General features: G+C 46.8%; 52 protein-coding genes. 19 read left to right on the top strand and 33 right to left on the bottom strand.

Annotated features, from left to right (window positions below; genetic code table 11):
* Window positions 1-48: 48 nt before the first annotated feature.
* The 4 genes from A3IE_RS0110230 to A3IE_RS0110215 all read right to left on the bottom strand — a co-directional run bounded on the left by A3IE_RS0110230 (window position 49) and on the right by A3IE_RS0110215 (window position 3,441).
* Entirely contained in the window at window positions 49-408 is a 360-nt protein-coding gene (locus A3IE_RS0110230; protein ID WP_020395527.1) for a diacylglycerol kinase, read from the bottom strand.
* A 78-nt stretch (window positions 409-486) separates the two neighbouring features.
* On the bottom strand, window positions 487-1,467 hold the full coding sequence (locus A3IE_RS0110225; RefSeq protein WP_020395526.1) for a hypothetical protein: 981 nt from the start codon (window positions 1,465-1,467) through the stop codon (window positions 487-489).
* A gap of 47 nt (window positions 1,468-1,514) precedes the next feature.
* Window positions 1,515-2,585: a homoserine O-succinyltransferase MetA gene (metA, locus tag A3IE_RS0110220; RefSeq protein WP_020395525.1), complete on the bottom strand. Its 1,071-nt coding sequence runs from the start codon at window positions 2,583-2,585 to the stop codon at window positions 1,515-1,517.
* A 4-nt stretch (window positions 2,586-2,589) separates the two neighbouring features.
* Window positions 2,590-3,441, bottom strand: a complete 852-nt coding sequence (locus A3IE_RS0110215; protein WP_026154878.1) for an ATPase — start codon at window positions 3,439-3,441, stop codon at window positions 2,590-2,592.
* A 221-nt stretch (window positions 3,442-3,662) separates the two neighbouring features.
* On the opposite strand from A3IE_RS0110215, the gene A3IE_RS0110210 reads away from it, so the two are divergent.
* From A3IE_RS0110210 to A3IE_RS0110190, 5 genes are all read left to right on the top strand, one after another.
* On the top strand, window positions 3,663-4,790 hold the full coding sequence (locus tag A3IE_RS0110210; protein WP_020395523.1) for an NAD(P) transhydrogenase subunit alpha: 1,128 nt from the start codon (window positions 3,663-3,665) through the stop codon (window positions 4,788-4,790).
* Between the two features lies 1 nt (window position 4,791).
* Window positions 4,792-5,088 carry an NAD(P) transhydrogenase subunit alpha part 2 gene (locus A3IE_RS0110205; protein ID WP_020395522.1) on the top strand — a complete coding sequence of 99 codons (297 nt, stop codon included), beginning with the start codon at window positions 4,792-4,794 and terminating at the stop codon, window positions 5,086-5,088.
* Window positions 5,085-6,464: an NAD(P)(+) transhydrogenase (Re/Si-specific) subunit beta gene (locus A3IE_RS0110200; protein WP_020395521.1), complete on the top strand. Its 1,380-nt coding sequence runs from the start codon at window positions 5,085-5,087 to the stop codon at window positions 6,462-6,464. The genes A3IE_RS0110205 and A3IE_RS0110200 overlap by 4 nt, the downstream gene beginning before the upstream one ends.
* An 86-nt stretch (window positions 6,465-6,550) precedes the next feature.
* A complete protein-coding gene (locus A3IE_RS0110195) occupies window positions 6,551-6,958 on the top strand; it encodes a PaaI family thioesterase (protein ID WP_020395520.1) in 408 nt (135 codons plus the stop codon).
* A gap of 190 nt (window positions 6,959-7,148) precedes the next feature.
* Window positions 7,149-7,469, top strand: a complete 321-nt coding sequence (locus tag A3IE_RS0110190) for a hypothetical protein (RefSeq protein ID WP_020395519.1) — start codon at window positions 7,149-7,151, stop codon at window positions 7,467-7,469.
* A gap of 57 nt (window positions 7,470-7,526) precedes the next feature.
* Here the strand turns inward: A3IE_RS0110190 and A3IE_RS0110185 are convergent, their stop codons facing one another.
* From A3IE_RS0110185 to A3IE_RS0110150, 8 genes are read right to left on the bottom strand one after another with little or no spacing between them, the layout of a single operon-like run.
* Complete coding sequence (locus A3IE_RS0110185; protein ID WP_020395518.1) at window positions 7,527-8,045, bottom strand: 3'-5' exonuclease; 519 nt, start codon at window positions 8,043-8,045, stop codon at window positions 7,527-7,529.
* 4 nt (window positions 8,046-8,049) lie between these two features.
* Complete coding sequence (locus A3IE_RS0110180) at window positions 8,050-8,280, bottom strand: DUF3565 domain-containing protein (protein WP_020395517.1); 231 nt, start codon at window positions 8,278-8,280, stop codon at window positions 8,050-8,052.
* A 4-nt stretch (window positions 8,281-8,284) separates the two neighbouring features.
* Complete coding sequence (locus A3IE_RS0110175; RefSeq protein ID WP_020395516.1) at window positions 8,285-10,033, bottom strand: BatD family protein; 1,749 nt, start codon at window positions 10,031-10,033, stop codon at window positions 8,285-8,287.
* A complete protein-coding gene (locus tag A3IE_RS0110170) occupies window positions 10,027-11,787 on the bottom strand; it encodes a VWA domain-containing protein (RefSeq protein ID WP_020395515.1) in 1,761 nt (586 codons plus the stop codon). The genes A3IE_RS0110175 and A3IE_RS0110170 overlap by 7 nt, the downstream gene beginning before the upstream one ends.
* Window positions 11,784-12,770: a vWA domain-containing protein gene (locus A3IE_RS0110165; RefSeq protein ID WP_020395514.1), complete on the bottom strand. Its 987-nt coding sequence runs from the start codon at window positions 12,768-12,770 to the stop codon at window positions 11,784-11,786. The genes A3IE_RS0110170 and A3IE_RS0110165 overlap by 4 nt, the downstream gene beginning before the upstream one ends.
* Window positions 12,770-13,279 carry a DUF4381 domain-containing protein gene (locus A3IE_RS20390; RefSeq protein WP_020395513.1) on the bottom strand — a complete coding sequence of 170 codons (510 nt, stop codon included), beginning with the start codon at window positions 13,277-13,279 and terminating at the stop codon, window positions 12,770-12,772. Before A3IE_RS20390 ends, A3IE_RS0110165 begins: the two co-directional genes overlap by 1 nt.
* A complete protein-coding gene (locus tag A3IE_RS0110155; protein ID WP_020395512.1) occupies window positions 13,276-14,196 on the bottom strand; it encodes a DUF58 domain-containing protein in 921 nt (306 codons plus the stop codon). Before A3IE_RS0110155 ends, A3IE_RS20390 begins: the two co-directional genes overlap by 4 nt.
* Window positions 14,197-15,168 (bottom strand): AAA family ATPase, encoded by a 972-nt coding sequence (locus tag A3IE_RS0110150; protein WP_020395511.1) that lies wholly within the window; start codon window positions 15,166-15,168, stop codon window positions 14,197-14,199.
* Window positions 15,169-15,271: 103 nt separating this feature from the next.
* Here A3IE_RS0110150 and A3IE_RS0110145 point away from each other — a divergent pair, with 103 nt between their 5' ends.
* Window positions 15,272-15,583, top strand: coding sequence for a BolA family protein (locus A3IE_RS0110145; RefSeq protein WP_026154877.1), 312 nt, complete (start codon window positions 15,272-15,274; stop codon window positions 15,581-15,583).
* Here the strand turns inward: A3IE_RS0110145 and A3IE_RS0110140 are convergent.
* The 4 genes from A3IE_RS0110140 to A3IE_RS0110125 all read right to left on the bottom strand — a co-directional run bounded on the left by A3IE_RS0110140 (window position 15,580) and on the right by A3IE_RS0110125 (window position 19,783).
* Window positions 15,580-16,881 carry an SEL1-like repeat protein gene (locus A3IE_RS0110140; protein ID WP_083900616.1) on the bottom strand — a complete coding sequence of 434 codons (1,302 nt, stop codon included), beginning with the start codon at window positions 16,879-16,881 and terminating at the stop codon, window positions 15,580-15,582. The two genes, A3IE_RS0110145 and A3IE_RS0110140, sit on opposite strands and share 4 nt — an antisense overlap.
* Before the next feature lie 89 nt (window positions 16,882-16,970).
* Entirely contained in the window at window positions 16,971-17,729 is a 759-nt protein-coding gene (kdsB, locus tag A3IE_RS0110135) for a 3-deoxy-manno-octulosonate cytidylyltransferase (RefSeq protein ID WP_020395508.1), read from the bottom strand.
* A complete protein-coding gene (locus A3IE_RS0110130; RefSeq protein WP_026154876.1) occupies window positions 17,726-17,917 on the bottom strand; it encodes a Trm112 family protein in 192 nt (63 codons plus the stop codon). Before A3IE_RS0110130 ends, kdsB begins: the two co-directional genes overlap by 4 nt.
* Before the next feature lie 114 nt (window positions 17,918-18,031).
* A complete protein-coding gene (locus A3IE_RS0110125; protein WP_026154875.1) occupies window positions 18,032-19,783 on the bottom strand; it encodes a tail fiber domain-containing protein in 1,752 nt (583 codons plus the stop codon).
* A 289-nt stretch (window positions 19,784-20,072) separates the two neighbouring features.
* Here A3IE_RS0110125 and A3IE_RS0110120 point away from each other — a divergent pair, with 289 nt between their 5' ends.
* Both A3IE_RS0110120 and recG read left to right on the top strand, forming a co-directional pair.
* On the top strand, window positions 20,073-21,110 hold the full coding sequence (locus tag A3IE_RS0110120) for an agmatine deiminase family protein (protein ID WP_020395504.1): 1,038 nt from the start codon (window positions 20,073-20,075) through the stop codon (window positions 21,108-21,110).
* Between the two features lie 65 nt (window positions 21,111-21,175).
* Window positions 21,176-23,287 (top strand): ATP-dependent DNA helicase RecG, encoded by a 2,112-nt coding sequence (recG, locus tag A3IE_RS0110115; RefSeq protein ID WP_020395503.1) that lies wholly within the window; start codon window positions 21,176-21,178, stop codon window positions 23,285-23,287.
* 24 nt (window positions 23,288-23,311) lie between these two features.
* Here recG and A3IE_RS0110110 read toward each other — a convergent pair whose 3' ends face one another.
* Window positions 23,312-27,484: a hypothetical protein gene (locus A3IE_RS0110110; RefSeq protein WP_020395502.1), complete on the bottom strand. Its 4,173-nt coding sequence runs from the start codon at window positions 27,482-27,484 to the stop codon at window positions 23,312-23,314.
* A gap of 107 nt (window positions 27,485-27,591) precedes the next feature.
* Window positions 27,592-29,391 (bottom strand): OmpA family protein, encoded by a 1,800-nt coding sequence (locus A3IE_RS0110105; RefSeq protein ID WP_026154874.1) that lies wholly within the window; start codon window positions 29,389-29,391, stop codon window positions 27,592-27,594.
* Window positions 29,392-29,557: 166 nt separating this feature from the next.
* Between A3IE_RS0110105 and A3IE_RS0110100 the strand changes: the two genes are divergently transcribed.
* Window positions 29,558-30,403: a sulfurtransferase gene (locus A3IE_RS0110100; protein ID WP_020395500.1), complete on the top strand. Its 846-nt coding sequence runs from the start codon at window positions 29,558-29,560 to the stop codon at window positions 30,401-30,403.
* Window positions 30,404-30,514: 111 nt separating this feature from the next.
* A complete protein-coding gene (locus tag A3IE_RS0110095) occupies window positions 30,515-31,120 on the top strand; it encodes a PH domain-containing protein (protein WP_020395499.1) in 606 nt (201 codons plus the stop codon).
* 33 nt (window positions 31,121-31,153) lie between these two features.
* Here A3IE_RS0110095 and tilS read toward each other — a convergent pair whose 3' ends face one another.
* The 9 genes from tilS to gyrA form a co-directional block, all read right to left on the bottom strand.
* Window positions 31,154-32,425 carry a tRNA lysidine(34) synthetase TilS gene (tilS, locus tag A3IE_RS20380; protein WP_020395498.1) on the bottom strand — a complete coding sequence of 424 codons (1,272 nt, stop codon included), beginning with the start codon at window positions 32,423-32,425 and terminating at the stop codon, window positions 31,154-31,156.
* Window positions 32,426-32,436: 11 nt separating this feature from the next.
* Window positions 32,437-33,393: an acetyl-CoA carboxylase carboxyltransferase subunit alpha gene (locus A3IE_RS0110085; RefSeq protein WP_020395497.1), complete on the bottom strand. Its 957-nt coding sequence runs from the start codon at window positions 33,391-33,393 to the stop codon at window positions 32,437-32,439.
* Window positions 33,394-33,511: 118 nt separating this feature from the next.
* Window positions 33,512-34,810 carry a histidinol dehydrogenase gene (gene hisD, locus A3IE_RS0110080; RefSeq protein ID WP_020395496.1) on the bottom strand — a complete coding sequence of 433 codons (1,299 nt, stop codon included), beginning with the start codon at window positions 34,808-34,810 and terminating at the stop codon, window positions 33,512-33,514.
* A gap of 3 nt (window positions 34,811-34,813) precedes the next feature.
* Window positions 34,814-35,902, bottom strand: coding sequence for a 3-deoxy-7-phosphoheptulonate synthase (locus A3IE_RS0110075; protein WP_020395495.1), 1,089 nt, complete (start codon window positions 35,900-35,902; stop codon window positions 34,814-34,816).
* A gap of 14 nt (window positions 35,903-35,916) precedes the next feature.
* Window positions 35,917-37,182, bottom strand: a complete 1,266-nt coding sequence (gene murA, locus A3IE_RS0110070) for a UDP-N-acetylglucosamine 1-carboxyvinyltransferase (RefSeq protein ID WP_020395494.1) — start codon at window positions 37,180-37,182, stop codon at window positions 35,917-35,919.
* Window positions 37,183-37,276: 94 nt separating this feature from the next.
* Window positions 37,277-38,119 (bottom strand): 2OG-Fe(II) oxygenase family protein, encoded by an 843-nt coding sequence (locus A3IE_RS0110065; protein ID WP_020395493.1) that lies wholly within the window; start codon window positions 38,117-38,119, stop codon window positions 37,277-37,279.
* Between the two features lie 10 nt (window positions 38,120-38,129).
* Complete coding sequence (locus tag A3IE_RS0110060; RefSeq protein WP_020395492.1) at window positions 38,130-39,089, bottom strand: nucleoside hydrolase; 960 nt, start codon at window positions 39,087-39,089, stop codon at window positions 38,130-38,132.
* Window positions 39,079-39,999: a ribokinase gene (locus A3IE_RS0110055; RefSeq protein ID WP_020395491.1), complete on the bottom strand. Its 921-nt coding sequence runs from the start codon at window positions 39,997-39,999 to the stop codon at window positions 39,079-39,081. Before A3IE_RS0110055 ends, A3IE_RS0110060 begins: the two co-directional genes overlap by 11 nt.
* A 28-nt stretch (window positions 40,000-40,027) precedes the next feature.
* Window positions 40,028-42,607: a DNA gyrase subunit A gene (gene gyrA, locus A3IE_RS0110050; RefSeq protein ID WP_020395490.1), complete on the bottom strand. Its 2,580-nt coding sequence runs from the start codon at window positions 42,605-42,607 to the stop codon at window positions 40,028-40,030.
* A 236-nt stretch (window positions 42,608-42,843) separates the two neighbouring features.
* Here gyrA and A3IE_RS0110045 point away from each other — a divergent pair, with 236 nt between their 5' ends.
* Window positions 42,844-43,590: a tetratricopeptide repeat protein gene (locus A3IE_RS0110045; RefSeq protein WP_110721453.1), complete on the top strand. Its 747-nt coding sequence runs from the start codon at window positions 42,844-42,846 to the stop codon at window positions 43,588-43,590.
* 33 nt (window positions 43,591-43,623) lie between these two features.
* Here the strand turns inward: A3IE_RS0110045 and A3IE_RS0110040 are convergent, their stop codons facing one another.
* Window positions 43,624-44,238, bottom strand: a complete 615-nt coding sequence (locus A3IE_RS0110040) for a YigZ family protein (RefSeq protein WP_020395488.1) — start codon at window positions 44,236-44,238, stop codon at window positions 43,624-43,626.
* A gap of 80 nt (window positions 44,239-44,318) precedes the next feature.
* Between A3IE_RS0110040 and A3IE_RS0110035 the strand changes: the two genes are divergently transcribed.
* Together A3IE_RS0110035 and A3IE_RS0110030 are read left to right on the top strand one after the other, a co-directional pair.
* Window positions 44,319-45,206, top strand: coding sequence for a carbon-nitrogen hydrolase (locus A3IE_RS0110035; protein ID WP_026154871.1), 888 nt, complete (start codon window positions 44,319-44,321; stop codon window positions 45,204-45,206).
* A gap of 140 nt (window positions 45,207-45,346) precedes the next feature.
* A complete protein-coding gene (locus A3IE_RS0110030; protein WP_020395486.1) occupies window positions 45,347-45,721 on the top strand; it encodes a hypothetical protein in 375 nt (124 codons plus the stop codon).
* Window positions 45,722-45,733: 12 nt separating this feature from the next.
* On the opposite strand, the gene A3IE_RS0110025 is transcribed toward A3IE_RS0110030, so the two are convergent.
* The 5 genes from A3IE_RS0110025 to carA form a co-directional block, all read right to left on the bottom strand.
* A complete protein-coding gene (locus A3IE_RS0110025; RefSeq protein ID WP_020395485.1) occupies window positions 45,734-46,150 on the bottom strand; it encodes an antitoxin Xre/MbcA/ParS toxin-binding domain-containing protein in 417 nt (138 codons plus the stop codon).
* Window positions 46,147-46,437 (bottom strand): hypothetical protein, encoded by a 291-nt coding sequence (locus A3IE_RS0110020; protein ID WP_020395484.1) that lies wholly within the window; start codon window positions 46,435-46,437, stop codon window positions 46,147-46,149. Before A3IE_RS0110020 ends, A3IE_RS0110025 begins: the two co-directional genes overlap by 4 nt.
* A 90-nt stretch (window positions 46,438-46,527) precedes the next feature.
* Entirely contained in the window at window positions 46,528-47,010 is a 483-nt protein-coding gene (greA, locus tag A3IE_RS0110015) for a transcription elongation factor GreA (RefSeq protein ID WP_020395483.1), read from the bottom strand.
* A 20-nt stretch (window positions 47,011-47,030) separates the two neighbouring features.
* Window positions 47,031-50,273, bottom strand: coding sequence for a carbamoyl-phosphate synthase large subunit (gene carB, locus A3IE_RS0110010; protein WP_020395482.1), 3,243 nt, complete (start codon window positions 50,271-50,273; stop codon window positions 47,031-47,033).
* 25 nt (window positions 50,274-50,298) lie between these two features.
* The gene (gene carA / locus A3IE_RS0110005; RefSeq protein WP_020395481.1) at window positions 50,299-51,441 is read right to left on the bottom strand and encodes a glutamine-hydrolyzing carbamoyl-phosphate synthase small subunit; all 1,143 of its coding nucleotides are present in this window, start codon (window positions 51,439-51,441) and stop codon (window positions 50,299-50,301) included.
* A 233-nt stretch (window positions 51,442-51,674) separates the two neighbouring features.
* Here carA and A3IE_RS22035 point away from each other — a divergent pair, with 233 nt between their 5' ends.
* The 6 genes from A3IE_RS22035 to A3IE_RS0109975 form a co-directional block, all read left to right on the top strand.
* A complete protein-coding gene (locus A3IE_RS22035; RefSeq protein WP_020395480.1) occupies window positions 51,675-52,676 on the top strand; it encodes a hypothetical protein in 1,002 nt (333 codons plus the stop codon).
* Between the two features lie 115 nt (window positions 52,677-52,791).
* Window positions 52,792-53,250 (top strand): (2Fe-2S)-binding protein, encoded by a 459-nt coding sequence (locus A3IE_RS0109995; protein WP_020395479.1) that lies wholly within the window; start codon window positions 52,792-52,794, stop codon window positions 53,248-53,250.
* A gap of 11 nt (window positions 53,251-53,261) precedes the next feature.
* Window positions 53,262-55,457, top strand: coding sequence for a xanthine dehydrogenase family protein molybdopterin-binding subunit (locus A3IE_RS0109990; RefSeq protein WP_020395478.1), 2,196 nt, complete (start codon window positions 53,262-53,264; stop codon window positions 55,455-55,457).
* Window positions 55,457-56,422, top strand: a complete 966-nt coding sequence (locus tag A3IE_RS0109985; protein ID WP_020395477.1) for an XdhC family protein — start codon at window positions 55,457-55,459, stop codon at window positions 56,420-56,422. Before A3IE_RS0109990 ends, A3IE_RS0109985 begins: the two co-directional genes overlap by 1 nt.
* Window positions 56,415-57,032 carry a nucleotidyltransferase family protein gene (locus A3IE_RS0109980; protein WP_020395476.1) on the top strand — a complete coding sequence of 206 codons (618 nt, stop codon included), beginning with the start codon at window positions 56,415-56,417 and terminating at the stop codon, window positions 57,030-57,032. Before A3IE_RS0109985 ends, A3IE_RS0109980 begins: the two co-directional genes overlap by 8 nt.
* Before the next feature lie 438 nt (window positions 57,033-57,470).
* The coding region (locus A3IE_RS0109975) for an IS1/IS1595 family N-terminal zinc-binding domain-containing protein (protein ID WP_020395475.1) at window positions 57,471-57,671 on the top strand (201 nt) is incomplete at its 3' end.

The raw sequence follows: 57,671 nt of genomic DNA, 5'->3' as shown, positions 1-57,671 counted from the left end.
GACACACAAAATCATGCTCTTTTGCCTAGCAATGCAACATGACTTTAATCAAAAAACGATTAACAGCCAGATAATTAGCGTATTGATAATCGCCACTGTCACTGCCGCCGACCCCATGTCTTTAGCACGTCCTGCCAACTCATGTCGCTCCGAACCAATCCGATCCACTACTGCCTCTACCGCTGAATTTAATAACTCAACGATTAATAACAGAAGGATGCTACCGATTAGTAAAGCTTTCTCTAAACCACTCTCACCTAGCCATATCGCTAAAGGAATAGCGATTATCAAAACCCATACTTCTTGGCGAAAGGCTTCCTCATGCTGGTAAGCTGCCTTGATTCCTTGCCAAGAATACTGCCCCGCTTTAATTAAACGCGTCAAACCAGTATTTCCGCTACCTGCCATACCTTGCTACCTAAGCCCAAAATTGCGGCGTATTGTGCCTGTATTTGGCGAAAAGACAAAAGGCTTATTCACCAAAAACTAGCTTTTTCGTGTGATTAAGGTAGTCAGCGAGAAAACCGTAGCAAAACCTGAGACCAGTGTCGCTGCTAACGCTATCCATAATTCTATAGATCGACGTAATAGTCGTACCGACCCAATAGCGCCCCGTCCCAAGAGACGAAAAATGCCTTTTGTTTGTTTACCGTAGGTGGTGCTTACTTTTTCGATACGGCGCAAATCATCAAAGTTTTCGACATAGCTTAATAGTTCAACTGTGTCATTGAGTGAGGTGGCCTTACGAATATTATTGACTTGACCAGCAGTCCCGCTGAGTGCTTGTAATGCTTGGGGATTATACGCGCGTAATGCGGCTTGGCGCAATTTATCTAAATCCTTCTCTCCCCGAGCAGCCCACAAAAATGCTTTATAATCAAATACACTTTTACCTTGGCTCAATAAAGCTTTTTGGAACTTAGGCGTAATCTTACCAGCGCGGGTTGCCATTTTGAGCGCCGATGAACCGGCTTTTACCGGTGCTACTGAACCAGAACTGGCTACTGTGGCAGCCGTCAAACCCACACCCACTCCTGCTAAGGTCACAATTAGTTCATTGACTTCTTGTCCACCTTCATACAATTTATATTGCTCATACAAATCACGCACATCACCGATTACGGTAAAATCAGAGGTAATTCCTCCCGCCACCCCAGCGGCACTGTCACCACCACCCTCGAAAAATCCACTGGCAAAATCACTAATCGTGCGCGTCGCTTGATGTAAAGGGGTATCGATCGCATTAATACGCGGCAAAAACTGCTGTGCATCAATCGGATAATTAAAACGACGCGCAATATCCAAATACAGGCGCGCCTCATCCGGTTTATCGGCTGCGATCGATTCAGTGATTTTTTGCTCAATCGCGGTGCTTGCCACTTGCTGTTTAAATAGTGTGGGAATATCGACCGGCGTTTCATCATACTGCCAATAATCCAGCGCATTTTTTAAGCTGAACACTAGCATTAGAAATGACACCGCTAGGACGCTAAACCTGAGCATGAGCGTTCAAATCACCAGCGCAATCCAAGTGGATCATTGCGGTCTATCCCCTCCATGTAAGGTAAATGTCTTTCATTATTCGTTAATTGATAAACATTCCCAATCCAATTACTGACGACACTTTTTGCCGTATCGCGCCAAGTATTGGGTAATAGCGGGCGCAGTAATTTTTCAGGAAATTCAGGAATGTCAGTCTGATGGCTACGTGCCTGCTCAAGGCGCAGACGATATTCAGTTAAAATCGCCTTCACCTGAGGACGTAAATAATTCTGGGGAAAAGGCGGGTAATCCGAGCGGCGTCCGTGATACCAACTATCAATTTCACGGCGAAACTCTTTCAATAAACTAATGCCATCGTATTCAGGATGGCCTTGGAAAAAGACAAAGCGAAATAAATCAGGGCTAACCGCTAAGTGCACCCCCGCCTCGGCACTTTCTGCTAGTACACGCAAGCCTTTCGCCTCTAATTGTTCACGGTCGACTTGATTAAAGCGTGAATGGGGAACATCGAAATGCGTATTCAGATTAGAAACGAGGGGATGTGTCGGATCGGTGAGAGCATGTGTATAAACCCCCCAACGCTTAAAGCCTAAGGGACGGCGACGAATACCGTACAAGTGCTGCATAATGGCGTGGCTCGCCAAACAGGAGCATAATACCGAGGTTACATGCTGATCCGCCCATTCTACGACTTCCATTAAGCCCGACCAAAAAGGCTCATCTTCTAAGTTCGGATGGACTGGCGAGGCACCGGTCAAAATCAACGCATCTAAGCCCTGCTCTTTCAGATCCGAAAACTTTTCATAATAAGTATCAATATGCACACGTGCTTCGGTGCCACGCGGTAAACCATCCAAGGTAAACACATGCATATGAAATTGCGCAATGAGGTTGGCATTGCCCACTAAGCGAAAAAATTGACGCTCAGTTGCCGCCAAAGCGCCATCGGGCATCATATTTAATAAGCCAATATGTAACTCACGTATTTCCTGATGCGCAGCGTAATCCGCTGTCAGAATATCCTGACCTTCTCGCTCTAAGGCTTGGAAGGCAGGCAGACCCGAATGGTCAACCAGCGGCATAAATTCAACTCCCTTGTCGACGAATAGCAGCTTCCACCAGTGTATTAAAATCTTGTTCGGTTTTCACCTGCGCCACCTCTTCCGAGGTGACGGTGTATCCATATTGCTTAGCAATCGCTTCGTAACGTGGCACACGTGAATGAAATAAACGTGGAAAAATCCAGCGTGTAAAATCATCAGGCTCCATCTGTGCGGCGTAGTGCAGATTCTTTTCTTTTAAATAAACGGCAAGCTGTTCTTGAAGAAAATCAGGACGATAATACAGTGGTTTAGGGTCGCTTTTGGCACGATCAATTAATTTTTGTTCTTCGGCAGGCGTGGTGACTTTTATATATAAAATCACACTATGTTCAGCTAGTAAATCTATTAGCCCCGGTTGCTCTAGCTCACATAAACTGCCACCCACGTCATTGATAAAATGCGAATAGCCGTAAATAGTGTGCGCTTTGCGAATAAATTCGGGCACATCATACATCGCATTAATTTCAGCCTGACGGTATTCCGCTTGGCGACGCACGAATTCATCTAAAGGCACGCCGCCGAGTTCAGGATTACCTAATTTACCGACGAAAGAAAGCACCGGTCCCAAATCATCTACATGAATATTATTGTGAATATAAATCCAATCCTTGCGCAGTAAATCGCGCAAAAATGGCACTTTCATTGCCTGTTCTTTGATTAAATCTAAGATCGGTTCATCGAGATAGCGTTTACCGATTCTATAATCGCCGGAATAATGAAACCAATCTTGTTGGCGTAAAGTATTTGATAAGTGCGTTTTACCTACGCCAGACATGCCTAGCAGCGTTACACTCTTATTTTCCCATTGATGATATTGCTCAGCCGACAATCGCACGCGTGCTACCCCAATCTTTTGCAAAAGCAGGATTTTATCGGGATATGCTAGGAATACAAGCTACTCAAGCTTACCAGCAGGGCTAAAATAGACACTACCTTCAATCAAACGGGCTAGGAATAAACTGATTAAATTACCCATCTTAGGCTAGAGTGTGTCGCTAGCACACTGAGTAATGAGTAAGATGTATTATTTTCCTTCTCACATTGGAAGTCACGGTTATGCCATTAAAAGTTGCAGCGCCCCGAGAACGTGCCAACGGTGAACGTCGTATGGCGATTGACCCCAGTATTATTCCAAAGCTCAAACAACGTGGCCTAGAAGTCCTCGTCGAGCAAGGGATAGGCAGTGCTGCTCATGTGGAAGATAGTGCTTTCAAAGAAGCGCTAGTGCTTGATTCTGCGCCCACACTTTATCAACAAGCCGATATTGTGCTGAAAGTACAAGCACCGAGCGTAGAAGAAGTCGCTCAGCTCAAATCGGGCAGCGTGTTAATTGGTGCACTGAACCCCTACATCAACCTCGAAACCATTAAGCAATTGCGTGATAAACACATCACCAGTTATGCAATGGAACTCATTCCACGTATTTCGCGTGCCCAATCAATGGATATTCTCTCCTCACAAGCGGCCGTTGCGGGTTATAAAGCGGCGATTATGGGTGCTGATTTATCCACGCGTTTTTTCCCGATGCTCACAACAGCAGCCGGAACCATTCGTCCAGCTAAAGTCATCGTGATTGGCGCAGGGGTAGCGGGCTTACAAGCCATTGCTACTTCGCGGCGTTTAGGTGCGATGGTCGAAGCTTATGATGTGCGCTCCGCCACTAAGGAGCAGGTGCAGTCTTTAGGGGCAAAATTCATTGAGTTAGGCATTAGCGCGGAAGGTGCGGGTGGCTATGCGCGCGAACTCACTGAAGATGAAAAGCGCAAGCAACAGGAAGAACTGGCTAAGCATATCGCAACAGCCGATGTATTGATTACCACAGCGGCAGTTCCCGGTCGCCCTTCCCCGAAAATCATTCCCGATTCCACAGTCGCAGGAATGAAAAAAGGGGCAGTGATTATTGATCTAGCCGCTGAGGGTGGTGGTAACTGTACCTTAAGTAAGCAGGGTGAAACAATTGAACATAATGGCGTAGTGATTCATGCGCCCTTGAATGTTCCGAGCCAAGTGCCCGTCCATGCCAGTGAAATGTATGCCAAAAACCTGCTTAATTTTTTAAGCTTGATGATTAAAAACGGTGAGTATCAGCCCGATTTCAAGGATGAAATTATTGCGGGTGCTTGTGTGACCCGCGACGGCGCTATTGTTAATGAAGCCATCGCGAAATTGGTAGGAGGCGATTAACATGGATGGATTTACCGCACTGTATATTTTTATGCTCGCAGCTTTCACTGGCTACGAAGTCATCTCTAAAGTGCCTGTCATTTTACATACGCCTTTGATGTCCGGCTCCAATTTCGTTCACGGGATTGTCTTAGTCGGCGCCATGGTTGCCTTAGGCCAAGCGGAAACAGCTACTGAAACCTTCATTGGCTTTATCGCCGTCTTATTAGGTGCAGGCAATGCCGTAGGTGGTTATGTAGTCACCGAACGCATGCTCGAAATGTTTAAAGCCAGCAATAAAGGAGCGAGCAAAGCATGACTGATTTCATCGTTAACCTTGCTTATTTTATAGCAGCGGTTTTATTCATTTATGGCTTGAAGCAAATGGCCTCGCCGAATAATGCGCGTAGCGGCATTCAATGGGCGGGCGCAGGCATGGTGCTCGCGACGGTCATTACCTTCATTCACCCGCAAATTCATAGCAATTATATCCTGATGATTCTGGCTATTGGTATCGGTGGCGGTTTGGCTTGGTATACCGGCAAGCGTGTGGCAATGACTGATATGCCACAAATGATTGCACTCTATAATGGTATGGGCGGGGGTGCAGCGGCAGCCATTGCAGGCGTGGAATTACTGAAGCGCCATGACTTGCCTCTGGCGGTGCAATTAATGGCGGTGCTGGGTGCGTTGATCGGCAGTATTGCCTTCTCTGGCTCTTTAGTGGCCTTTGCTAAACTTCAAGGCATTAAAGCTTTCAGTGGCGTGATTCGCTTTAAAAACCAGCAAATTATTAATGCTGCGCTCTTCGGTATTACGGTACTACTTGGCCTAGTGATTGCATTCAGCGGCACTGATTACAGTTTATTCACCTTATTCATTTTCTTCGTGCTGGCACTCATCTTCGGCGTGATGATGACTTTACCGATTGGTGGCGCGGATATGCCAGTAGTGATCTCGCTCTACAATGCCTTAACTGGTTTAGCGGTGGGCTTCGAAGGTTATGTCTTAGGCAATCCAGCAATGATGATTGCAGGCATTGTGGTCGGTTCAGCCGGTACTTTACTCACACAATTAATGGCTAAAGCGATGAATCGCCCGCTCACCAACGTCTTATTTAGTCAATTTGGTGGTGGTACAGGTGAAGCGCAAGCGGTGTCAGGCAGCATGAAAGCGGTGGAACCGCCTGATGCGGCGATCATGATGGCTTTTGCTGAAAAGGTTGTCATTATCCCAGGCTATGGCATGGCCGTCGCGCAAGCACAACACAAAATCCAAGAGCTGACCAAACTGCTACTTGAGCGCGGCGTGAAGGTAAAATTCGCCATCCATCCTGTTGCTGGACGGATGCCAGGGCATATGAATGTGCTATTAGCGGAAGCGGGCGTACCTTATGATTTGATCTATGATTTAGATGAAATCAATGAGGAATTCGCGACCGCTGATGTAGCTCTAGTCATTGGGGCGAATGATGTGGTGAATCCGGTCGCACGCACTGACCCGAATAGCCCTATCTACGGTATGCCCATCCTGAATGCGGATCATGCAAAAAATGTGATTGTGATTAAGCGTGGTCAAGGTGCTGGCTTCTCGGGTGTAGAAAATCATCTATTCTTTGCTGATAACTGCCGGATGCTGTATGGCGATGGGCAAAAAGTCGCAAACGTCTTAGTTAATGAAATAAAAACACTTTAAAAGCTGTTATAGAACATTCCCACATTGCCTCTTTAAGTGCTGCTGTTTTACGCTTAGAGAGCTTGTTCTATTGAGGATGCAGTGCAATGAATCTTGAAAATGTTAGGGCTTTTATTGAGCGGGAATTTCCTAGCTTACAATTGGTGATTGATCAAGTAGGCAACCGGAGCAGTACGCTCCGCCTCCCCGTTAATACCTCCTTATTAAGACCGGGCGGTACTGTCTCAGGCCCTGCACAAATGATGCTGGCTGATGTGGGTATCTATGTCGCCATTCTAGGGGAGATGGGGGAGTTCGCAGTACAAACAGTGACAAGCAATATGAATCTAAGCTTTTTGAGTCGGCCACGCGCTGATGTAGATTTGCTAGCACGCTGCAAATTAATCCGCTTAGGCAAACGTTTGGCGACTGGCGAAGCTTTCTTATATTCCGCCGGTGATGAAGAACCCGTCGCCCATGTCGTGGCCACTTATTCTATACCACCACGCACCTAAACCCGCTTTACCTTTTGAGAGCCATAAAGTAGCGCCTATCTTTGATAAATTCATTTTATCCATACATTAAACACGATAATCCGGACTACTCTGTCGTGTTTAAGCCAAATAGTCGATGATATTTTCCATAGACAGCAAATAACTGATCTAAAAAAACAAGCCCCCCTCTTCGGAAAATAGGAATAATATCATGTACACCTTATCAAGCAGCTTCCTGAACCGTAGCCACAGCGTATCTTCTAACGTGTCTTCTTATGGCAGCTACTATGGCAATAGCCGTCCTAATATTCAAAGTGGGAGCAGTTGGGGTACTAATACTGCAGCTTCTTGGGGGGCCAACACGGCCTCTTGGGGTGGTTCACATTGGGGTGTGAATACATCTGCTTGGAACCAAACTAATTGGGGTGCGAATAGCTCTTGCTGGGGCGGTAACAGTGCACCATGGGGTGGCTATAATGAGCAGCAGTTCGGCAGTCTCCTCCATAAATTAACGAGCAAAATTTTCTGCTAATTAATGACGCTTAAGTAAGCAAATTCAGCAAGCCAATCTTCGGGTTGGCTTTCGCTATTAAAATCTCACCACTAATTGAAACTCTTTCTTCATCGCTAAAAAAGCCTCTGCATTACCACGTGCATCATCTACGGGGTGATGCGTATGACGTGTTTTACGCAAATGCTTAAAAGTTTTGAACATATCTTTACTCAAACCTTTATACAAAGAGCCCAAATTGGTCGAACTAAAGCCAAACGGGTTATGGCCTAAAAAATGATGAAAATACCAATTAATAAACTGCCAATCAAAACCATTGTTATCTGAAACAAATTGTAAGCGCCCTACATTCTCGACCGCTAACCAATCCGCAAAACCTTGCATTACCACACAAGGCTCTTCAAAAGCCAAGGTATCTTGGCGTGTATGACCGCTAACCGCTAAAGCTTCTGGCAGCCATTTATTTGAAATAGGTCTTAGCTGACCATAAAATGTGCGCTTAAGATCCGATTCCACCACCACCGCGCCAAAACTAATCATTGAATAATCGCCCGGAATGGGGCCATCTGCTTCTACATCAACCATGATATAAGACATCGACTTATCCTTGTACTGCGTTAGCGCTTAAGATTTTATCGGCTGGTGCACCTTGATCACACTTTTTACAAGCCAATAATTGTCCTAATTGTTGTTGCCGACCTTCCTCAGTCACTACCCAAGGGCGCTCGATCCAAGGCGGTTGGTGGCGTACATGTTGAAAATGTCCACAAGCTAACTCAGCAACCCAATCCCTGGCCTCATCTAAGTGATAAGCAATAATAGCTTGCTGCATCGCCTTACTCCGGATACATGGCAGCTAATTCAGATTCGGACTCACGCACATCTTGAGCCACAAGCGTCTGCCTAAAATTATACAAAGCTTGGTAAAGCCCTTGTCCTTGCCAACTCACTGCTTGTTTTGGAGCATAAAGAGCAGCATTTAAGCTATCTAATTCTTTCTGCAAGACAGTGGGCGCACTCATGCGCAAATTGGCTAAGGTGGGCGGATTTAAACCTGATGCCTCTTTCAACCAGCTTTGCAAAGCATCCAAAGCCACCGGTGCATCATTACGTTGACAAGCATGTTGTAGCACAGCCCATGTATTAGAGCGGGACTTTACACCTAACTTTTGGAAACTGATGTCATCGGAAACATCTTGATGCTGCCAAGCACGCTTTAATGTAAATAAGACCACGCCAAATCCAAGCAAACCTAAACTCAAAGCCACTAACTGCGGCCAATATAAACGCCCTGTCTTTAAAACGGGAGCTGCTAACTCGGCTACTGTTTTAGGTGTTTCAGCTGGCAGTGCCGCGTCAGTGCTGGATTCCTCTGGTACAGATGTGCCAGTCTTTGCAGGCGCTGGCAATTGTTCTACTGCCACACCTGCGCCAGAAATTTTTAAGGTTCTAGCAGGCAAGCGTGCCACCTCAGGTCGATTTTTCTCAGTACTCCACCAATTTAAGCTAATTTCCGGCCACACAACATTACCATCTGCCGTACCGACCACTGTCCATTTTTCTTGGCGCACCCCAACGACACTACCAGTATTACCTTTATTTTCAAAGCTTGGTTTATCGCTATACGCTTTTAGACCCGCTGGCGTTTGAATTTTCAAGGCAGGCAATTGTTCAGCCATCAAACCGTCCGCCATAATAGCCAATGTAAGAATCACTGGCTCACCAGCCTTAATGGTGGTTTTAGTGGGTTCCCAATAGGCATTCAGCGTGACACTTTTGGCGGGTAGCCAATCCCCTTTTATCTGGCTAGGTTGAGGCAAAACTTGAAAACTTACTGGTTTAGAAACGCGGCGTACCAATTTACCGGACATACCAAAAATATCATTAGGATCAGGATCTTCATCGATCACTCCTTCAAATACAGTGGGCGCTAAACTGGCTGTGCCGCTGCTACGGGGGAACGCTGCATAGCGCCGCTCGATTACTTGATAGCGCACACCATTACGTACTTCTGAGGTATATTTGGCATCACCCAACTGGCGAATATCACCCTGCCCATTGCCCCAAGTAACGTGACTCAGGCTGGCCTGACCACTAGACAATTGCACCGCATGATAAAGACGCTGGCGCACCAGTACTTGCTGCTGTACATAAGGCTGCTCAGGCTCAGTGGTAATTTCAATGAATACACTATCCTTAGTAGCGTTCGCACTCGCCGGTGGCTCTTTTAAAATAGTGAGAGTTAGCGGAGGACTTTGTTCAGAACCAAAGTTAAGCGCCGGAATTTCAATCTTGCCTTCTTTGGTAGCAATAAGCTCAATCTCCCAGCTAAAAAAGCGATTCACTCGCCCATTTAGGGATTGAAAATTACTACTTTGCCCTGTACCTAAAATTTCAAAATATTGATGCAATGGCGAAAAATCAGGCGCACCATCGACTTGCCGATCAGAAGAAAACGTTAAGGTAAAGTTGTCCCCGACCGCAATCTGCTCGCGATCCGCCTTCACAGTAATATCGGCTTGCACCACACCAAAAAAGCTTAACAGGATAAGCCAGCTGATTAAGAGTAGTCGACGTATTACCACGCTTCCTCTCCTTGTGATTTTGCGCCACGCTGTTGATATTGATATTGAAATTTACGCCGCCACAATCCTGCTGGATCATCAGGAATACGTCGCAACCATTGTTCGGCTGCCTGCTGCTGTTCCTGTGACTCCTTATTATCTTCTGACTCGGATTCAGTCGGTTGTTGCTCAGCCTTTTGCTGTTCTGACTCACTTTGTTGTGGCTCAGGCTGTTTAGCCTGCTCTTGCTCTTGTTTAGGTGGCTGAGCTTGCTGTTCTTGCTGTTGGTTTTGCTGCTGATTAGCCTGATCTTGTTGACCTTGATTATTCTGGTTATTTTGTTCTTGGCTTTGCTGCTGATTTTGTTGGGTTTGTTGATCATCTTGTTGTTGACCCTGCTGTGGCTCTTGCTTTTTCTTTTTGAGCAACTCTAAATTGTATTTGGCATCTTCGTGATGCGGATTTTGTGCCAATACTTTTTCATAAGCAGCGATCGCTTCATCAATTTTATTCTGCTGGGCTAAGGCATTCCCATAATTATACAAACCATTAATCGTTTTACTTTGTGCATACAACTGTTCCGCTTCAGCATAATTACCCGCCTTATAAGCAGCGGCAGCTTTCCAATCAGGATCTCTAAATAAAGCCTCAGCTTGTTGTGCATCACCTGCCTTAAAAGCTGCCAAGCCTTGTTGATCCGGCGTTTTCCACAAATCATTCCAACCCGCCGCTTGTACAGGTGTTGAGGTCTGTGGCAATAAAAATGCTAGTACCAAGACTGCCAACCAACCACGCCGAAACACTAATAAAGCGAGTGGTAACATCCCTAAAATCAACCAATAACCTTCATTAACCCAGGTATCAATTTGGCGTTCTTTGTCTTTTAATAAATCAGTCGCCGCCGTTTTAGCATTCCAATGATCGACCAATTGTTCAACTTCCGATGATTGCAGGGTGGCCTGAGCAAATATACCGCCACCTACTGTGGCAATTTGTTTGAGTGCGGCCACATTAAGTTTCGCGATCACAGTTTTACCTTGAGCGTCGCGCAAATTACCACGATTTGGCAAAATAGGTGGTGCTCCTACTTCCGTGCCCAACGCTAGGATAGAAACCTCATAACCAGCTTCACGCGCTTGCTGAGCCGCAGCTTCACTACTGCTCAAATCCGACGCGCCATCCGTTAACAATACAATAGCCCCATGGCGCAGATTGGCTTGTTGCAATAATTCGATTGATTTTAAAATTGCCAAATCCGTGCGACTACCTTGTGCGGGCATAATATCGGGAGTCAGACCCCGCATCTGCGCATCAATCGTGCGCCCATCATCGGTTAGGGGCGAAACCACAAAAGCATCGCCTGCAAATACCACTAGCGCATTTTGAGCATCTTTGCGCGCCTTCAATAAATCAATCAGCTTAAAGCGCGCCAACTCCAGACGACTTGGACTAACATCTTGGGCATACATGGACGTCGATAAATCAAGCGCAATCACTAAAGGCTGCTGTTGACGAAATACCGGCACCTCGCGTTTTTCCCAAGCAGGGCCTGCCATCGCCAGAAAAGCCAAAGCACTCAAGACTAAGAAAATTAATAAGGGCCAAAGTTTGCGCTTACGTTCTTGACCAGTGAGGACAAACGGCATTAACTCCGGATCGACTAAACTATCCCATTGCGTGGGTTTGGATCGGCGCAGCCAAACCCAAAGGAAAACTAGCGGAATAAGCACTAAGCCCCAGAGCCAATGCGGATATAAGAAATGAAACTGACTCACGTGCTTTCAGCCTCAGTGCGTAACAAAAAAGCCACTAAACCCAATAATACCGCCAACGCTAGCGGCCAACGGAATAATTCTTGTTGCGGACGCCACGTTTCTGCTTCTTTTTCCACTGGCTCTAGGCGGTCGAGTTCTTGATAGATGCGCTGAAACTCTTCGGTATTACGCGCCCTAAAATACTGTCCGCCCGTACGGCTTGCCATAGTGCGCAATAATTTTTCATCAATTTCCGCACCCGGATTCATTAGTTGAAAGCCGAACATACTGCGCACACTTTCATTTTCCGAACCAATGCCCACCGTATAAATTTTTAAACCAGCTTTTTCGGCCATCTCGGTTGATTCCATCGGTGTCACAGTACCCGCCGTATTCGCACCATCGGTAAACAAAATCACCACCCGATTTTGCTGCGGGCTATCCAATAAATGCTTAAACGCCAAACCCACGGCATCACCAATCGCTGTTCTTTCACCCGCCAAACCAATCGCCGACTCATCCAATAAAGTACGTACTGTAGTACGATCAAACGTTAAGGGTGATTGCAGATAAGCCTGATCGGCAAAGAGTACTAAACCAATCCGATCACCAGCACGCTTCTTAATGAAATCATCGGCTAAAAACTTTAATGCCGTTAAACGATCAACCTGCTGATTATTAATAACAAAATCCTGTTCCTGCATCGACCCAGACAAGTCCACTACCATCATCAAATCACGTCCTGAAACCGGTAGATTGACTTCTTCACCAATCCATAGTGGACGTGCTGCTGCCGTCACCAACGCCAACCAAGCCGCCAAACCCAAGCCTAATATCCATTTTGACCAGCGCTTATTCTGTTGACTATCCGCTTGTAAAAAATCCTGCAAAAAAGGGACACGTAAAGCCACGCCGGTTTGCCGCTCAACCGCACGCCATAGGAAGCGCACCATTAAGGGTAAAGGCACAAGAATGAACATCCACCACCATACGAATTCGTACATTAGTGCGCTCCTTGTGTAGGAGCATTCGCCTGTTGGACTTGTAAATGCGCTTGCAATTGCAACCAACTACGAATTTCCTCGATCAAAGCTTTGGTATCTGTTTCCCCGCTGGGTTGATACGGTAACTCTGTCAGCGCTTGACGAAATTTTTTAGTAAAAACAGGACTAGGTTGTTGGCGATCTAATACTTGCAACCAATGATCACCGGTTAAACCCGCAACTGCCTGACGCCCATAAAGACTAATGGCAACACGGCGCAATAACACTGACAATTCACAGACTAAAGCACGCGGATCGTGGCGATAAGCATGTTCAATACGATCCAATTCCGCTACGGCTGACGGCAAAGTGCCTTGTACCCGACGCACTGGCGCACGTGCACGCGATAAATAATAAAATACGCCAACCAAAGTCAATAGCGCCACTATCATTAACACCCACCAACCCACAGCAGGCGGCCACCATGCGATATCCGGCGGCAAACGGATATCACGCAACTCCTCGTTCATTGCGCGCCTCGACTCAATTTGCGCAGCCGTTCGGTGCTGCTGTCACGCGTTGAAAGAAACACTAAAGGCATACGATGTTGACGTGCTAAATTTTGTAAAGTGAGGCGATGGGTTTGATAGCGCTCGTGATATTGTTCGCGCCATAATTTTTGTTTTAAATTGACCCATAAACTACGCTTTTCATCAGTCATACGCAATTGTCCTTGCTCGGGCAAATGCTCTTCCAAAGGATCATTAATGGCAATGAGGGTAACCGTCGCCAAGCGATGTATCATGATTAATTGTTGTAAAGCAGCGGTATTGGCTTGGCGAAAATCACTGATAATATAAACTTGCGAGCCTGACTCCACCACGCGACGTAAGCGCATCCAATTATCTTTTAAATAACCACTATCATGATAGTTTAAACTTGCCAATTGGGCTTGGCTTGCATCAGCAATCGCGCGTAAAAAACCTAATACCGACTGCCGACTACGCATGGGTTTAAATTCTAGCGCTTGGTCAGGGCGCTGCAAAATCCCACCCGCGCGGTCGCCTTCCTCCAAGGTTTTCCACAACAATAAACTCGCCACCTCTGCTGCGACAACACTTTTGAAACGCCCACGTGTCGCGAAATACATCGGGGTACGCATATCAATCCATAATAAAACCGGCTTTTCGCGCTCTTCCTGAAAAACTTTAGTGTGAACGCGACCACTACGTGCCGTAACCCGCCAATCAATAGTACGAATATCGTCACCGGCCTGATAAGGGCGCGACTCAGCGAAGTCCATACCACGGCCTTTGAATACCGAATGATGTTGCCCTAAGTGCCGTGCCAAAGCCTTACGCTTCGCTAACTGTAAGGTACTGACTTGATTTTGTAATTTTATTAATGATTGTAGCGAGCTATAAACTAGCCCATCTCCCGAACGCATTTAGGGTACTGCCACCAAGGATAAAAGTTTATTAATCAGATCATTCGTTTTCACACCATCCGCCTCGGCTTCAAAGCTTAGCAAAATACGATGGCGCAACACATCATGGGTAATCGCTTGAACATCTTCAGGGCTTACAAAATCGCGACCTACTAACCAAGCATGAGCACGCGCACAACGATCTAAGGCTAAAGTCGCACGCGGACTAGCACCATATGCAATCAGGCCATTCAGGTTTTTGCCATAACGCTCTGGATTGCGGGTAGCTAACACTAACTGAAGCAAATATTGCTCGACATTTTCAGCCATATAGACTTCGAGCACTTCACGCCGCGCGGCACGAATGATATCTACGGTCACCGCCGGTTCTTCTACTTCTTTGTCACGCTGTACATCCAGCATGGCTTCTTTGCGACCCAACAGCAGAATCAAACGCTCTTCCTCAGCCGTAGGATAATCCACCACGACATGCATTAGGAAGCGATCAAGTTGAGCCTCGGGTAGGTGATAAGTACCTTCCTGCTCAATGGGGTTTTGCGTTGCCATCACCAAAAATGGATCCGGCAATTTCCACGTGGTTCCTGCCACGGTAATTTGACGTTCTGCCATTGCTTCTAATAAAGCTGATTGAACTTTGGCGGGAGCGCGATTGATTTCATCCGCCAGAATCAAATTATGGAATAAAGGGCCTTTTTGGAAGTGAAAACTGCCATCATTCGGATGAAATACTTCGGTTCCAGTAATATCAGCAGGTAATAAATCGGGTGTAAATTGCACACGATGGAAATCACCTTCAATGCCTTTGCCTAACATCTGGATCGCACGGGTTTTTGCCAAACCGGGCGCACCTTCTACTAAAAGATGCCCATCCGCCAACAATGCAATTAATAAGCGATTGATTAGCATTTTTTGACCGACGATTTTGCGCTCTAAAAAACGCGACAATTTGTCAAAATGTTGTTTTTGATTCATGCTCATGTGCTTAACGACGAAATGATGTGCCGAATATACTCAGTATTCGCATAGTTTCAAGCAACCTGAGCGTTTTCAGCAAAAGAAATCGGGAACTTAAGCAATGAATATGCAAAACCAGATTGAGCGCCAATTAACGGCTAGCTTTAATCCAAGCGTGTTAGAAGTCATCAATGAGAGTCATATGCACCACGGCCCACCAGGGCGCGAATCCCATTTTAAGGTTACGGTAGTGAGTGAACAGTTTGAGGGCAAACGCCTGATTGAGCGGCATCGTATTGTCAACCAAGCCTTGAGCACCGAACTACCGAGTATTCACGCGCTGGCTTTACACACCTTGACGCCAGAAGAATACAAGGCGCGTGCGGGCAAGGTACCAGACTCACCCGCTTGTAAAGGTGGTTCTAAAGCCTAACTAGGGCTTTGTTGCAATAGCATCGACAAATTGCGCTTGGCATTTTCATTATCTTGGGCTACCGCCGAGCGCAATAACTTTTCCGCCATGTTACGATCTTTGGTCACACCATTCCCCATAATATACAGCACGGCCAAATTATTTTGGGCCTCAGAAAATCCTGCTTTAGCCGCTTTTTGATACCAATACACAGCCTTTTTATAGTCTTGCGCCACGCCACGTCCATCTTCATATAATAAAGCTAAATTATGCTGCGCCTTGGGGTAATTTTGCTTCGCGGCTTGTTCATACCAAAAAGCGGCTTGCTGCATATCGGCTTGGCGACCTTGTGAACTATCTTCATACAATGCGCCTAGCATTAATTGCGCATAACGATCACCACGCTCCGCGGCCACTTGGATTTGCTCCGGTGTTTGGCTGCCCAACTCCACTTCGGAGGTGTTTTGTTCGACTTGTGGCTGCGTTGCTACCTCATCCACCCACGCCTCATCGTTTTGCAATGCAGCTTCGGGTGCAGACTCCACGGGCTGCGGCGCTATTGTTGCTTGCACCGCTGGAGCAGGTTTAGGTGTTGGTTTAGCGGCGACTGGTACTGGAGTTGGCTGAGTAACTGCTTCGGTATCGGTATCCGCATCGGCATTAAAGGTATAATTGTCTGCTTCAGGCTGTTCATCTGTCGCCAGATCTTCTGTCACAGCCTGAGCTGGTTCAGCATTGACATCTGCTGTTTCAACGGGTGCTGATTCCTGTGTAGCTTGCTGGCTAGTATTGCCCAAAGCCAATTTCGCCATTTCATGGCCGCCTTGAGCGGCTTGCTCAAACCAGTAGGTGGCTTTACTCGCATCGGCTTTGACATATTCGCCATTTGCATATAACACCCCCAACCCATACTGTGCTTCCGGTAAACCGGCTTTAGCGGCTTTTTCTTGCCATTGAATTGATTGGGTAGGATTAGGTTTTGCTTGGCTTCGTAGCAATAAAGCTAACGCATAAGCAGCCTCGCGATCACCCTGTTCAGCGCGATCTTGCAAACTTTCCACCGAATCACTTTTGCTAGTGCTACGGCCTTGACGGTTTTTATACCAAGTCTCAATACTGGAAGCGGCTTGAGGTGCTTGCGTCGCCTTCGTGCTAGCTGGCACTACCTTAGGCGTAGTTGGCAAATCAGAACGAGCCGCCCAAGGGGGTGGCTGTTCATCCATGGTTTTAGCCTCGACTAGGTCTGAGAATGCCATCAAACCGCTTATGAGTAATAAAGTCTTTACGGATAAACCTAGCTGGTTGCGTGTTATTATCATTATTTTAGCCCCGAACTTTTTACTTCGCTTATACGGCGTGCTGGCTAAACTGTTACTGAATACCCTCTACCACTTAGCCAAAAAGCACGTTAGGCTAATTGCATTAAGCGCTCTACTTGCTGCAAATCGGCTTCCGTATCGACGCCAGGCCCGGGTATTTCATGCGCTAGTTCCACATGAATCCGATAGCCGTAATATAAAGCACGCAATTGCTCAAGCTTCTCTAATTGCTCCAAAGGGGCAGGAGCTAAATGTGCAAAAGCTTTAAGAAATTTTGCACGGTAGGCATACATCCCCACATGACGCAAAGCATAATCGGCTACGGCTTGACTGCCTGCTTTGGTGGCATCACGCTGATAAGGAATGGCAGCACGGCTAAAATACAAGGCCATGCCTTTTGCATCACACACCACTTTTACAATATTAGGATCATTTAATTCGCTTTCATGTTGTAAGGGAGTGGCCAAGGTGGCTATAGCGGCCTCAGGATGAAGCTCCATATTACGCGCCAATTGGCGCAAATTAGCGACCGGCGTTAAAGGCTCATCACCTTGCAAATTCACCACAATTTGCTCATCGGCCCAGCCCGCCCATTGCACGACCTCCGCCAAGCGATCACTACCCGATTCATGGGTCGTCGCGGTCATAACGACCTGCGCACCAAATCCCTCGCAAACTTCTCGAATTCGCGCATCATCGGTCGCCACAATCACCTCAGCAAATCCTTCTGCTCTTAAAGCACGCTCGTGCACATGCTGTACCAAAGGTTTTCCCTGCAATAAACGCAAGGCTTTCGCAGGCAAACGTGTTGAAGCATAGCGAACGGGAATGACTAATACGGGTTTCATGAACCCAGCCCATCCACTTCTTCTTGCGTCAAGGCACGCGCTTCTTGCTCTAACATCACGGGTGTACCGTTTTTAATTGGATAAGCCAAGCGTGCTGATTTAGACACTAATTCCTGCTTGTCTTTATCATAAATCAACTTACCCTTGGTTACAGGGCAAACCAAAATATCGAGTAGTTTTTTGTCCATGAGGTACTTAATTTGCAGTAGTGAACAAGGCATTACAAACAGTAACTGCCTCCGTAAGTCAGTCATTCTGCAATAAATTAGCACCTAGAAACAATTAACTTTTTAGCACAACCCTTATTCCATTTTGGCTAGGGGCCCTGTGACAGTAGCATTATTAGCAACCGGCAATGGCTTTTGTAAGGCCGATAACTGCTGTTGCAAGGCTTGGTTTTGTGCCTGAACTTGCACAACCAGTTGTTTTAACTCAGAGAGCTGTTGCTCTTGCGAGTCATTCTTAGCCATTTCTTGCGCATTCTGTTGATGTAAGTGCTGCACTTCATTCAGTAACATAGGTACCAGTTTCTGATACTGCACGGTCTGAATGTTGCCTTCGGTATCATAAGCAATGAGGTCGGGATAAACCTTCGCCACTTCTTCGGCGATCAAGCCATACTCACGCTGTTGTGCTTCGTTTTGGGGTATATCTTTGTAAAGATAGGTGACAGGGCGTAAGTCATAGAGTTTGCGACTTGCTTCGCCCATATCGTGGATGTCCGTTTTGAAGCGCTCGGAGGAATTGACCGTGCCTAATTGACCATTCGCATCAATGTAAACCGGAATCCCACCCGCCACCGTCACGCCCCGAATACCGGCTATAAAAGTACGGGCTTGCCCCGTGCTATTATTCGGCTGACCTAAGCGCATGGTGTTGCTTTCGGTCGCTGCACCCGCATTATTCGCGAGGTACACATTATAATTGCCACTGGTCAAGGGACTACCCGCATTCATGCCAAGCGCTACGTTGTAACTCCCCGTGGTTTTGTTGGGCAACGCATTGTAACCTAGTACACTGTTATAACTGCCGCTCGTGTTTTTTAGACCCGCATACAAGCCCAATACCGCGTTACCTACTCCAGTTGTGTTGTAATACAATGCTTGATAACCTTGAGCGGTGTTGTAGCTCCCTGTCGTGTTGGAATATAGTGACCGATACCCACTACTGACATTCCCTGTGCCCGTGGTATTCTTAAAGTTCGCTTGATACCCTAGCGCTACATTGTTCGAGCCGCTCGACAGTCCCTGCCCCCCCCCTTTTAAAGCCTCGCGACCAAGGCCGGTATTGTTGCTCCCCCCTGTCAGATAATACAAGGCAGAGCTGCCAATGGCTGTATTTGAACTGGTATCGGGGTTAAAAAATAAGGCTCCTGTACCAAAAGCAGCATTATTTGAACCCGTCTTATTAGATACTAGGGCGTTACTACCAACTGCGGTGTTCTCCAAACCCGTCGTGTTGCCATACAACGCATTATACCCCTGAGCGGTGTTGTAGTCGCCGGTCGTGTTGGAATATAGTGACCGATACCCACTACTGACATTCCCTGTGCCCGTGGTATTCTTAAAGTTCGCTTGAAACCCTAGCGCTACATTGTTAGAACCGGTCGACAGTCCATGCTGCCCACTTAAAGCCTGGCTACCAAGGCCGGTATTGTTACTCCCTTTCAGATAAAACAAGGCATAGTTTCCAATGGCTGTATTTGAACTGGTGTCGGTGTTGAAATATAAGGCTGAGGCACCAAAAGCAGCATTATTTGAACCCGTCGTATTAGAGGATAGGGTTTCACCACCAACAGCGGTGTTCTGAGAGCCCGATGTATTGTTAGACAGTGCATAGTCACCCATACCCGTATTATGCATGCCCGTTGTAAATGGTAAAACATAGTAACCAAATGCCGTGTTACCGAACCCTACAGTAGCAGGTAAGGTATAGTCACCGCCTGCAGTATTAGTTGTGGTGGGGTCACTACTGGTGGGGTTATAAGTTCCGGCATAGCTCATAGCAGAAATAGCAAAAAGGCTAGTAAACATGAGAGAGTTTAAAGTTTTCATCACTTATGAGCTCCTAAAAAATTAAACAAAAAGCCATACGTCCCCACGAATAAAACAATTAAGAATTCTTATCAAAAACCGTAGAATGCGTTTATTGAAAAAATAGCCGCACGGTAAACCGATGCCTTGAGGTATTAACCGATGAGGGTCATCAATAAAACCAAAATCATTCCAATAAATATAATATAAAAACCCTATCTTTTTTGTATAATTATTAATCAAAACCATGACTACCCATCAAATCCATCTCCTTTTATAATACCCCTATTCCAAACCACGAGATCGCAAAGTGACTAAAACGTTTTTGCCAGAATGGCATCCCCAATGGGGGGTATTACTCGCGTGGCCGCATCCCGCTAGTGACTGGGCAGATAATCTGGAAGCAGCAGAAATTTGCTATACGCAGATTGTGAGTGCGATTAGCCAGCAGGAAGTGGTTTTATTGCTGTGCCATGATGACGATCATCAACTGCATATTATTAATCTGCTAGAAAAGACTGATTGCAAGCTTGCGAATCTGTATTTACGCCAACTGGCTTATGATGATACATGGGCGCGCGATTTTGGCCCGATTAGTATTCTTGACCAACAACGTATTGTTTTACTGGATTTTATTTTTAATGCGTGGGGCGGCAAATTTGATGCGAGCCGCGATAATGCGGTGAATCAGCACTTAGTCAAACAACCCCCACTTAACCACTGTCATTTAAAAAGTATAAACCTCGTGCTCGAAGGTGGCAGTTTAGAAACCGATGGTCAAGGCACTTTATTAACCACAGAAACTTGCCTATTAAACCCTAATCGCAATCCACATTTGTCCAAAACGCAAATTGAACAGCGTTTAACAGAAAGCCTTGGCTTAGAGCGGATTTTATGGCTTAAAAATGGGCATTTAGAAGGCGACGACACCGATGCACATATTGATACCCTCGCGCGTTTTGCTGACCCGCAAACGATTGTTTATTTAACTTGCGACGATGCGAATGACAGCCACTTTGTTGCTTTAAGTGCGATGGAGCAGGAAATTAAAGCACTGCGTCAGGTAAATGGTAAGCCGTATAAACTGTTTGCGATTCCGCTGCCGCACGCGATTTACGCAGAGGATGGGCGACGTTTACCTGCTAGCTATGTGAACTTCTTGATTGTCAATGGCAGGGTCTTACTACCCATTTATGCAGACGAACGCACGGATACGATTGCCATTGAGCAAATAGGAAAAGCCTTTCCGCAGCATCAAATAATACCCATTGATTGTCGGGCACTGATTCAACAAAGTGGCAGTCTTCACTGTGCGACCATGCAGCTACCGCAAGAAATTGCTAGATAACTTGACAAAATCACGCCAGCTCGCTATTAGCAAGGAATAATGATCGTAATAGTTCCAGTTTTTTCATGACAGCCCCCGCCGCATCGCATCTGCTTGACCAAGCAGTGACAAGTTTGTCAGGGGTGGGCGAAACACAAGCGAGCAAATTAGCCCGCCTTGGGATTTTGCAGGTGTCCGATCTCTTATTTCACCTGCCCCTGCGCTATCAAGATCGCACCCGTATTTATCCATTGGCAAGCCTGCGAGCAGGGCAAGAAGTTATGGTAGAAGGCGAAATTGAAGCAACGGAAGTCGTGGTACGTGCACGGCGCATGTTGTTATGCCATCTCAATGATGGCAGTGGTGCCAACCTAACCTTACGCTTTTTTCATTTCAATCAAGGCATGCGTAATAGTCTGAGTGAAGGTTTGTGGTTACGTTGTTTTGGTGAAGTACGCCAAGCTGGTTTTAAACTAGAAATGGTGCACCCCGAGTACCGCCTCATTCAAACCGGTCAGCATCCTGAACTTGAAAACACCCTGACACCCACTTACCCGACCACTGAAGGTTTGCATCAAGCCAGCTTACGCCGCATGATTCAACACGCCTTAAGCCTCGCCCAAAGTACTAATATTCCCGAATTGCTGCCTGATTTTGTGATTCAACAGCAGAACTTTCTGCCACTGCAAGCTTGCCTCAACTTATTGCATAAGCCACCGACTGAAAAAGCCAGTCGCCAATTATTGGATGGCCAACATCCTGTACAAAAACGTCTCATTTTCGAAGAGCTATTAGCACATCAATTAGGTGTGCAGCAAGCACGAAGTGATTTACGCAAAGTGCAAGCACCCTTGATGCAGGCAGATAATCACTTATTTAAACAATTACTCAAACTACTCCCCTTTAAACCCACGGCGGCACAACAGCGCGTTATTCAAGAAATTGAAGCCGACCTGCGCCAAGGGCATCCCATGAATCGTTTGGTGCAAGGCGATGTCGGCTCAGGCAAAACACTGGTAGCCGTAGCAACTGCCTTACATGCCATTGCAAACGGCTATCAAGTCGCTTTAATGGCACCCACCGAACTCTTAGCAGAGCAGCATTATCGCAATCTAAGCCAGTGGCTTGAGCCGCTAGGTTTGGATGTAGTGTATATTTCGGGGACACAAACGCCGAAACAACGCCGTCGCCAAGTCGAAAATTTGCTACTGGGCATTGGTCATATTGCAGTCGGAACGCATGCCTTATTCCAACGCACAGTAGAGTTCTTGCAACTGGGTTTAGTGATTATTGATGAGCAACATCGTTTTGGTGTGCACCAACGACTAGCATTGCGTGAAAAAGGCCGCCAAGGTGAGTTTTATCCCCATCAATTAGTGATGACCGCGACACCGATTCCACGCACCTTAGCGATGACTGCTTATGGTGATATGGATTATTCGGTCATTGACGAATTACCTCCAGGGCGCACGCCCATCACGACCGTTGCCATCAGCAATAATCGGCGCGATGAAATCATTGAGCGCATTGCTCAAGCTTGCCAAGAAGGCCGCCAAATTTATTGGGTCTGTACCTTGATTGATGAATCTGAGGTGTTGCAATGCCAAGCAGCCGAAGATACAGCGGTTTTGCTACGCGAACGCCTCCCGAAGGTCAATATCGGTCTTGTGCATGGGCGCTTACATAGTAGCGAGAAAGAACGCATTATGCAGGCGTTTAAAGCCAATGAATTACAACTGTTGGTCGCGACTACCGTCATTGAAGTGGGGGTCGATGTACCCAATGCCTCGTTGATGGTTATTGAAAATGCGGAACGTTTGGGCCTTTCGCAATTACACCAATTACGTGGGCGGGTGGGTCGTGGCAATACCGCTAGTAGCTGCGTGCTGCTCTATCAAGCCCCACTCGGCAAAACGGCCAAAAAACGTTTGGATGCATTACGCCATAGCACTGATGGTTTTGAATTATCGAATATTGACTTGGAATTACGCGGCCCAGGAGAAGTATTAGGCACACGCCAAACGGGCGAGGTCAAGATGCGTATTGCAGATTTACTACGCGATCAACATCTATTACCTGAAGTACAAAAGGCGGCGCAATACCTAGTAGAGCGCCACCCCGATCGCATCCCTGCTCTCACTCGGCGCTGGTTACAGCAACCGAACGGTGATACAGCCACCCGCTTCTTTCAAAGCTAAGTGGCTGCTCCTTGAGACTAAGCATCACACATTAGTAGCGATATCATCTAGATTTAGATGGATAAAGCGGTGTACATCGTCGATAGCCCGACATACTAAAATACCATTCATTTGGAACCATACCGCTTGCCCCACCGCCAAGAAGGCGACATCGCCACCCACCGCCACAAAGCCCGGGCGCGCTACACCGCAGTGAACGCTAGACAATTTGTCATAAGTACCAGGATTGAGACGTAATACACCATGACGCTCCATCTGCTCACAGTTAGGCCCTGAGCCTTTATCCCAGACCTGAACCACACGACGCGCCCGAGTAGGCTCATCTAAATGAGACAGCATATGTCTAACCCACTGTTCTAAACGCCACTGACTGGTATCAGTACTTTGCGGTGTTGCAGCCAAGCCTAGAATACCTGAACCCAGCGCAAGCGTGGCTGTACTAGCACCGCCAAGCGTCGTCGAAAGTGCTTCACTGGAGTTTTCACCCACTGCACTAACGCTTTCTAGGAGCTTATCACCCGCACTACTCACCCCATTAATCGCTTTGTCCACCCATGATTCAGATTTATCTGGCCGACTCAGTGGCTCTTGCGCCGCAATAGCCATCCCTAACATCGTTGCGGCATCAATATCAGACACTTGATAATGAATCCCTCGCGTCTCAATAGGCTTATTTACGCCTAAGCCCACGTCACTGCTAACGTCCAGTGAAGCATCCAATGTCGGCTTATCAGCACTTAAATTAGCGAGGGTTTGTTGGGTATCTGCTATCTTCGACTCAATCACTTCAAGCATAGTACTGTAGTCTGTTGATAAAGCACTCGCCGCTTTCCCCACGACATTTAGAGTTGATGCTGCGGTAATATCGCTAGACTCATAGTGGATGGCCGACTTAGCCTGAGCCAACAAATGATCCACATCTATATCAGTAGCTTGATAAGCTACTAAAGGCTGAGTTTGCTCCAGTAATTGCCCTGCATTTACCTCAGCGCTTGACCGCTGCGTGGTAGATCGTTCGGCTTGTAAGGGTTCTAAGCTGTCACTAGCATTTACCAAGCTTACGCTAGTATCGTTGTTGCGATTATCGACAAACTCAGTAGCAAGGCCCGCTTTACTTTGTCCCAACAACTGATCTACACCAATCTCAGTCACTACATAGTGTTCATGAGCCACGGGTAGACTGACTAGCGCATCGCCACTTAGCAGGTTCAAGTTTGAATCCGTTGTCACTTCCACCACAGACTCATCCCCATTGGCGCGAACCGTGGTAAAGCGATCTAGTAACACATCCGAGGTAATTTCAGTGACTTCGTAACGAGTGGCTACGTCAGTTAAATCTAACTTAGGCTCTGCCAGATCCAAATCAACCTTAGGCACATTTGATCCATGATTTGGCGCATTAATACCCAAAGTATCTTTAACCTTATCCACTAAGCCACTAGCGCCCACAGCAGCAACCCCTGCTACCGAAGCCACTGCCGCACTAAGCTCCCCTGTCAGATCTGGCGGGTCAACGCTTACATCAGGCGCAGCTAGATTAACTTGTGGAAGATCAACATCAAGCTTTGGTAGATCGGCCTCTAATTTAGGAAGCGCTACATCAACACTTGGTAGACTGACCTCAGGCAAGCTTGCTTCCAGCGTTGGCAAATTCAGATTAACCTTTGGCATGTCTACATCGGCCTTAGGCAAATTAATTTGCGGCAAATCCAGATCAGCCTCTAGTTTAGGAAGTGCTACATCAACGCTTGGTAGACTTAGCTCAGGCAAGCTTGTCTCCAGCGTTGGCAAATTCAGATTAACCTTTGGCATATCTACATCGGCTTTAGGCAAATTAATTTGTGGCAAGTCCAGATCGACTTTTGGTAAAGCAAGATCAGCTTCAGGTAGATTAACACCCAATTTTGCTAGCTCAATATCCACCGTTGGCAAATCAACATCAACGGTCGGCAAATCCACCTTCGGCAATGACATGTCTAACTTAGGCGGATTAAGCGCTACTGTTGGCAGCTCAGCCACTATGACTGGGGAAGTCACATCCAGCTTTGGCAACTCTAGCTCAGCACTCGCCAGATCGACATTGACTTTTGGTAAAGATGCATCGATTTTTACGTCTGCTGAAGGCATATCCGCTTGGAAAGCCCCCTTGACCTTATCGAATAAACTACCTACCCCTACGGCCGCAGCCCCTGCTACCGAAGCCGCCACAGCCCCCAAACTCAAAGAAGTATCAGGTTTTGTGATTTCAATATCGGGTATAGCAACCTTAGGCACATCAACATTAACGGTTGGCGAACTTAGCTCTGGTAGCTTCGCCTCCAAAGTTGTTAAATTGAGATCAGCCTTTGGCAAGTCTAAATCCGCCTTAGGCACATTAATTTGCGGCAACTCGATCTTAGTACTTGGCAAATCAACAGCAACGCTTGGTAAATCCACCTTGGGTAACGGAACATCCACGCTTGGTAAGTCTACCTTAGGCAATGCAACATCCACGCTTGGTAAGTCTACCTTAGGCAACGCAACGTCCACGCTCGGTAAGTCTACCTTAGGCAATGCAACATCCACGCTCGGTAAATCTACCTTAGGCAAGGTAATATCAACGCTTGGTAGAGCCACCTTAGGTAATGCAACATCCACCTCAGGCAGATTGATGTCCACTTTTGGTAAATCAACATCTATTACCGGCAGATTCACACCCACCTTTGGTAAATCAAGATCGACTTTTGGTAAAGTAACATCAGCTACTGGTAAGGAAGCATCCACTTTTAGCGCTGCTGAAGGCAGTTCTGCTTGGAAAGCGCCTTTTAGCTTATCAACTACACCACTAACACCTACTGCTGCAACCCCCGCCACAGAAGCCGCTACCGCACCTAAATTCAACGAGGTATCAGGCTTTGTGATTTCAATATCTGGCACGTCAACATTAGGCACATCAACATTAACGGTTGGTAAATCCACATTGGCTTTCGGCAAATTCAGATCTACTGTTGGCAAGTCAACATTGAGCTTCGGTAAATTCACCTTGGGCAGATCGACATCAACTGGTGGTAAATCCACAGCGACTTTAGGTAAATCGACATTTACTTTAGCCGCCTGAAGCTCTGGCAAATCCACATCCACCTTCGGTAAATCAAGATCGACCTTCGGTAAGTTCAATTCGGGGGTCGACAAATCAACTTTAGGCAAGTCAACATCAAGCTTCGGTAAATTCGCCTTGGGCAGATTGATATCGACTGTTGGTAAATCCACAGCGGCTTTAGCCAACTGAAGCTCAGGCAAATCAACATCCACCTTTGGCAAATCGAGATCGACCTTCGGTAAATTTAATTCAGGGGTCGGCAAATCGACTTTAGGCAAAGATACGTCAAGCTTTGGCAATTCTACTTTCGGCAAAGCCAAATCAAGCTCAGCTGTTTCAAGCTCTACTTTGGGCAGATTAATATCTACTTTAGGGAGATTAAGTTCAGGTGAACTCAGATTAACTGTGGGGACATCCACCTCAACACTGGACAGGTCAAGCTTGGGCAAATGAGCGTCCGGTAAGGTCACTTGTGGTCTATCCACTTGCACAGTGAGATCAGGCAGGTCAACACCTTGGGGCATTGTAATACCTAATAAGTTGTCGGCACTAATATCTGTGACTGTATAGTCTACAGATACTTTTGGTAGATCCTTATCCAGTTTCGGTAGATCAGGCGCCTGAGGTTTAGTGGCGTCGCTGAAAGCTTTGACCGCCAAACCAGCTCCCGCTGCTGTGGCGGTATTACGTGCTACATCTAACCAATCAGTTTTCGTTTCGGTTACCACCGGTTTTTTAACGACTTCTGGCACAACACGCGGTTTCGGTGGCTCAGGTGGTGTTGCGGGTTTACGGGGTGGCGGCCAATTAGCAGGAGCAGGACGCGGCGGTGGCGGCGGCGGTACTTGAACCGGCTTTTTAAAACTTGGCGGTGGTGGTGTTTTGAAATCAGGCCGCGCAGGACGTGGCGGTAAAGGAATTTCCGTAGGGCCTAATTTACGAACCTTAATTTCATCCAGATCCGGTTCATTTTCAAGAACACGCCCTTGGCTCAAGTTCTTTACGGGCTTTGCAACAGCACGACGACAGAATACGCCTTTTAAGACATAGCCAATCAAATAACCTAGCAAAAATGCACCTAATAGCCACAAGGCGGACTGCAACAAAAACATGCTCATGCTTAATCCTCCCGACCATGACGCGAAAACCAACCCATCACTAAACCGAAGATTAGAGCGGCTAGTAACCACATCCACAACTGAGATAATAAATACATCATGACGCCTTAACCTCCGTTTTTAATATCAAAGGAAATGCGGCGATTCTTCGCACGTCCTGCTTCAGTTGCATTATCCGCAATGGGACTTTCTGCCCCAAATCCTTGGCTTTCTAACAAACCTGCTGGCACACCGGCTTTTTGCAAATAGGCTTTCACTGCACCAGCACGGCGCTGACTTAAATCGACGTTATAAGCAGGATTCCCAACATTATCGGTATGACCACTAATTCGCACTTTGCGCCCTGTTAACGCTTGATTACAGGCTTTAATCACACTGGCAATTTGATTAAGGGCAGGGCGACTGGCTGGGCGAATATCAGCCTTATTCGTCGCGAACTGAATCTCTTTACCTGACATAGCTTGATCAAGCTGATTTTGACAATTTAACGCCGCACGATCTGCTTCCGTTTTGGGTTCAGTACCGCGAATATCAGTGGGCATTGCAGCTGTTTCAGTAGGCTTGGCTGCTGGATCAATCCCTAGGATTGGCGCAGGTTGCCCAGCATTAGGATCGCTAGCTGTTGCTTGCGCGCCAGCATCAGCAGGCGATATGGTACTGGCATCGCTAGGAGATTTCGCCGCAGAAGCCACATCGCTTGCAGCAGGCTCAGTGGTTTTAGCTAATTGTAAGCGATCCAATAAATTCAAACCGGAGCCCTGCAAAGCTTCATTGGCGCTCGTAATAATACTATTACGCGCTGCATCGTTTTCAACCATGCCTGCGATTGTCACAATGCCTTGGTCAACCGATAATTGACCTTCTTTTTTAGGTAATAAACCCAATAAGGTATTCAGTTTCGCAAGCCAATCCGTGTTAGTAGCGGCTAAATTATTAGCATCTGCTTTCAAAGCAGCGACTTCCGGTGCGGACATCAGTTTTAAATTATTAACCACATTGTCAGCACCCAATAATTGACGTGCTTCAGCCAAGATGGTGTCTACTTGAGTTTGTTCGGGTAACGTCCCATTCAAAGTCAATTTACCGTCTACCATTTTCGCCATGAAGCTTGGTAATACACTAGGCGCTTGCGATGCGCTTGAGGCTGTCGTTGAGGTTGCGGTACTGGCGGTTTCTGTTGTGACAGCACCAACACTGGCTGAATCAGTTGATGTAGCACCTGTCTGCGCTGTGGTTGAAGCGCTGGTCGCAGTCTCGGGTGCTAGGCCATTTGCAGTAGACCCTGTTGTCTTGGCAGCTATCGCATCAGGTGCGGTAGCAGTTTCAGAACTTACTGAAGCAGTGGCTGAGGCATCAGCAGCGGTTGTCGCAGCTTGGGTCGGTGCAGCGCCAGCAGCTGTGTTAGCACCATTCGCTTCCGTAGTAGTGCCACTAGCATTGGCCTCATTAGCTGGATTAACTGTGTTAGCGGCACTATTAGTTGTAGTTGTAGTCGTAGTTGTTGTCGAAGCAGCATCCGTCGGCTTATTAGCCTCGGCATTAGCATTATTTGCGACTACACCTGTGGCTAAGGCTGTACCCGCCGCTACAGCAGTTCCCCACTGACCATCAACTACACGAACCCCATAAACTTTTTGTGCAATATCGATGGCTTGTTGTTGTGATAAGGCATCGGGTGCTTGGCCCTCTAAAATCACGTCGCGCCCACGCTTATCTAAGGTCGCTTGTGCCCACGTTAAACCCGCCGCCGATAAACTTTGATTGGTGCGTGCTGCAAGATCATTTTCAATCGCGGGTCGACGATTGCTAGCCATTAACCAAAATAATAGACCCAAACCTGCAAGGGCCAATAACCACCACCATAACGGCGGCAACACTCCACAACAACATGATCGCTTTTCGTTCATCTCATTATCCTTGGCATTTCAGGAAATAGGCTTATCGGACGTGGGTCGAGGTAAAGTGCAATTAGGTTTGACTTAGTCAATAAATTACATCCCCATTTAGTTGACTAGGCGACTGCTCTTTATTACAGCATAATCTAAACCATTCCCTGAGTGAGAAACAGACTTAATGTATACAACCCTTATAGAATGTAGCAGTTTATTGAAAAATCTGTCGCGCCCCGACTACCTCGTCATTGATTGTCGTTTCAATTTAAGTGATCCGCTATGGGGTCAAAAAGCCTATCAACAAGGCCATATACCAACAGCCCATTACTTCCATTTAGATCATGATTTATCTTCGCCCATTACCCCACTGAGTGGACGCCATCCCTTGCCCGATCCGATAAAATTAGCAAAACGACTGACTGACGTTGGTCTAAGCGCTAAGCACCAAGTCGTTGTTTATGATGAAAGCAATGGCATGATGGCATCACGCGCTTGGTGGTTACTCCACTGGATGGGGCATGAAGCCGTGGCGGTGCTCAATGGTGGCTTAGCGGCATGGCAAAGCATTGATGCTCCCATCACAACAGACCTCCCTACCCCACAAGCAGCTCCACTTTGGACACCTAGTCTTGTGCCAAGCGTGATTAGCACCGAACAATTATGGCTAACTGCTCATCCTGCTTGGCAATTGATTGATGCACGGGCGGCAGAACGTTTTCGCGGTGAAGTAGAACCCATTGACCCAATTGCGGGGCATATTCCAAAGGCACTTAATCGACCCTTGACTGATAATTTACAGGCTGACGGCCGTTTTAAAACTCCTGAACAATTAAAAGCGGGTTGGCTAACGCTGTTAAATGGCAAGCTACCTGAAAACATTGTGCATATGTGTGGTTCTGGCGTTAGCGCCTGCCACAATATATTAGCGATGGAAGTAGCCGGTTTAACCGGGTCAAAGCTTTATGCTGGTTCGTGGAGTGAGTGGATTCGCGACCCCCAGCGACCCGTAGCGACGGGCTCATACTAAACATTAGTCATGCCTACTATTTGAAAAGAAATTTCAGGAATGACGCTAATCATGCTAGGCTAGTACTGCACTCTAACGCAATTTAATTATCATAAAAACAAGGAGATAAACATGTTTAAAAGACTAGCTTCGGAAGCGCTTGGACTAAGCGATATTGGCGTAATTGTCGCGCCACAAGATTACGACAAAGTGGATGCTGATGATTATTTATTTCATGAAGATGGTGAAAAAATATTCTTTTTGATTAAATCTAAAAAAGATGAATATTGCTTCACCAATTTTGCCCTCATTCATGTTGATGGTGACTCTGCTGTTTCATCTAAACGTACTATTAAGCGCTATGAGTATGCTAAATCCTTTATTGACCAAGTGCGTATTGAAACGGCTGGCACCATTGACATGGATGTTGAATTAAAATTCATCATTGCCGATACTGCTTTTAGTATTGATGTGCGCAAAAACCACTTAGAATCTTTAAAAGATATTTATAAAACCTTGATTAGCATTAATAAGCGTCAGCTTATTGATGAGGTATGCCACGAAAATATCAAGCTAGCCCTGAATGCAACAGCTAGCATGTATAAAATTACGAGCGCAACTCATATTGAAATAGCTCAGCAATTTAAAGAGCTACTCAACCAATTAAACACTAGCACCTTAGTGACGCATACCAAACGCGACTACAGCGATGTATTCACTAAATATATCCAGAACTAAACGCCACCTAGCGAGGGCCATAACAGCCCTCGCTTACGGCAACAACCATTCTGGTTTAGCATGCCAATACCCTGCGATCGCAATGAGTTGCTCGCCATAATAAATCAGCGGTATACGCTCACGCTCCCAAGCTGGCATCGCTAACGCCTGTAATAATTTCTTCAGCTCAATGCTAGGTAATTGATGGCGCAGAATACGCTCACCGCCCTGACGAAAGCGCACATAGACAGGCTTCTGATTCAAATAGTTTTTTAAATCGCCTAAATCCTTAGGGTGTAACGCTATTTTTTCGGCTAACACCGCAGGCTGCGTTAAATCCTCCCAAACCCACACCTGAGCTTGATCCCATTTAAGAGGTCGCAAGGCATATAAATCATCGCGATAACGTCGAATTTCACAACCCTGCCAGTCTACCACAGGACTCGCATCTGGCTTAGCTAGCATTACACTACTTAGAATTTGCTGTAATTTAGCGGCATTGGGCATTTTAAAGCCTAAAGTTTTTAACCAATAACGCAGTAGGGCTTTTTGTAAAACATTGGGCTCTGCTAAGAGTTTTTTTATGGACAAAGTTTGGGGCTTAGTGCCAGCATAGGCTGGTAAACCTTGCCCCAGCAATAACGCATTTAACTGAACCTGTTCGGCTTGCCACTGTGCTGCACGCCCTAAAGTCGTTGTGCTGCTAGGCCAGCGCGCAGTAAGTTTAGGCACAATTTCATGGCGCAGATAATTACGCTCAAACTGCAGTTGATCATTACTGGGATCATGAATGTACTGTAAATGATGCTGCTGAGCATACATGTGCAATTCAGCGCGCGAAATGCCCAATAAAGGGCGCAATAAATAAGCCTGACCTAAGTTGCGCTTTAGTGGCATTGCGGCCAAACCCTCAACACCACTACCACGCAATAAATTTAATAATAAGGTTTCTGCTTGGTCGTCTTGATGATGCGCTGTCAGTAGATAATCTCCCACCCCCAATACGTGCTTAAATGCTTCGTAACGGGCATAACGCGCTACGGCTTCTAAACTTTCACCTTTAGGAATACTGAGCTTCAATTCGATACGCGTTAAGGCTATTTGAAGCGCATCGCATACCTGTTGACAATGCGCAGCCCAAGTGCTCGAAATAGCTTGTAAGCCGTGATCAATATGAATAGCGCGGACATTTAATTCAGGATTTTGTCTACGCAAAGCAGCACAGGCATGAACTAACGCATGGGAGTCCAGCCCACCGCTATAAGCAAGCCAATAGTTTGCATTAGGATAAGTGTGAAAAAACTGGCTCAAAGCGGCAAGTAGCATACCGCACTCCTTTAAGCCTCTTCAAACTGCCCAAAGCTAATCAGTTTTTTGTGTCGAGCCTCTAAAAGCTGCTCCATCGGCAAATGACGCAATTCACGCAATTTTGAATCAATAGCATCGCCGACTAATTGTGCCGCCGCCGCCACATCACGATGCGCCCCGCCTAAGGGTTCGAGAATAATATGGTCAATTAAATTTAACGCTTTTAAGCGATCCGCTGTGATTCCCATCGCATCCGCTGCATCCGCCGCTTTGTCGGCGCTTTTCCATAAAATCGAAGCGCACCCTTCCGGTGAAATAACCGAATAAGTCGCGTATTGCAACATCATCACCCGATCGGCCACACCAATCGCTAAAGCACCGCCGGAACCACCTTCTCCAACGACGGTTGCAATAGTAGGGGTGCGTAATTGCGCCATTTCATACAAATTACGCGCAATGGCTTCACTCTGCCCACGTTCTTCTGCGCCAACGCCCGGATAAGCCCCCGGTGTGTCAATAAAGGTAATGATGGGCATCTGAAATTTTTCGGCCAAGCGCATTAAACGCAAGGCTTTACGATAACCTTCAGGTCGTGGCATTCCAAAATTACGCCGAATATTCTCCGCTGTGTCACGCCCCTTTTGGTGACCAATCACCATGACCGATTGACCGCGAAACCGAGCCATACCGCCAACAATAGCTTGATCATCCGCAAAGGCACGATCACCATGCAACTCTTTAAAATCTGTGCACAGATGCTTTACTAAGTCTAGGGTATAAGGACGCTTGGGATGACGTGCTAATTGAGCGATCTGCCGAGGCGTCAGCTTGGCGAAGATGGAACGCGTTAAGGTCTTGGCTTTTTCCTCTAACTTAGCGATTTCCTCACTTAAGTTGATTTCGGTGTCATCAACAAAACGCAATTCTTCAATTTTCGCCTGAAGCTCAGCGATAGGTTGTTCAAAATCGAGAAAATCCGGATTCATAATGTCAATTATTCCCACCTAGTCTAAGGCGTATCCAATTACATGCTTTAGGCATGGACTACGCTATTGTTCCTTAAAATACTGTATGAAGCCACACAGTATTTTAGCTGAGCGCTGTTTATTGATTAAGACGATATTCCGCAGAGCAAGCATGAGCCACCAAACCTTCGCCACGCGCCAAGATGGAAGCCACTTGCCCCAAACTGGACGCACCTTGTGCTGAGCAATTAATTAATGACGAGCGTTTTTGGAAATCATACACCCCTAGAGGACTAGAAAAACGTGCAGTGCGCGAGGTTGGCAATACATGGTTAGGGCCTGCACAATAATCACCCAAGGCTTCTGCCGTATAACGTCCCATGAAAATGGCACCGGCATGGCGAATCTGCTTTACTAAGATTTCAGGTTGTTCAACTGATAATTCCAAATGCTCTGGGGCAATATAATTAGCAACCTTGGCCGCTTCATCCATGTTCTGTACATGAATGAAAGCACCTCGTGCTTGCAAAGAAGTCGTAATAATGTCTTTGCGTGGCATGGTCTCAACCAAACGATCTACACTTAACTGGACGGTCTCCAAGAAAGCTTTGTCTGGTGAAATCAGAATCGCTTGGGCATCTTCATCGTGCTCAGCTTGTGAAAATAAATCCATCGCAATCCAGTCTGGCTGGGTTTTTCCGTCACAGACCACTAAAATTTCAGAAGGCCCTGCAATCATATCAATGCCTACGGTGCCATAGACCATGCGTTTAGCGGTGGCGACATAAATATTACCAGGGCCCACAATCTTATCTACTTGCGGTACGGTTTCTGTACCATAAGCCAAGGCCGCTACCGCTTGTGCGCCGCCGATAGCAAATACGCGATCCACGCCTGCAATGGCAGCTGCGGCCAAGACTAATTCATTAACCTCACCATCAGGCGTGGGCACGACCATGATTAACTCGGGAACACCGGCTACTTTCGCTGGGATTGCATTCATCAACACTGATGACGGGTAAGCCGCCTTGCCACCTGGCACATATAAACCCACGCGATCTAAAGCACTGACTTGCTGACCGAGCAGAGTGCCATCGGCTTCCGTGTAGCTCCAGGATTCAATTTTCTGGCGTTCGGCATAAGAACGGATACGTGCTGCCGCTTGTTCTAAAGCGTCGCGCTGGGCTGGCGTAATGCTATTGAGTGCTTGTTGTAGACGTTGCAGCGGAATTTCTAATTCAGCAAAATCCTTAGCCTGCATACGGTCAAAGCGATTGGTATATTCCAATACCGCCGCATTACCGCGCTTGCGTACCTCCTTGAGTATCGTATTGACCGTCGTGAAAACCGCATCATCCGACACACTTTCCCACGCTAGTAGCTCATCCAAACGCTGCCAAAACTTAGCATCTTGTGTCGATAATTGCTCAATTTTCATAACCTATACACTCCGACTACGGCGCTCGCGCACAGCGGCGGCCAATTGTTGCAACATAGTCTCGGTCGTCGCCCAATTAATACAAGCATCAGTAATACTTTGACCGTAGACTAAATCCTCACGTCTTTTGCCATCTGCTTTCTGATTGCCTTCCACTAAATGGCTTTCAATCATCACACCCATAATGGCCTTCGAGCCACCGGCAATTTGTGCAGCCACATCATTAGCGACTGCCTGCTGGCGACGATAATCCTTAGAACTATTCGCATGGCTGAAGTCAATCATTAAATAGGGTGGTAAAGCCTCTTTTTCAAGTTCGATTACCGTTTTAGCCACTGAATCTGCATCATAATTTGGCGCTTGCCCCCCTCGCAAAATCACATGGCAATCACTATTCCCCGAGGTTGCAAAAATCGCTGTCCGCCCTTCTTTAGTAACCGATAAGAAATGATGCGGGCGCAAAGCGGCAGAGATCGCATTAATGGCAATATTGACATTGCCATAAGTGCCATTTTTGAAGCCAATCGGACAGGAAATACCCGAAGATAATTCGCGATGGCCTTGGCTTTCGGTCGTTCTTGCTCCAATAGCTGCCCAGCTCACCAAATCCGCCACATATTGCGGACTAATTAAATCCAAATATTCTGTAGCCGCAGGCATTTCCTGATTCGCTAAATCCAATAATAATTTGCGCGCCAAACCCAAACCTTTATTAATTTGAAAACTATTATCCAAATCAGGATCATTAATTAAACCTTTCCAACCAATACTGGTACGGGGTTTTTCAAAATAAACTCGCATAATAATATGCAAGTCTTGCTTTAAGGTATCCCGCAGTTTGCCTAAACGCTTTGCGTAATCCATTGCGGCATCGACATCATGCACAGAGCAAGGGCCAACAACAACTAATAAACGGTCATTGCGCCCGTGAATAATATCAGAGGCTTCTTGCCGCGCTTCATAAACCACACGACTTGCTTTAGACGTGAGCGGTAATTGTTTAAATAATTCAACTGGAGGAATTAATTCATGCATCCCGACAATGCGCACATCGTCGGTGTCATATTGCATATCATCGTTTGAATTTATCATTATTATTTTCCTAGTTAATCATTAATACGTTGAATCGTCGCGCCCAGCGCTAAAAGTTTCTGTTCAATACGTTCATAGCCACGGTCAGTATGATAAATACGATCAATCGTGGTTTTACCTTGCGCGGCTAAACCTGCTAATACCAAAGACGCCGACGCGCGTAAATCAGTCGCCATGACCGGCGCACCTTTTAGATTGGGCATACCTGCGACAATGGCGGTATTCCCTTCTAAACGAATATTAGCGCCTAACCGCTTTAATTCGGCGACGTGCATCATGCGATTTTCAAAAATGGTTTCTACAATCACACCAATGCCTTGAGAGCAGGCATTCATGGCCATGAATTGTGCTTGCATGTCAGTAGGAAAAGCGGGGTAAGGATCGGTGCGAATGTCTACTGCTTTTAAAGTACGACCACGCATGTCCAATTCAATCCAGTCATGACCGGTTTCGACTAAAGCACCTGCTTCGCGGAATTTTTGCAAAACAGCATCCAAGGTATCCGGCGCCGCATGAGTAGCTTTAACGCGCCCACCAGTAATAGCGCCTGCCGCCAAGAAAGTACCGGTTTCAATACGATCGGGTAATACGGTGTAATCAATACCACGTAAAGCATTGACATCCACCCCTTGCACGGTCAGTTTGTCTGTGCCAATGCCTTGAATGTGCGCGCCCATTTGTACTAAACAATTAGCCAAATCGGTCACTTCCGGCTCGCGTGCCGCATTTTCAATAACCGTGGTGCCGTCTGCAACCACCGCTGCCATTAATAGGTTTTCAGTGCCGGTAACGCTCACCATGTCCATGACAATACGCGCCCCTTGTAAGCGCTTACACTTGGCACGGATATAGCCTTCTTCGACGACAATCTGCGCACCCATGGCTTCTAAACCCGCAATATGCAAATTGACCGGACGTGTACCAATCGCACAGCCGCCAGGGAGTGAAACTTCGGCTTCGCCAAAGCGCGCTAGCATGGGACCTAAGACTAAAATGGAGGCACGCATGGTACGCACTAACTCATAAGGTGCGCGGAAATGTTGAATCGTAGAGGTATCAACGTGGATATTATTGTCAGCATCAAAACTGACTTTCACCCCCATACCCTCAATCACCGCCGCCAAAGTGGAAACATCTTTTAGGCGGGGCACATTACGAATGGTCATCGGTGAGTTAGCGAGCAAAGTGGCTGCTTGTAAGGGTAAGACAGCGTTTTTCGCCCCAGAAATGGCAACTTCGCCGTCCAACGCAGCGCCGCCTTCAATTAAGAATTTTTGCATAATGCACGAGTCCGTTTGCTATCGGCAAAAGAAGCGCATCATAACGAAAAATTGTTATTGATTCACATAGAATCAACGCTTAGTGGCATTTATTTCACGCCACACCTAATTCTTTTAAGCGTTCTTTTAAATAGCTCTCTGCTGTATAGCGCTCTGATAACACCACATCCTGACGCGGATGCAGAAATAAGGGTAAAGACAGGCGTGATTTATGGCGATGCTCTGGCGTAGGCGCGAGAACACGATGGGTGGTAGAAGGAAAATAACCGGCTGAGGCTTCTTGCAACATATCGCCAATATTCACAATTAAATAGCCCGTATCACAAGGCACATCCAACCATGAGCCATCACGTAATTTTACTTGCAGACCGGGTTCATTAGCCGCTGGCAAAATAGTCAATAAATTAATATCTTCGTGTGCGGCGGCACGAAATGCACTGGGATTTTCTGTACCGCTTAAAGGCGGATAATGTAAAACGCGCAATAAGGTTTGATCACTATCCGCAATCATCGACGATAAAGGCTCACGATAATGCTGTGCCACAGCTGGCGGGGAATACTGCTCAACCCAAGTTAATAAAGTTTCAGCGACTTGATTTGCTGCTTGGCGATACGCTAATAATTCCGCTTTTAGTTCAGGTGGGCAAATACCCCAAGGATGATAAAAGTGAAAATATTCCTTAATATCTTTGACATGATAGCCTTTTGCGGTTTCTGAAACATCCGGCGGAAAATAGCCATCCATACAACCTTTTTTAAAGTGATAGTGATATTTTTCTTCACTGTGAAAAAAGGCCAACCAGTTCTGATAAATCGACTCGATTTGGCTCTGTGCTAAAGGATGATGGATTAATACACCAAAACCATAGTCACGCAAACTTTCTACAAAACGTTTAGCGGCGTCTGCATCTTGGTAATTAACGGCCTCTAGTTTCATGTCGCTCTCCTTAGCGCCAATAATCGTTGGTCAAGGTTTGGTAAAATAAATCAATTAAAGCTTTGGTGTTCACTTGCATACAAGCTTTGTGTTCAGGACGAGTATTCCAATCTTTCACAAAATAGGCATCTCCTTTGACACGCTTCATGATAGTTTGTCCCGCCGCAATGCCCTCAGTCGCCACACAAACAGGACCTTCAATCACAGTAAATAAGTCTGGCTGAACCACATAAGCCAAGGCTGACACATCATGTCCATAACAGCCATTTACCCCATGCTCTTGGCTGTAAAAATCCGTATAAAACTCCGCTGCTCGCTGTAACATCGCACCAATGCGTGGATTATGCTGGCGAATGGCTTCAAATAAAGACGGTTCTAATAGCACTTTATACGTGACATCTAAACCTACTATTGTTAAAGGCCAAGCGGCTTGCATCACCACATCAGCCGCATGAGGATCAGCAAAAATATTCGCCTCTGCCACTGGCGATACATTGCCACGATGCTCAATTGAACCACCCATTAACACGACTTGCTTCACATGCTGAGCAATGCGCGGCTCTAACTCTAAAGCACGGGCTAAATTCGATAAAGGTCCAACAGCCACCACATTTATTTCACCGGGCTGGCTCATGATTTGTTCAATCATAAATTCAGCAGAGGATTGATTAATAACTTGACCATGGGGTGGCGGTAAAAATTGTTCACCCAGCCCATCAATACCATGTACAAAATCGGCAAAGGGTACTGGATCGCGCGCCATCGGCCACGATTCGCCTAAGGCTACCGGTAATTGAGCCTCTGCTAGTTCCAATAAGGTAAGTGCATTAATACTGGCTTGCGCCACACTGACATTACCAAACACGGTGGTTAAGCCTAACAAATCAATCTCAGGATGCGCTAAAGCGAAAAAAATCGCCATGGCATCATCAATCCCTGGGTCAGTATCTAGGATGACTTTATGCTTCATGCGCTAGCTCCTGTTCTAATTGATCCACTTGTTGCTGAGTGGGAATACTACTAGAAGCACCAACTTGCTGGACACATAGCGCAGCGGCTAAACAAGCACGTTGTAAGGCTTGGCGTATCGATAAGCCTTGATTCAAAGCAGCTAGGTAATAACCATTAAAGGTGTCACCTGCACCCGTCGTGTCAACCGCTTTAACGTTAAGCGCGGGAACAAATTCACCCACCCCTTGATAATAACAGGCAGCTCCTTGTGCGCCTAAAGTCACCACTACTTGGGTTTGTGGAAAACGATCCTGTAACTGTTGCGATAGCCAAGTATGATCAATACGGCCCTCTTGAACCGCGCTATTCAGTAGCTGCATCACTTCGACTTGATTAACGAATAAAACCGCTAATTTTTCCAGCGGAAAAGTTAGCACTTGATCGTTCATCGGCGCTGGATTAAAAGCGACTTTCAAGCCTTTAGCGAACGCAGTCTCAATCATTTCTCGTGTACAACTGCATTCATTTTGCAGCAACAGCCAATCACCTAACGCCGCTGTTTGCAACAAACTAGCTAATTCAGCTGACACAAAACTATGATTCGCGCCCGCATAAAGCACAATGGCATTTTCTGCCTGATCATCCACTTGAATCAGCGCATGACCACTCGGCATGGGCAGTGCCTGCAATAAAGACGTCTCAACCCCAGCCTCGAATAAGGGCTGCAACAAGTGTTGGTCTTGGGGATGATAACGTCCAATATGAGCGACGGTTGCACCAGCCCGCGCTAGAGCAATGGATTGATTCGCGCCTTTCCCGCCTAACACTTGATGATAGGCGGTACTCGCTAAGGTTTCACCGGGGCGAACAAGATGTGGCACACGATAAACATGGTCAATATTAATCGAACCGTAGTTAAAAATGCGCATTCGCTCACCTCCTCCTTAGTAGAGCTCATTAGTCCTCAGTATCTATGGTATCTGCTGAATCTTCCACATCCGCTTCTTCTTCACCATTTACCAAAATAGGCGCAATTTGTACTAAATGCTCGCCGGACGTGAGGCGAATCAGCGTAACACCTTGGGTATTACGTCCCACCACTGAAATATCCTTCACGGGCGTACGCACCAAAGTACCACCATTCGTGATCAACATCACCTGATTATCGTCTGTGACCTGCACTGCACCAACGGCTTTACCATTACGCTCACTGGTTTGAATCGCGATGACGCCCATACCACCACGGGCTTGCGCTGAAAACTCATCAACACGGGTGCGCTTACCATAACCATTTTCAGTGGCGGTCAGAATTTCACCTTCGCTCAAAATAATCAGAGCGTTTACGTGTTGATCATCATCCATCTTAATACCGCGCACACCAGCCGCCGTACGCCCTACCGCACGCACATCCTCTTCGTGGAAACGAATCGCTTTTCCGGCTGAGGTAAACAGCATCACTTCATTATTGCCATTGGTAATACCAACATCGACTAAATAGTCATTGTCACGCAAATCAATCGCGATAATGCCTGCGCTACGAGGACGTGAGAACTCTTGTAGTGGCGTCTTTTTCACCGTACCGCTAGAAGTCGCCATAAAGATAAATTTATCCGGTTCATAATGCCGAATTGGCAAGATCGCATTAATGCGTTCGCCGTCCTCTAAAGGCAATAAATTAATAATGGGGCGGCCACGTGAATTCGGACCTGACATCGGCAACTGATAAACCTTCAGCCAATACATACGTCCCCGACTCGAGAAGCAGAGAATCGTATCATGGGTACTCGCCACGAACAGCTTCTCAATAAAGTCTTCTTCCTTCATAGACGCGGCGGCACGTCCACGCCCACCACGGCGCTGCGCCCGGTAGGTATCCAGTGGCTGAGCTTTGGCATATCCGGTATGGGAAAGTGTAACCACCACTTCCTCATCAGCAATCAAATCTTCCAGACTTAAATCTTCGCCCACCACATTAATTTCAGTACGGCGTTTATCATTATACGTCTCACGCAGTTCAAGCAACTCATCACGAATCACCTGCATTAAGCGATCCGGATTGGATAAAATATCCAGCAAATCCTCAATACGCAGTAATAATTCGCGATATTCCTCAAGGATTTTGTCTTTTTCTAGTCCCGTTAAGCGATGTAAACGCAAGTCTAAAATCGCTTGTGCCTGTGGCTCTGACAACCAATATTGCCCCTCGCGCAAGCCAAAAACGACATCCAAGCCTTCAGGACGTGACATCGCAGCATCGCTACGATTCAACATTTCAGTCACAATCCCCGGATTCCAGCCTCGCGCCATTAAGGCTTCACGCGCTTCAGCCGGACTCACTGAGGTTTTAATCAATTGAATGATGGCATCAATATTGGATAAGGCAATCGCCAACCCTTCCAAAATATGCGCCCGCTCACGCGCTTTACGCAGATTAAAGATAGTACGGCGCGTCACCACTTCGCGGCGATGACGCAGGAAAGCTTCAAGAATTTGTTTAAGATTTAATAACTTAGGCTGCCCATCCAGCAGTGCAACCATATTAATACCGAATACGGTCTGCATCTGGGTCTGTTTATACAGATTATTTAGCAAGACCTCGCCCGACTCACCACGCTTGACCTCAATGACCATGCGCATACCGTCTTTATCGGACTCGTCGCGCAGTTCGGAGATACCTTCAATTTTCTTCTCTTTAACCAGCTCGGCAATTTTTTCCAGCAAGCGTGCTTTATTAACCTGATAAGGCAACTCATGCACGACAATCGTTTCGCGCCCCGTTTTTTCGTGGGTTTCAATCTCAGCACGCGCTCGCACATAAATCCGGCCGCGTCCTGTTTTGTAAGCCTCACGAATACCGCGTGCACCATTGATAATACCTGCCGTCGGGAAATCGGGCCCTGGCACATATTCCATTAAATCATCAATTTCTAATTCAGGATTGCTGATCAAAGCTAAACAGGCATTTACCACTTCGCCTAAATTATGGGGCGGGACATTCGTCGCCATGCCCACTGCAATACCGGATGAACCATTGACTAGTAAATTCGGCACACGGGTCGGGAAAACGACTGGTTCTTGCTCAGAACCATCGTAGTTCGGGGCAAAATTGACCGTCTCTTTATCAATATCAGCTAATAATTCATGCGCAATTTTTGACATGCGAACTTCGGTATAACGCATCGCAGCAGGCGCATCGCCATCGACTGAGCCAAAGTTACCCTGCCCATCCGCCAGCATATAACGCAACGAAAATGGCTGAGCCATCCGCACTACAGCATCATAAACGGCTGTATCACCATGAGGATGGTATTTACCAATGACGTCACCGACAACACGCGCCGATTTTTTATAAGGCTTATTCCAGTCATTACCCAGCTCGCTCATCGCAAATAGCACACGGCGATGTACAGGTTTCAAGCCATCGCGCACGTCCGGTAACGCGCGACCGATAATGACACTCATCGCGTAGTCCAGATAGGACTGACGCATTTCATCTTCGAGATTGACCGGGAGGACTTCCTTGGCGAAATCAACCATTGTTCTTGTTCGACCAGTTGGAAAAGATGGGGGATTATATCAGATAAAAGGGCAAAATGGGGAAGTTGGCGAAGTTTGATAGGCCATAGTGATCACGGCTCAAGCACTTTCTGGAAACCATACAGATTCTTTCTTTTGTTAATGGAATCAGTGCTATCACCCTCCAATCAGTATTAATTAACAAATTATTTCTAAACAACTAAAATAGTACCCTCACCTAACCAGAGAAGATGATTATGCCAATATTAGGGGCTTTAGTTATTTTAATTCAGATTGGTTTTGCGATTCATGTGGTACGCACGGGTCGAGAAACATTTTGGATTTATATCATTGCCTTTTTACCCTTACTGGGTTGTGCAGTCTATTTCTTTACCCAAGTCTTACCGGACATGGGCAACAATCACACCGTGCGTAAAGCAGGCAATCGCTTATTGAAAGCAGTTGATCCTGAGCGTGAATTACGTAAACGCAAAGACGAATTGGAAATCGCGGATACCATTGAAAATCGCGTGAAATTGGCGGATGAATGTATTGAAGCGGGCTTTTTCACCGAGGCTATCACACAGTTAGAGCGGTGCCGTAATAATGGGCATGACGACCCTGATATTCTGCTCAAATTAGCACAAGCCCAAATGGGAGCTAATAATCCGCAAGCTTGTATTAAAACCTTGGATGATTTAATTGCCGCCCACCCGAGTTTCCGCTCACCTGACGGACATTTATTGTATGCCCGCGCTTTAGCAGCAGCTAATGAGCCTGAACGCGCGTTAGAAGAGTATCAAGCTTTAGTCTTATCCTATCCGGGTGAAGAAGCGCGTTTTCGCTATGCGCAATTATTACACCAACAAGGTCAATTGGGCAAAGCGCGCCAAGTATTGGAGGAAATACAGTTACATGCCCGTCGCGCCCCTAAATATTACCGCCAGAAAGAACAAACGTGGGTCAAACAAGCAGAGACTATGCTAAAAAACGAATTAGCCTAGGCACTGACTTTAGAGCGGCTGAATTATTTCGGCCTACTCAAGGAATAGCGCTAGCTCAATCTGACCGCGCCCTACTTCCTGCAACGCTTTTCGAAAAAGCTGCACCTGATCTTGTGCACCCCGACAGAGTAAGCTTAATTGGGTTTGATAATCGGCGCTCTCAATCGCACAACCATAGCTGGCTAACATACGGCGTGTCACATCCTCTAAAGGATAAGCCAAGTTTAATTGAAAACGTTGGATAGGTACTTTAAGTCGGGTTGGTAACAGCTTATAGGCTTCCGCCACTGAACTTGAATAAGCACGTACCAAACCGCCAGTTCCTAGTTTAATACCACCAAAATAGCGAATCACGACCGCTACAATTTCACCCACCTCACCATGTTGCAACACATTTAACATAGGCTTCCCTGCCGTTCCTGCGGGTTCGCCATCATCGCTACAACTCACTGCTGTGGTAAAACGCGGCTGCCCAGCAATAAAAGCCCAGCACACATGCCGCGCATCGGCATACTGTAAGCGATACTGATCAATGATTTGATGCGCTAGTTCTGGACTTGGTGCGTGTGCCAAATAGCTAATAAAACGACTGTTTTTAATGGTCTGCTCGTAGTGCAAGGTTTGGGCGGGAATGGGAAAACTATTCATGATGTTAATGAATTTGATAGTGTTGCACCGCCTAGCATTTCGCTAGAATGCGCGCTTTATGGCAGGACTTGGAACTCATTATGAAGCGCTTTCTCACCGTCGCCACCGTTCAACATAGCAATAATTCAGATTATAACGCGAACTTAGCAAAAAGTATGGCTGGGATACGGGAAGCAGCCGCAAAAGGCGCACAATTAGTATTGCTCCAAGAATTACACACAGGCTTATATTTTTGCCAAGAAGAAAATGCTGATTATTTTGACTTAGCCGAAACGATTCCGGGACCTACTACCGAAACGTTGGGGCAATTAGCGGCTGAATTAAATATCGTGATTGTATGCTCGCTGTTCGAAAAACGCGCGACAGGCTTATATCACAATACCGCTGTGGTCTTGGAAAAAGACGGTCGTATTGCAGGCAAATATCGTAAAATGCACATTCCTGATGACCCCGGCTACTATGAAAAATATTACTTCACTCCGGGTGATTTAGGCTTTACACCCATCCAAACCAGTGTCGGCCTGCTAGGTGTATTAGTCTGCTGGGATCAGTGGTATCCCGAAGCAGCACGCTTAATGGCATTAGCTGGTGCTGAGCTTTTGCTTTACCCAACGGCCATTGGCTGGAATCCGGATGACACGCCCGAGGAACAAGCACGCCAACGGGACGCATGGATTACCATTCAACGCGCTCATGCCATTGCGAATAATTTGCCAGTCTTAAGCTGCAATCGTGTTGGTTTTGAAACCGCGCCAACGGCGCAAGGTTCAGGAAGCCAATTCTGGGGTTCCAGTATGATCTGTGGTGGACAGGGCGAATTTTTAGCACAAGCAGATACGCAGCAGGATCAAGTGTTGGTGGTTGAATTGGATATGAACCGCACAGAAACCTTGCGCCGTTGGTGGCCTTATTTCCGTGATCGTCGTATCGATGCTTACACTGAGCTGAATAAACGTTATAGAGACTAACTAAAACACTACCGTTTAGCGGAAAAAAATAGTCTTTGCCGATCAATTGCTTCTTACTGTGCGGGTTGTGAAGGGACTTTGCGTATTCTTTTCATATAACCTTTAAAAATGAAGCATATTCTGACGTGGGAGCAGAAGTTATGGCGGAGAAGACTCGCCTAAGTGCTAGAACATTGCTAACGGCTGGATGTTTAGGGCTTGTGATGTGGAAAGCTGCCCTAGGGGATGTGATAGTACATGCTGATCAGCTTACTACACAGGCTCCATTTGAGCGTACTAACCCCAATCCCTTGTTAGATTTTACGGATTATTTGTGGAACTCTGAATGGTATGATTCGCTCATCACACACCCCAGCTTTTTAAAAGCGCAGCAGATGGCACAGCGTGTTTGGGACGTACAAACGGGGAAAGTCACTCGAAAACACGTTTATCAAGACTTAAGCCAAAATCCTGTTAGCACCACCAAGCGTTTTGCGAATAAGCCCATGCGCCAACCTAATGCGCGTATCCGCTGAAAATAGAGAGTATTAACTAGATTGTTGCTGGGCAGCGTACATCGCATCTGCGATGGCATAACTATAAGCACAATCGACATCCATACGCACTTTTTGTAGTCCATCCACACCTTCAGTCATCATCACCGCTAAAGGAGTTTGACTTTGAAAACGTCGATGCGAGCGACGCAACCACATGACTCGCATTTCAGCACTAAAGGGAAAGGTAGTGGCTAGAGCTTCACTAATCCCAACTAAATGCTCAAGACGTACTTGAAGCTCCGGCGAGTCCGGCAATTCACGATCACCTTTGAGATAAGATTGTAGATGGCGCGGCTTAATATCCGTACTTAAACCTAATAAATGAATAATGTCTTCGGCGCTCAACTGCCATGTGCTGAGTTGCTGCAAAACTTGTTGAGTGAGCTGCCTTAGAGGAAGTGTCGTCATTCGACACCTCGTTTTAAGGTTGCTTTCAGGTTGGCGATAGAAATGACTTGTGCGGCTTTCGGTTCATCACTAAAGCGCGGCAGTTCGCGTGTACTTAAGCCATCTTGTACCGCTAACTCACGTTCACGCGCCGCAATAAGATCAAAACAAGCCTTGACATCCTCAACCGTTGCATCGCTTAAAGGATAAGCTTGTGCGGTATCCTTGGGTGTTAAATCCCGTACAATACTTGCTAAGGTTTTACGCATAGCTATGAGGATACGACGCTCTTGAGAAAGGTCAGACATAAAGCTGCTCCATGGGATACCAGATTAAACTACTAGGTTATGGTTTTCTTACCCCCTCGCCAATCCTCCCAATGGGCAGGTTGTTACGCCTTAAGCGTAACTGACCGTCAAAATTTCATATTTGCGTTGACCGCCGGGCGCTTGCACAATCGCGGTGTCTCCCTCTTCCTTACCAATCAAGGCTCTTGCGATAGGTGAGGAAACTGCAATCATGCCGTGCTTAATGTCGGCTTCTGCATCGCCTACGATTTGATAAGTAATGGTTTCGCCGCTTTCTAGCTCTTCCAATTCAACGGTAGCACCAAAGACGATTTTGCCCGGATTGGCCGCGCCAACCACTTCAACATCAATGACCTGCGCCAAAGACAGCACACTTTCAAGCTCTTGAATACGGCCTTCACAGAAACCTTGTTGCTCGCGCGCAGCATGGTATTCGGCATTTTCCTTCAAATCACCGTGAGCGCGTGCTTCAGCAATCGCTTGTACAATACGCGGGCGCTCTTCGGTTTTTAAACGATTCAATTCCTGCTTCAGGCGCTCCGCACCTTTAGCCGTTAAGGGTGGACGACTCATCTCTACTCCTCCTTTATTCTTTAGAGTTTGCCTTGGTGCAAATCCTGCAAACGATAGACTTGCTCATCATCCGTATAGCTCATCGCCATACACAAGGCACTCGCACCTGCTACTGTAGTGGTATAACTAATACGATGTTGTAATGCTTCACGCCGAATTTCAAAAGAATCGCGCGTGGATTGCTCACCCTCAGTCGTATTAATAATGAGGTCAATTTCCTCATTCTTGATCATATCCACGATGTTTGGACGCCCCTCGCGCATCTTATTCACCGTTTCACAAGCAATGCCTGCATTTTCCAATTCACGTGCCGTCCCACGGGTTGCCACGATACGGAAACCTTGCTTCATGAGCATCTGCCCTAAATAGGGTAAATGACGACGGTCTGCTTCACGCACACTAATAAAGACGACACCAGCAGTGGGAATACGTTCACCTGCGGCGTATTGCGCCTTACCAAAGGCTTCCGCAAAAGACTTACCCACTCCCATGACCTCCCCCGTTGACTTCATTTCTGGACTCAGAATGGGATCCACACCTGGGAATTTAATGAAGGGGAAAACAGCTTCTTTAACAGAATAATAGCTTGGAATCACTTCTGTTGTGGCGTTTTGAGCCGCTAATGTTTGTCCTGCCATACAACGCGCTGCAATTTTCGCTAAAGGCACGCCAATCGCCTTCGATACATAAGGCACAGTCCGTGAGGCACGTGGATTTACCTCCAATACATACACCTCATTATTCTTAATAGCGAACTGCGTATTCATCAAGCCGATAACTTTCAAAGCTTTGGCCATCCGAGCGGCTTGGGCGCGTAATTCATCTTGAATTTCAGCACTTAAGGAATAAGGCGGTAGTGAGCAAGCCGAGTCACCGGAGTGAATACCCGCCTGCTCAATATGCTGCATAATGCCGCCAATTAATACATTATCACCATCACAAATGGCATCGACGTCAACTTCAACCGCATCATCCAAAAAGCGATCCAGTAACACAGGCGAGTCATTGGAGACCGATACTGCGGTAGTCGTATAGCGACGCAATTCATTTTCGTTATAAACAATCTCCATAGCCCGCCCACCCAATACATAAGAGGGACGCACTACTAAAGGATAGCCAATTTCCTCTGCCAGATGGACAGCCTCATCTGTAGTGCGTGCGGTACGATTAGGCGGTTGTTTTAAGCCGAGCTTATGAATCAGTTGCTGGAAGCGTTCACGGTCTTCTGCAAGGTCGATGGAGTCCGGTGATGTCCCAATAATCGGCGCACCCAAGGCTTCTAAATCGCGCGCCAATTTCAGTGGCGTTTGACCACCATATTGCACAATCACCCCATAAGGCTTTTCCAAATCGACAATTTCCATCACATCTTCTAACGTCAAAGGCTCGAAGTACAAACGATCGGAGGTGTCATAATCGGTGGAGACTGTTTCTGGATTGCAATTTACCATAATGGTTTCAAAGCCATCATCGCGCAACGCTAAAGCCGCATGTACACAGCAATAATCGAACTCGATCCCTTGTCCAATACGATTAGGGCCACCGCCTAATACCATAATTTTCTTACGGTCTGAGGGGTTAGACTCGCATTCTTCCTCATAAGTGGAATACATATAAGCGGTATTAGTAGCAAATTCAGCCGCACAGGTATCCACCCGTTTATAAACGGGACGTACATTAAGCGCGTGACGAGCATTACGAATTTGACGCTCATCCGCACTGGTCAATGCTCTGGATGGATTAAGAATCAATTTTGCTAAACGGCGATCAGAAAAACCTTTACGCTTTAACTGACGCATTTCGTCTGCCGTAATATCACTTAATAAGCGTTTTTTTAAACCTTGCTCAATATCTACAAGCTCTTGGATTTGCACTAAAAACCAAGGATCAATACTGGTTTGAGCATGAATTTCATCGAGACTCAAACCATGGCGGAAAGCATCGGCTACATATAAAATCCGTTCGCCATGGGGTTCTGTAAGCTCACTGCGCAACACATCTTTAGCATCAGGCGTATTCAATGCTAAACGCTCATTCAAGCCATCAATGCCTGTTTCCAAACCGCGCAAAGCTTTCTGCAACGACTCTTGGAAAGTACGGCCAATCGCCATCACCTCGCCCACAGATTTCATTTGCGTAGTCAAACGTGCATCGGCTTGTGGGAATTTTTCGAAGGTAAAGCGAGGAATTTTGGTGACGACATAATCAATACTGGGTTCAAAAGAGGCCGGCGTTGCGCCACCCGTAATATCATTACGCAGCTCATCCAAGGTATAACCGACAGCCAATTTCGCCGCTACTTTCGCAATCGGAAAACCGGTTGCTTTCGAAGCCAAGGCTGAAGAACGTGATACACGCGGATTCATTTCAATGACAATAATACGGCCATTTTTTGGATTTACCGCAAATTGCACATTCGAGCCACCTGTATCAACACCGATTTTGCGCAATACCGCTAAGGAAGCATTACGTAATAATTGATATTCCTTATCCGTCAGGGTTTGCGCAGGGGCAACCGTAATCGAGTCTCCGGTATGCACACCCATAGGGTCGAAGTTTTCAATGGAGCAAACAATAATGCAGTTGTCTTTACGATCCCGCACTACCTCCATTTCATATTCTTTCCAACCGAGCAAAGACTCTTCGAGCAATACTTCAGTGGTCGGCGACATATCTAAGCCGCGCGCAACAATCGTTTCAAACTCTTCTTTGTTATAAGCGATGCCGCCACCCGTTCCACCCATGGTGAAAGAAGGGCGAATCACCACTGGATAACCTAAGCTGGCTTGTACCGCACGCGCTTCATCCATAGTATGAGCCACACCCGAACGGGCGGATTCAAGGCCGATTTCATCCATGGCAATACGGAATTTCTGGCGATCCTCAGCCATTTCAATGGCCGCTTCATTCGCCCCAATCATTTCCACACCGTATTTTTCTAAAATACCGCGCCGCGCCAAATCCAAAGCACAATTCAATGCTGTCTGACCGCCCATCGTCGGCAATAAAGCGTCAGGGCGCTCTTTTTCAATAATTTTTTCAACGGTTTGCCAACGAATCGGCTCAATATAGACCGCATCCGCCATTTCAGGGTCGGTCATAATGGTAGCAGGATTGGAGTTCACCAGAATGACGCGATAGCCTTCTTCGCGTAGGGCTTTGCACGCCTGTGCGCCAGAATAGTCAAACTCGCAAGCTTGACCGATCACAATAGGGCCCGCACCAATAATGAGGATGCTGTTAATATCCGTACGTTTCGACATGATTTTACTCTATTGCTCGACAGGATTAGGCGGCACGTGCGGCACGCATCATTCCAATAAAATGATCAAAAACAGGTGCTACATCGTGTGGCCCTGGACTGGCTTCAGGATGACCTTGGAAACTAAAAGCAGGGCAATTAGTCAGCTCAATACCTTGCAAAGTATTATCAAACAAAGAGCGATAAGTCGCTTTTACATGACTAGGCAAGGTATTTTCATCGACCGCAAAACCATGGTTTTGGCTACTAATCATGACCTGACCGGTTGCCATATTTTGTACCGGATGGTTCGCACCATGATGACCAAACTTCATTTTCCGCGTACGCGCACCACTGGCCAAGCCCAATAACTGATGGCCTAGACAAATACCAAAGGTGGGAATGCGTTTATCAATAAACTCACGAATCGCTTTAATCGCATAATCACAAGGCTCAGGGTCACCAGGCCCATTAGATAGGAACACACCATTCGGCTTGAGAGCTAACACCTCTGCCGCTGGCGTTTGTGCTGGAACCACCGTGACTTTGCAGCCACGATCTACCAACATGCGTAAGATATTTTTCTTCACGCCAAAATCATATGCTACCACATGGAACTCGGCAGTCTGTGCCGTCGAGGCACGCGCTACCTCTGGCTTAAGCTGCCAGGATCCTTCTGTCCAGACATAAGGTTCTTTAACAGTGACTTCTTTAGCCAAATCCATACCCTGCAAGCCGGGGAAAGCTTTAGCTGCCGCTAGGGCTTGCTGCTCGTTCAAAGCATTCCCCGCAACAATACAGCCACGTTGTGCGCCTTTTTCACGCAAAATACGCGTTAAACGGCGGGTATCAATATCCGCAATCGCTACGATTTTATTGCGCACCAAATAAGCAGGTAGCGATTCCGTCCCACGCCAACTGCTATATAAAGCAGGCACGTCACGCACCACTAAACCCGCTGCGTAAACGCTATCAGACTCACAATCGTCAGGATTAACACCAACATTACCAATATGTGGGTAAGTGAGGGTTACAATTTGTCGTGCATAAGACGGGTCGGTCAGAATTTCTTGATAGCCTGTGAGCGCGGTATTAAATACTACCTCGCCTACAGTCTGGCCATCACAGCCGATGGAGCGCCCACGAAATACACTTCCATCTTCTAATACCAGCAGTGCCAGCTTGTCCAAAACAAACCTCCAAGATCCACATATAATAACGGGATGAGTACGTTGCACTCATCCCGCAGAATTCGCAGGGCGCTATTTTACCCGTAGCTTAACAAGGTGTCCACGCCATGATGCACTGCATCATAACTTTTACTTACAAAAATCTGCTTGGCGGTTCCGATAAGAGCTAGCTATGATGCGTTGAAATGGCTTAAGCGCTCTATTTCACGGACTATTAGGTGAGGGATCACAGGATGCAAGTCTTACGCTTTTTTGCTGCAATAGTTAGCAGCTTGCTAGTGGCTTCTAGCGCTCACGCTTACCAAGGTGACTATTTACCCTTACCGGCTACCAGTTTAAAAAAAACCTTTCCTATTAAATACTTGGGTGCTTCTACTCAGCAAAAGCCCCTGACGCAAGTCAGCTTTGGCCTAGGCACAGTGAGTTTATCGCGCCCTAATGAACTGGATGTAGTCTTAAAAGGTAAAGACAAAAATAATTTACCGTGGAGCATCACCCTAAACGAGCGCGTGTATGCCTTTTATAGGGCTGATTTAGATAGAAACTGGGTTGCGGATGGTCTGTTAGTTTATGAAACCATGGGTAATGGTTTAGCACCGAGCTCGCACTTAATTACCCTATTATTCGATAAAGCAGGCCGCCCCACCTTAGTGGAGTTTGAAGGTTATTTTGATTTCGATAAGAAACATATTAAAGACCTGCTGGATTTGAATGGTGACAAAAAAGCCGAGCTCGTGTTCATGAGTTTTGGTTCAGGCTATTGGCGCACCGACATTTATCAAGCCAAAGACAGTCAGTGGCAAAAACTCAATGGTCAATTGGGTAAAACCTCGTTCCCTTTATTTACCCGTTTTACCAGCAAACCGAATAAAAAAGCCGTCAAACTGCCAGCCAATAAACAAAGTTTTTCACCCGATCTTTCCAATGTCACGCCTGTGGCAACTGGAAAGCTGAGCGCTTATCAGTGGGCGGATATCAATCAATCTGAAGATCCTATTCTAAAAATTAAAACGCAGACTAAAACGCTTGTTTGTAAACCTAGTGCTTGGAACTCCTCTTTCTCTATACTTATTGATACCCCCAAAGGACGACGCATTGTGTCCTTAACCGCAAGTGCTACGACCGTTAAAAAAGCGTTAGATGAAATCATTAAGCAAGGCTATACAGTCCGGCTTTTCGGCAAGCGTGATGAAAAAGCGTGTACGCCTGAATTGCTCTGGGCCAGTCCACCATGAGCTAGCCCTGCACTAATCCTCAGCCCCAACAAGGTTTTGGACGAATGCTGTACAACATGATATATCCTCAAAGACAATACCCAATGCACCAAGACCACCACACTAGGAATTCTTTATGAAACTGATGATTAATGGTCAAACCCAAGAATTAGATATCGCGCCGGATATGCCACTGTTGTGGGCTTTACGCGATCACGCGCATTTAACCGGAACAAAATTTGGCTGCGGACTCGCACAATGTGGCGCTTGCACCGTCCATGTTGATGGTCAGCCGACACGTGCTTGTGTCACCCCAGTTTCCGCAGTGGAAGGTAAGCAAATAACTACCATCGAAGGCGCATCACAAAGCTCCAAAGTGACTCAAGCCCTGCAAGCGGCTTGGCTTGCGAATAATGTTCCCCAATGTGGCTACTGCCAATCGGGTCAACTCATGTCCGCAACGGCGTTATTAAGCCAAAATCCCAAGCCTACCGATGATGAAATTAATAGTTTCATGGCGGGCAATATCTGCCGCTGTGCGACTTACCAAAGTATCAAAACAGCGATTAAACAAGCGGCCGCCAGCCTAGCTTAAGGAGAAATAAGATGGAAACCATTAATCAGAGCCGTCGTCATTTCTTTAAAGTAGCGGCTGCGGTAGCAGGGAGTTTGACCTTAGGTGTTTATTGGGACGCGGCTCAAGCCGAAGAGAAGGCCGCCAAAGTCGCAGGGCCTGGTGAAGCGGGCAGCACCGAATTAAAACACGGTTTATTTGAGCCAAATGCGTTTATTCGCATTGATCCCGATAATACGATTCACATTATTTCCAAACACATGGAGATGGGTCAAGGTAGCCACACTGGCTTGTCGACCTTAATTGCTGAGGAAATGGATGCGGATTGGGCACAAATTCGCACTGAGAATGCGCCTGCGGACGCCTCACGCTATGGCAATATGGCCTTTGGTAATATTCAAGGTACCGGCGGTAGTACCAGTATGGCGAACTCTTATCTGCAAATGCGCCAAGCAGGCGCCGCTGCCAAAGTCATGTTGGTTGGAGCCGCTGCCAGTTTATGGGGAGTTCCAGCCAGCGAAATCACGGTGCAAAAAGGTGTGGTCAGCCATGCTTCAGGTAAAAAAGCGACTTTCGGCGAACTTGCCGAGGCCGCTCAAAAACAAGCTGTTCCTGCCACGGTTGAGCTTAAAAAACCCGAGCAATTCGTTTATATCGGCAAATCTGATCTACAACGCGTTGATATTATGGGCAAAGTGAATGGCACAGCGCAATTTACCCAAGACGTGCAATTACCCAATATGCTCACCGCGCTAGTCGCTCATGCCCCTTGGTTTGGTGCTAGCGTTAAAAGCGTTGATGATAGCGCTACAAAAGCTGTTGCTGGCGTCAAATCGGTTGTGACTTTGCCGAATGCGGTTGCGGTATTAGCCACTGATTTCTGGTCAGCTAAGAAAGGGCGTGATGCTCTGAAAATAACGTGGGACGATAGCAAGGCTTATAAAGGAAGCAGTGCCGACCAATTCGCGGCCTACCAAAAACTAGCCGAACAAGCCGGAAAAGAAACCCTCAAAGAAGGCTCTGCCCAAGAGGCTTTACAGACTGCTGCCAAAACCGTGAAAGCGGCTTATAGCTTTCCCTATTTGGCGCACGCTGCCATGGAGCCGATGAATTGCGTGGTTCAATTGACGGAACAAGGTTGCGAATTATGGTATGGCGCACAATTACACACCATTGACCAAATGCTAGTCGGGAAAGTACTCGGCATTGATCCTGCTCAGGTAAAAATTAATAGCCTATACGCGGGTGGTTCTTTTGGGCGACGCGGCAATCCAGCGTCAGATTATATTTTAGAAGCCGTTATGATTGCGAAAGCCAGCCCCGATCGCGTGCCAGTCAAGATGGTTTGGACGCGTGAGGATGATATGCGTAAGGGCTATTACCGGCCTGCGTTTTATCACAGTTTACAAGCTGGCCTTGATCAAGCGGGTAATGCGACGGCTTGGTTTCAACGCGTGGTCGGTCAATCCATTGTGACCGGTACACCGATGGAAGGCATGATGCAAAATGGCTTTGACCCGATGTCAGTGGAAGGTGCGGGTGAACCTTATGCGATTCCCCATAAGGCGATTGAGCTGCATACGCCCACCGATATTCCAGTCACGGTGCAATGGTGGCGTTCGGTGGGTCATACCCATACCGCTTATGCGACTGAATGTTTCATTGATGAAATGGCGCATGCTGCAGGCAAAGACCCCGTGGAATTTCGTCGTCCCCTCTTGAAAGATTCACCACGCCACTTAGCTGTATTGAATTTAGCGGCGGAAAAGGCGGGGTGGGGCACTGCATTACCCAAGGGACGTGGTCGTGGGATTGCGGTGGTGAAGTCTTTTAATAGTTACGTGGCGGAAGTGGCGGAAGTAACGGTTAAAGAAGATGGCACTTTTAGTGTCGACCGTGTCGTCGTTGCCGTGGATTGTGGTGTTGCGGTTAATCCGGATGTGATCACCGCCCAAATGACGGGTGGCGTTGGTTATGCCTTGTCAGCGGCTTTGGGTGAGAAAATCACCCTTAAAGACGGTCAAGTCGAGCAGTCGAATTTCCACGATTATACCCCACTACGCATCAATCAAATGCCCGTGGTTGAAGTACATATTTTGGCGTCACAAGAAAACCCCAGTGGGGTCGGCGAACCAGGTGTTCCGCCTTTAGCCCCTGCGGTAGCAAATGCTTTATTTGCTGCGACTGGCAAGCGCCATTATGAACTGCCGCTCGGAAACAAAGCCTAATGTCAGCGACGTTACAGGGTTCAGACCTTGAAATCCTGAGTAGCGCTTTAGACTTCCATCAGCAAGGTTTAGCACCCTTGCTGGTGACTGTCCTCAAAACGTGGGGTTCAGCGCCACGCCCAGCCGGTTCATTATTAGTCATGACAGCGACAGGCCGCCACGCTGGTTCGGTCTCGGGCGGCTGTGTGGAAGACGACTTATTGCAACGTTGCCAACAAGGTGAATGGAGTCAGTTAAGCCGTCCACTGGTGATTCGTTATGGCGTGACTCAAGGTGAAGCCGCCCGTTTCGGCTTACCTTGTGGCGGACAATTAGAGCTTTTACTGGAGCCAATGCTGGATACAGACCATTGGCAACAGCTTTTACAAGACTTGCAAGCGGGCAAAGTGCTAGTGCGCCGTCTAAATCTGGAAACAGGCAAAGCCTCTCTTAACCCTAATAATCCTGCCCAGCTCGAAACTTTTACGGTAAATGAGGATTTCGTACAAAAAACCTACGGCCCACAATGGCGTATGCTGCTGATTGGCGCGAACCATTTAGCGCGTTATGTCACACAATTTGCGCTCGCTTTGGATTATCAAGTCCAAGTCTGCGATCCACGCGAAGAGTACCGCGAAGAATGGAATATGCCGCAAGCGCCGCTACTGACGATGATGCCTGATGATGCGGTGTTAGCACTGCAACATTATCAGCGCACGATTATTTTAGCCCTCACCCATGATCCTAAACTGGATGATATGGCACTGATGGAGGCTTTAAACACGGATGCGTTTTATATCGGTGCTTTAGGATCCAAGCTTTCTAGCGATAAACGCCGTGAACGTATGCGCCAATTAGCTATTCCTGAAGCCCATATTGCGCGCCTACGAGCGCCCGTGGGTTTAAATATCGGCAGTCATACACCCGCTGAAATTGCGATTTCGATTATGGCGGACATCATCGCCCAGCGTAATAAACGTGCCTAAACGTTATGGTGCTGAACTAACCGCCGTTTTATTAGCCGCAGGCCAAAGCACACGTTTTGGCTCTGCGAAACTCCTGCATCCCCTCGCCAATGGCATTCCACTTGGATTACAAGCCGCCCATCATTTGCAGGCCTTATTTGACGAGGTGTTGGTGGTAGTAAATGCCAACAGCCCACCCTTACAACAACACTATCAAGACCTCGGCTTAAATAGCCTGATCCATCACCAAGCAGACCAAGGTATCGGCTCTAGTATTGCAAAAGCCATTGAGCACAGCTCGCCTCGTCAAGGTTGGTTGATTGTTCTCGCGGATATGCCCTTTATCCAAGCCAGCAGTTTTTGTGCAGTAGCGGATGCTTTATTAAGCGGCGCTAAACTTGCTGCACCTACTTATCAAGATAAACGTGGACATCCCGTCGGTTTCTCAAGTTATTTTAAAAACGAGTTACTGAACTTGAACCAAGACCAAGGCGCTCAGCAAATCCTTAAAAAATATGCCCCCCAGCTTCAGCTCATACCGACCCAAGACCAAGGTATTTTAATAGATATTGATACGCTCGATGATTTAAACACATTCCATTTAGATGAGAAGCCTAGATCGCCTAGGTAGGTTAAATAAAATCGAAAGTTTTCTCTAGGAAGCCGCCTTTCACTAAAATGATTTAATCTCTGAAATTATTAGTCAATTTAAAAACCTCTCCATCACTTAAAACGGGGGCATAGAAATTAGGCCCTCTTAATTCGCGAGGAATTGGTTCACTTTGGGTCAATGTCCACACATGATTTAAAAAGCGCCTAAACGTAGGCAAAGCCTCTGGCAAATCTAAAGTATATTTCAAGCAATGATCTTTAGAATGCTTGGGGATAGCATGAATATAAACCAAAGTCAGTTTATTGTTTCGCTCTACATCTACATAAACCCTCGGTTTGCAACACCAAAATGGATATTCATGCATAACAAAAAATAGCGGGTCGTGATTTAAGGGAGTTGAAAACGCTTTGATGGAGCTTTATCGTTAAAGGCATTTGATCTGAGGAAGAGGTGTGTATGGCCACCGTACCAGTCGACTGCCGCTACTGTCAAAGTGCATCGATTTACAAACACGGCTATGCGCGTAGTGGTGAACCGCGTTACCGCTGCCGTGATTGCCAACGTAGTTTTCAACTTTACTATCATAATGTGGGCAACCGCGACGGTATTCCCGAAAAAATTGTTGAGATGGCGATCAATGGTTCAGGGGTTAGAGAT

Source organism: Thiolinea disciformis DSM 14473 (assembly GCF_000371925.1).
Taxonomy (GTDB): Bacteria; Pseudomonadota; Gammaproteobacteria; order Thiotrichales; family Thiotrichaceae; genus Thiolinea; species Thiolinea disciformis.
The sequence above is the reverse complement of the archived record's forward strand: the minus strand, read 5'-3'. Positions and strand labels throughout refer to the sequence as shown.

Excerpts from the sequence above, each read along its gene's own strand:
- A3IE_RS0110230 (WP_020395527.1), bottom strand. The coding sequence starts at position 408 with ATGGCAGGTAGCGGAAATACTGGTTTGACGCGTTTAATTAAAGCGGGG.
- A3IE_RS0110225 (WP_020395526.1), bottom strand. The coding sequence starts at position 1,467 with ATGCTAGTGTTCAGCTTAAAAAATGCGCTGGATTATTGGCAGTATGAT.
- metA (WP_020395525.1), bottom strand. The coding sequence starts at position 2,585 with ATGCCGCTGGTTGACCATTCGGGTCTGCCTGCCTTCCAAGCCTTAGAG.
- A3IE_RS0110210 (WP_020395523.1), top strand. The coding sequence starts at position 3,663 with ATGCCATTAAAAGTTGCAGCGCCCCGAGAACGTGCCAACGGTGAACGT.
- A3IE_RS0110205 (WP_020395522.1), top strand. The coding sequence starts at position 4,792 with ATGGATGGATTTACCGCACTGTATATTTTTATGCTCGCAGCTTTCACT.
- A3IE_RS0110200 (WP_020395521.1), top strand. The coding sequence starts at position 5,085 with ATGACTGATTTCATCGTTAACCTTGCTTATTTTATAGCAGCGGTTTTA.
- A3IE_RS0110195 (WP_020395520.1), top strand. The coding sequence starts at position 6,551 with ATGAATCTTGAAAATGTTAGGGCTTTTATTGAGCGGGAATTTCCTAGC.
- A3IE_RS0110190 (WP_020395519.1), top strand. The coding sequence starts at position 7,149 with ATGTACACCTTATCAAGCAGCTTCCTGAACCGTAGCCACAGCGTATCT.
- A3IE_RS0110185 (WP_020395518.1), bottom strand. The coding sequence starts at position 8,045 with ATGTCTTATATCATGGTTGATGTAGAAGCAGATGGCCCCATTCCGGGC.
- A3IE_RS0110180 (WP_020395517.1), bottom strand. The coding sequence starts at position 8,280 with ATGCAGCAAGCTATTATTGCTTATCACTTAGATGAGGCCAGGGATTGG.
- A3IE_RS0110165 (WP_020395514.1), bottom strand. The coding sequence starts at position 12,770 with ATGTACGAATTCGTATGGTGGTGGATGTTCATTCTTGTGCCTTTACCC.
- A3IE_RS20390 (WP_020395513.1), bottom strand. The coding sequence starts at position 13,279 with ATGAACGAGGAGTTGCGTGATATCCGTTTGCCGCCGGATATCGCATGG.
- A3IE_RS0110155 (WP_020395512.1), bottom strand. The coding sequence starts at position 14,196 with ATGCGTTCGGGAGATGGGCTAGTTTATAGCTCGCTACAATCATTAATA.
- A3IE_RS0110150 (WP_020395511.1), bottom strand. The coding sequence starts at position 15,168 with ATGAATCAAAAACAACATTTTGACAAATTGTCGCGTTTTTTAGAGCGC.
- A3IE_RS0110145 (WP_026154877.1), top strand. The coding sequence starts at position 15,272 with ATGAATATGCAAAACCAGATTGAGCGCCAATTAACGGCTAGCTTTAAT.
- A3IE_RS0110140 (WP_083900616.1), bottom strand. The coding sequence starts at position 16,881 with ATGATAATAACACGCAACCAGCTAGGTTTATCCGTAAAGACTTTATTA.
- kdsB (WP_020395508.1), bottom strand. The coding sequence starts at position 17,729 with ATGAAACCCGTATTAGTCATTCCCGTTCGCTATGCTTCAACACGTTTG.
- A3IE_RS0110130 (WP_026154876.1), bottom strand. The coding sequence starts at position 17,917 with ATGGACAAAAAACTACTCGATATTTTGGTTTGCCCTGTAACCAAGGGT.
- A3IE_RS0110125 (WP_026154875.1), bottom strand. The coding sequence starts at position 19,783 with ATGAAAACTTTAAACTCTCTCATGTTTACTAGCCTTTTTGCTATTTCT.
- recG (WP_020395503.1), top strand. The coding sequence starts at position 21,176 with ATGACAGCCCCCGCCGCATCGCATCTGCTTGACCAAGCAGTGACAAGT.
- A3IE_RS0110110 (WP_020395502.1), bottom strand. The coding sequence starts at position 27,484 with ATGAGCATGTTTTTGTTGCAGTCCGCCTTGTGGCTATTAGGTGCATTT.
- A3IE_RS0110105 (WP_026154874.1), bottom strand. The coding sequence starts at position 29,391 with ATGAACGAAAAGCGATCATGTTGTTGTGGAGTGTTGCCGCCGTTATGG.
- A3IE_RS0110100 (WP_020395500.1), top strand. The coding sequence starts at position 29,558 with ATGTATACAACCCTTATAGAATGTAGCAGTTTATTGAAAAATCTGTCG.
- A3IE_RS0110095 (WP_020395499.1), top strand. The coding sequence starts at position 30,515 with ATGTTTAAAAGACTAGCTTCGGAAGCGCTTGGACTAAGCGATATTGGC.
- tilS (WP_020395498.1), bottom strand. The coding sequence starts at position 32,425 with ATGCTACTTGCCGCTTTGAGCCAGTTTTTTCACACTTATCCTAATGCA.
- A3IE_RS0110085 (WP_020395497.1), bottom strand. The coding sequence starts at position 33,393 with ATGAATCCGGATTTTCTCGATTTTGAACAACCTATCGCTGAGCTTCAG.
- hisD (WP_020395496.1), bottom strand. The coding sequence starts at position 34,810 with ATGAAAATTGAGCAATTATCGACACAAGATGCTAAGTTTTGGCAGCGT.
- A3IE_RS0110075 (WP_020395495.1), bottom strand. The coding sequence starts at position 35,902 with ATGATAAATTCAAACGATGATATGCAATATGACACCGACGATGTGCGC.
- murA (WP_020395494.1), bottom strand. The coding sequence starts at position 37,182 with ATGCAAAAATTCTTAATTGAAGGCGGCGCTGCGTTGGACGGCGAAGTT.
- A3IE_RS0110065 (WP_020395493.1), bottom strand. The coding sequence starts at position 38,119 with ATGAAACTAGAGGCCGTTAATTACCAAGATGCAGACGCCGCTAAACGT.
- A3IE_RS0110060 (WP_020395492.1), bottom strand. The coding sequence starts at position 39,089 with ATGAAGCATAAAGTCATCCTAGATACTGACCCAGGGATTGATGATGCC.
- A3IE_RS0110055 (WP_020395491.1), bottom strand. The coding sequence starts at position 39,999 with ATGCGCATTTTTAACTACGGTTCGATTAATATTGACCATGTTTATCGT.
- gyrA (WP_020395490.1), bottom strand. The coding sequence starts at position 42,607 with ATGGTTGATTTCGCCAAGGAAGTCCTCCCGGTCAATCTCGAAGATGAA.
- A3IE_RS0110045 (WP_110721453.1), top strand. The coding sequence starts at position 42,844 with ATGCCAATATTAGGGGCTTTAGTTATTTTAATTCAGATTGGTTTTGCG.
- A3IE_RS0110040 (WP_020395488.1), bottom strand. The coding sequence starts at position 44,238 with ATGAATAGTTTTCCCATTCCCGCCCAAACCTTGCACTACGAGCAGACC.
- A3IE_RS0110035 (WP_026154871.1), top strand. The coding sequence starts at position 44,319 with ATGAAGCGCTTTCTCACCGTCGCCACCGTTCAACATAGCAATAATTCA.
- A3IE_RS0110030 (WP_020395486.1), top strand. The coding sequence starts at position 45,347 with ATGGCGGAGAAGACTCGCCTAAGTGCTAGAACATTGCTAACGGCTGGA.
- A3IE_RS0110025 (WP_020395485.1), bottom strand. The coding sequence starts at position 46,150 with ATGACGACACTTCCTCTAAGGCAGCTCACTCAACAAGTTTTGCAGCAA.
- A3IE_RS0110020 (WP_020395484.1), bottom strand. The coding sequence starts at position 46,437 with ATGTCTGACCTTTCTCAAGAGCGTCGTATCCTCATAGCTATGCGTAAA.
- greA (WP_020395483.1), bottom strand. The coding sequence starts at position 47,010 with ATGAGTCGTCCACCCTTAACGGCTAAAGGTGCGGAGCGCCTGAAGCAG.
- carB (WP_020395482.1), bottom strand. The coding sequence starts at position 50,273 with ATGTCGAAACGTACGGATATTAACAGCATCCTCATTATTGGTGCGGGC.
- A3IE_RS22035 (WP_020395480.1), top strand. The coding sequence starts at position 51,675 with ATGCAAGTCTTACGCTTTTTTGCTGCAATAGTTAGCAGCTTGCTAGTG.
- A3IE_RS0109995 (WP_020395479.1), top strand. The coding sequence starts at position 52,792 with ATGAAACTGATGATTAATGGTCAAACCCAAGAATTAGATATCGCGCCG.
- A3IE_RS0109990 (WP_020395478.1), top strand. The coding sequence starts at position 53,262 with ATGGAAACCATTAATCAGAGCCGTCGTCATTTCTTTAAAGTAGCGGCT.
- A3IE_RS0109985 (WP_020395477.1), top strand. The coding sequence starts at position 55,457 with ATGTCAGCGACGTTACAGGGTTCAGACCTTGAAATCCTGAGTAGCGCT.